54 protein-coding genes and 1 pseudogene (2 of these 55 only partly in view) are annotated in these 56552 nt (G+C 71.5%); 19 read left to right on the top strand and 36 right to left on the bottom strand.

Annotated features, from left to right (window positions below; genetic code table 11):
- Both AB0469_RS20395 and map read right to left on the bottom strand, forming a co-directional pair.
- Positions 1-188 carry the beginning of a biliverdin-producing heme oxygenase gene (locus tag AB0469_RS20395; protein WP_366452800.1) on the bottom strand. Its footprint begins 460 nt before the window's first position, so 188 of the gene's 648 nt are visible here — the first part of the coding sequence; the start codon lies at positions 186-188; its stop codon lies off the left edge, out of view.
- Between the two features lie 133 nt (positions 189-321).
- Complete coding sequence (gene map / locus AB0469_RS20390; RefSeq protein WP_366452799.1) at positions 322-1179, bottom strand: type I methionyl aminopeptidase; 858 nt, start codon at positions 1177-1179, stop codon at positions 322-324.
- 81 nt (positions 1180-1260) lie between these two features.
- On the opposite strand from map, the gene AB0469_RS20385 reads away from it, so the two are divergent.
- Positions 1261-1509, top strand: a complete 249-nt coding sequence (locus AB0469_RS20385) for a hypothetical protein (RefSeq protein ID WP_366452798.1) — start codon at positions 1261-1263, stop codon at positions 1507-1509.
- Between the two features lie 9 nt (positions 1510-1518).
- Here the strand turns inward: AB0469_RS20385 and AB0469_RS20380 are convergent, their stop codons facing one another.
- Positions 1519-2136 (bottom strand): hypothetical protein, encoded by a 618-nt coding sequence (locus AB0469_RS20380; protein ID WP_366452797.1) that lies wholly within the window; start codon positions 2134-2136, stop codon positions 1519-1521.
- 96 nt (positions 2137-2232) lie between these two features.
- Between AB0469_RS20380 and npdG the strand changes: the two genes are divergently transcribed.
- Both npdG and AB0469_RS20370 read left to right on the top strand, forming a co-directional pair.
- The gene (npdG, locus tag AB0469_RS20375) at positions 2233-2937 is read left to right on the top strand and encodes an NADPH-dependent F420 reductase (RefSeq protein ID WP_366452796.1); all 705 of its coding nucleotides are present in this window, start codon (positions 2233-2235) and stop codon (positions 2935-2937) included.
- Between the two features lie 116 nt (positions 2938-3053).
- On the top strand, positions 3054-3236 hold the full coding sequence (locus AB0469_RS20370; protein WP_366452795.1) for a hypothetical protein: 183 nt from the start codon (positions 3054-3056) through the stop codon (positions 3234-3236).
- A gap of 16 nt (positions 3237-3252) precedes the next feature.
- On the opposite strand, the gene AB0469_RS20365 is transcribed toward AB0469_RS20370, so the two are convergent.
- A complete protein-coding gene (locus tag AB0469_RS20365; RefSeq protein WP_366452794.1) occupies positions 3253-4053 on the bottom strand; it encodes a site-2 protease family protein in 801 nt (266 codons plus the stop codon).
- A 62-nt stretch (positions 4054-4115) separates the two neighbouring features.
- Between AB0469_RS20365 and AB0469_RS20360 the strand changes: the two genes are divergently transcribed.
- Positions 4116-7703, top strand: coding sequence for a BTAD domain-containing putative transcriptional regulator (locus AB0469_RS20360; RefSeq protein ID WP_366452793.1), 3588 nt, complete (start codon positions 4116-4118; stop codon positions 7701-7703).
- A gap of 57 nt (positions 7704-7760) precedes the next feature.
- On the opposite strand, the gene AB0469_RS20355 is transcribed toward AB0469_RS20360, so the two are convergent.
- The 3 genes from AB0469_RS20355 to panB form a co-directional block, all read right to left on the bottom strand.
- A complete protein-coding gene (locus AB0469_RS20355) occupies positions 7761-8603 on the bottom strand; it encodes an ABC transporter permease (RefSeq protein ID WP_366452792.1) in 843 nt (280 codons plus the stop codon).
- The gene (locus AB0469_RS20350; protein ID WP_366452791.1) at positions 8600-9622 is read right to left on the bottom strand and encodes an ATP-binding cassette domain-containing protein; all 1023 of its coding nucleotides are present in this window, start codon (positions 9620-9622) and stop codon (positions 8600-8602) included. Before AB0469_RS20350 ends, AB0469_RS20355 begins: the two co-directional genes overlap by 4 nt.
- 132 nt (positions 9623-9754) lie before the next feature.
- Positions 9755-10615 carry a 3-methyl-2-oxobutanoate hydroxymethyltransferase gene (gene panB, locus AB0469_RS20345; RefSeq protein WP_042812994.1) on the bottom strand — a complete coding sequence of 287 codons (861 nt, stop codon included), beginning with the start codon at positions 10613-10615 and terminating at the stop codon, positions 9755-9757.
- A 307-nt stretch (positions 10616-10922) separates the two neighbouring features.
- On the opposite strand from panB, the gene AB0469_RS20340 reads away from it, so the two are divergent.
- Positions 10923-11972 (top strand): endonuclease/exonuclease/phosphatase family protein, encoded by a 1050-nt coding sequence (locus AB0469_RS20340; RefSeq protein WP_366452790.1) that lies wholly within the window; start codon positions 10923-10925, stop codon positions 11970-11972.
- 62 nt (positions 11973-12034) lie between these two features.
- Here the strand turns inward: AB0469_RS20340 and AB0469_RS20335 are convergent, their stop codons facing one another.
- Positions 12035-13789 (bottom strand): NAD+ synthase, encoded by a 1755-nt coding sequence (locus AB0469_RS20335; RefSeq protein ID WP_366452789.1) that lies wholly within the window; start codon positions 13787-13789, stop codon positions 12035-12037.
- A 102-nt stretch (positions 13790-13891) separates the two neighbouring features.
- Entirely contained in the window at positions 13892-15493 is a 1602-nt protein-coding gene (locus AB0469_RS20330) for a DUF4352 domain-containing protein (RefSeq protein ID WP_366452788.1), read from the bottom strand.
- A 275-nt stretch (positions 15494-15768) separates the two neighbouring features.
- Between AB0469_RS20330 and AB0469_RS20325 the strand changes: the two genes are divergently transcribed.
- Together AB0469_RS20325 and AB0469_RS20320 are read left to right on the top strand one after the other, a co-directional pair.
- Positions 15769-16503 (top strand): DUF998 domain-containing protein, encoded by a 735-nt coding sequence (locus AB0469_RS20325; protein WP_366452787.1) that lies wholly within the window; start codon positions 15769-15771, stop codon positions 16501-16503.
- Entirely contained in the window at positions 16500-17426 is a 927-nt protein-coding gene (locus AB0469_RS20320) for an alpha/beta hydrolase (RefSeq protein ID WP_366452786.1), read from the top strand. Before AB0469_RS20325 ends, AB0469_RS20320 begins: the two co-directional genes overlap by 4 nt.
- Here the strand turns inward: AB0469_RS20320 and AB0469_RS20315 are convergent.
- The 3 genes from AB0469_RS20315 to AB0469_RS20305 form a co-directional block, all read right to left on the bottom strand.
- A complete protein-coding gene (locus AB0469_RS20315) occupies positions 17395-18168 on the bottom strand; it encodes a DUF305 domain-containing protein (protein ID WP_366452785.1) in 774 nt (257 codons plus the stop codon). The two genes, AB0469_RS20320 and AB0469_RS20315, sit on opposite strands and share 32 nt — an antisense overlap.
- Positions 18165-18815: a DUF3105 domain-containing protein gene (locus AB0469_RS20310; protein ID WP_366452784.1), complete on the bottom strand. Its 651-nt coding sequence runs from the start codon at positions 18813-18815 to the stop codon at positions 18165-18167. Before AB0469_RS20310 ends, AB0469_RS20315 begins: the two co-directional genes overlap by 4 nt.
- A 69-nt stretch (positions 18816-18884) precedes the next feature.
- Positions 18885-19328, bottom strand: coding sequence for a hypothetical protein (locus tag AB0469_RS20305; RefSeq protein WP_366452783.1), 444 nt, complete (start codon positions 19326-19328; stop codon positions 18885-18887).
- A gap of 174 nt (positions 19329-19502) precedes the next feature.
- Between AB0469_RS20305 and AB0469_RS20300 the strand changes: the two genes are divergently transcribed.
- Positions 19503-20864: a glutamine synthetase family protein gene (locus AB0469_RS20300; RefSeq protein WP_007263785.1), complete on the top strand. Its 1362-nt coding sequence runs from the start codon at positions 19503-19505 to the stop codon at positions 20862-20864.
- 75 nt (positions 20865-20939) lie between these two features.
- Here the strand turns inward: AB0469_RS20300 and AB0469_RS20295 are convergent, their stop codons facing one another.
- The 18 genes from AB0469_RS20295 to AB0469_RS20210 form a co-directional block, all read right to left on the bottom strand.
- Entirely contained in the window at positions 20940-22205 is a 1266-nt protein-coding gene (locus AB0469_RS20295; RefSeq protein ID WP_366452782.1) for a site-specific integrase, read from the bottom strand.
- Between the two features lie 74 nt (positions 22206-22279).
- A complete protein-coding gene (locus AB0469_RS20290) occupies positions 22280-22522 on the bottom strand; it encodes a helix-turn-helix domain-containing protein (protein ID WP_045946748.1) in 243 nt (80 codons plus the stop codon).
- 115 nt (positions 22523-22637) lie between these two features.
- Positions 22638-24026, bottom strand: coding sequence for a phage/plasmid primase, P4 family (locus tag AB0469_RS20285; protein WP_366452781.1), 1389 nt, complete (start codon positions 24024-24026; stop codon positions 22638-22640).
- On the bottom strand, positions 24023-24412 hold the full coding sequence (locus tag AB0469_RS20280; RefSeq protein ID WP_366452780.1) for a hypothetical protein: 390 nt from the start codon (positions 24410-24412) through the stop codon (positions 24023-24025). Before AB0469_RS20280 ends, AB0469_RS20285 begins: the two co-directional genes overlap by 4 nt.
- Positions 24409-25290 carry a bifunctional DNA primase/polymerase gene (locus AB0469_RS20275; protein ID WP_366452779.1) on the bottom strand — a complete coding sequence of 294 codons (882 nt, stop codon included), beginning with the start codon at positions 25288-25290 and terminating at the stop codon, positions 24409-24411. Before AB0469_RS20275 ends, AB0469_RS20280 begins: the two co-directional genes overlap by 4 nt.
- Positions 25287-26024, bottom strand: coding sequence for a DNA methylase (locus AB0469_RS20270; RefSeq protein WP_366452778.1), 738 nt, complete (start codon positions 26022-26024; stop codon positions 25287-25289). Before AB0469_RS20270 ends, AB0469_RS20275 begins: the two co-directional genes overlap by 4 nt.
- An 84-nt stretch (positions 26025-26108) precedes the next feature.
- On the bottom strand, positions 26109-26579 hold the full coding sequence (locus AB0469_RS20265) for a hypothetical protein (protein ID WP_366452777.1): 471 nt from the start codon (positions 26577-26579) through the stop codon (positions 26109-26111).
- 22 nt (positions 26580-26601) lie between these two features.
- Entirely contained in the window at positions 26602-27051 is a 450-nt protein-coding gene (locus AB0469_RS20260) for a hypothetical protein (RefSeq protein WP_366452776.1), read from the bottom strand.
- Between the two features lie 8 nt (positions 27052-27059).
- Positions 27060-27248 (bottom strand): hypothetical protein, encoded by a 189-nt coding sequence (locus AB0469_RS20255; RefSeq protein WP_045946744.1) that lies wholly within the window; start codon positions 27246-27248, stop codon positions 27060-27062.
- A 162-nt stretch (positions 27249-27410) separates the two neighbouring features.
- Positions 27411-27608: a hypothetical protein gene (locus tag AB0469_RS20250; RefSeq protein ID WP_045946743.1), complete on the bottom strand. Its 198-nt coding sequence runs from the start codon at positions 27606-27608 to the stop codon at positions 27411-27413.
- Between the two features lie 27 nt (positions 27609-27635).
- The gene (locus tag AB0469_RS20245; protein ID WP_366452775.1) at positions 27636-27887 is read right to left on the bottom strand and encodes a hypothetical protein; all 252 of its coding nucleotides are present in this window, start codon (positions 27885-27887) and stop codon (positions 27636-27638) included.
- A 139-nt stretch (positions 27888-28026) separates the two neighbouring features.
- Complete coding sequence (locus AB0469_RS20240; protein WP_366452774.1) at positions 28027-30225, bottom strand: cell division protein FtsK; 2199 nt, start codon at positions 30223-30225, stop codon at positions 28027-28029.
- A 130-nt stretch (positions 30226-30355) separates the two neighbouring features.
- Positions 30356-30751 carry an RRQRL motif-containing zinc-binding protein gene (locus tag AB0469_RS20235; protein ID WP_366452773.1) on the bottom strand — a complete coding sequence of 132 codons (396 nt, stop codon included), beginning with the start codon at positions 30749-30751 and terminating at the stop codon, positions 30356-30358.
- Positions 30751-31854, bottom strand: a complete 1104-nt coding sequence (locus tag AB0469_RS20230; protein WP_366452840.1) for a conjugal transfer protein — start codon at positions 31852-31854, stop codon at positions 30751-30753. The genes AB0469_RS20235 and AB0469_RS20230 overlap by 1 nt, the downstream gene beginning before the upstream one ends.
- Positions 31854-32423: a GGDEF domain-containing protein gene (locus tag AB0469_RS20225; RefSeq protein WP_366452772.1), complete on the bottom strand. Its 570-nt coding sequence runs from the start codon at positions 32421-32423 to the stop codon at positions 31854-31856. Before AB0469_RS20225 ends, AB0469_RS20230 begins: the two co-directional genes overlap by 1 nt.
- Before the next feature lie 68 nt (positions 32424-32491).
- Positions 32492-33091, bottom strand: a complete 600-nt coding sequence (locus tag AB0469_RS20220) for a hypothetical protein (protein ID WP_366452771.1) — start codon at positions 33089-33091, stop codon at positions 32492-32494.
- Entirely contained in the window at positions 33088-33384 is a 297-nt protein-coding gene (locus AB0469_RS20215; protein ID WP_366452770.1) for a hypothetical protein, read from the bottom strand. Before AB0469_RS20215 ends, AB0469_RS20220 begins: the two co-directional genes overlap by 4 nt.
- 86 nt (positions 33385-33470) lie before the next feature.
- A complete protein-coding gene (locus AB0469_RS20210) occupies positions 33471-33941 on the bottom strand; it encodes a transcriptional regulator (RefSeq protein ID WP_366452769.1) in 471 nt (156 codons plus the stop codon).
- A gap of 780 nt (positions 33942-34721) precedes the next feature.
- Between AB0469_RS20210 and AB0469_RS20205 the strand changes: the two genes are divergently transcribed.
- The 5 genes and pseudogenes from AB0469_RS20205 (at position 34722) to AB0469_RS20185 (ending at position 37946) form a co-directional block, all read left to right on the top strand.
- Positions 34722-35099, top strand: coding sequence for a winged helix-turn-helix domain-containing protein (locus AB0469_RS20205; protein ID WP_366452768.1), 378 nt, complete (start codon positions 34722-34724; stop codon positions 35097-35099).
- 205 nt (positions 35100-35304) lie between these two features.
- Positions 35305-35571 (top strand): annotated as a pseudogene (locus AB0469_RS20200) (helix-turn-helix transcriptional regulator); the annotation flags it as partial.
- A gap of 192 nt (positions 35572-35763) precedes the next feature.
- Positions 35764-36771, top strand: a complete 1008-nt coding sequence (locus AB0469_RS20195; RefSeq protein WP_366452839.1) for a DNA-binding protein — start codon at positions 35764-35766, stop codon at positions 36769-36771.
- A gap of 42 nt (positions 36772-36813) precedes the next feature.
- On the top strand, positions 36814-37497 hold the full coding sequence (locus tag AB0469_RS20190) for a dihydrofolate reductase family protein (protein WP_366452767.1): 684 nt from the start codon (positions 36814-36816) through the stop codon (positions 37495-37497).
- Positions 37494-37946: a deaminase gene (locus AB0469_RS20185; RefSeq protein WP_366452766.1), complete on the top strand. Its 453-nt coding sequence runs from the start codon at positions 37494-37496 to the stop codon at positions 37944-37946. The genes AB0469_RS20190 and AB0469_RS20185 overlap by 4 nt, the downstream gene beginning before the upstream one ends.
- Positions 37947-38000: 54 nt before the next feature.
- On the opposite strand, the gene AB0469_RS20180 is transcribed toward AB0469_RS20185, so the two are convergent.
- Positions 38001-40994 carry a tetratricopeptide repeat protein gene (locus AB0469_RS20180; protein ID WP_366452765.1) on the bottom strand — a complete coding sequence of 998 codons (2994 nt, stop codon included), beginning with the start codon at positions 40992-40994 and terminating at the stop codon, positions 38001-38003.
- A 232-nt stretch (positions 40995-41226) separates the two neighbouring features.
- Here AB0469_RS20180 and AB0469_RS20175 point away from each other — a divergent pair, with 232 nt between their 5' ends.
- Both AB0469_RS20175 and AB0469_RS20170 read left to right on the top strand, forming a co-directional pair.
- Positions 41227-41571 (top strand): DUF6009 family protein, encoded by a 345-nt coding sequence (locus AB0469_RS20175; RefSeq protein ID WP_366452764.1) that lies wholly within the window; start codon positions 41227-41229, stop codon positions 41569-41571.
- Positions 41572-41699: 128 nt separating this feature from the next.
- Positions 41700-41807 carry a glutamine synthetase gene (locus AB0469_RS20170; protein WP_366452763.1) on the top strand — a complete coding sequence of 36 codons (108 nt, stop codon included), beginning with the start codon at positions 41700-41702 and terminating at the stop codon, positions 41805-41807.
- Positions 41808-41889: 82 nt separating this feature from the next.
- On the opposite strand, the gene AB0469_RS20165 is transcribed toward AB0469_RS20170, so the two are convergent.
- Both AB0469_RS20165 and AB0469_RS20160 read right to left on the bottom strand, forming a co-directional pair.
- Positions 41890-43968 carry a PIG-L family deacetylase gene (locus tag AB0469_RS20165; protein ID WP_366452762.1) on the bottom strand — a complete coding sequence of 693 codons (2079 nt, stop codon included), beginning with the start codon at positions 43966-43968 and terminating at the stop codon, positions 41890-41892.
- A 287-nt stretch (positions 43969-44255) separates the two neighbouring features.
- On the bottom strand, positions 44256-46460 hold the full coding sequence (locus tag AB0469_RS20160) for a PIG-L family deacetylase (RefSeq protein ID WP_366452761.1): 2205 nt from the start codon (positions 46458-46460) through the stop codon (positions 44256-44258).
- Between the two features lie 241 nt (positions 46461-46701).
- Between AB0469_RS20160 and AB0469_RS20155 the strand changes: the two genes are divergently transcribed.
- Positions 46702-49689, top strand: a complete 2988-nt coding sequence (locus tag AB0469_RS20155; RefSeq protein ID WP_366452760.1) for a bifunctional [glutamine synthetase] adenylyltransferase/[glutamine synthetase]-adenylyl-L-tyrosine phosphorylase — start codon at positions 46702-46704, stop codon at positions 49687-49689.
- A 78-nt stretch (positions 49690-49767) separates the two neighbouring features.
- On the opposite strand, the gene AB0469_RS20150 is transcribed toward AB0469_RS20155, so the two are convergent.
- The 3 genes from AB0469_RS20150 to AB0469_RS20140 all read right to left on the bottom strand — a co-directional run bounded on the left by AB0469_RS20150 (position 49768) and on the right by AB0469_RS20140 (position 53594).
- Positions 49768-50703, bottom strand: coding sequence for a phosphatase PAP2 family protein (locus tag AB0469_RS20150; RefSeq protein WP_366452838.1), 936 nt, complete (start codon positions 50701-50703; stop codon positions 49768-49770).
- Positions 50704-50787: 84 nt separating this feature from the next.
- Positions 50788-51822, bottom strand: a complete 1035-nt coding sequence (locus AB0469_RS20145) for a LacI family DNA-binding transcriptional regulator (protein WP_366452759.1) — start codon at positions 51820-51822, stop codon at positions 50788-50790.
- Between the two features lie 26 nt (positions 51823-51848).
- Positions 51849-53594 carry a glycoside hydrolase family 13 protein gene (locus tag AB0469_RS20140; RefSeq protein WP_366452758.1) on the bottom strand — a complete coding sequence of 582 codons (1746 nt, stop codon included), beginning with the start codon at positions 53592-53594 and terminating at the stop codon, positions 51849-51851.
- Between the two features lie 222 nt (positions 53595-53816).
- Between AB0469_RS20140 and AB0469_RS20135 the strand changes: the two genes are divergently transcribed.
- The 3 genes from AB0469_RS20135 to AB0469_RS20125 all read left to right on the top strand — a co-directional run.
- Positions 53817-55091 carry an extracellular solute-binding protein gene (locus AB0469_RS20135; RefSeq protein ID WP_366452757.1) on the top strand — a complete coding sequence of 425 codons (1275 nt, stop codon included), beginning with the start codon at positions 53817-53819 and terminating at the stop codon, positions 55089-55091.
- Between the two features lie 8 nt (positions 55092-55099).
- Positions 55100-56131: a sugar ABC transporter permease gene (locus AB0469_RS20130; RefSeq protein ID WP_366452756.1), complete on the top strand. Its 1032-nt coding sequence runs from the start codon at positions 55100-55102 to the stop codon at positions 56129-56131.
- Positions 56132-56241: 110 nt separating this feature from the next.
- On the top strand, positions 56242-56552 hold the start of the coding sequence (locus tag AB0469_RS20125; RefSeq protein ID WP_366452837.1) for a carbohydrate ABC transporter permease. The gene runs 496 nt beyond the window's last position; only the first 311 of its 807 coding nucleotides appear in the window; it begins with the start codon at positions 56242-56244; the stop codon falls past the right edge of the window.

The raw sequence follows: 56552 nt of genomic DNA, 5'->3' as shown, positions 1-56552 counted from the left end.
GGGTCGTCGCGCAGCGCGTCGGCGGCGTCCTCCAGCGCCCGGTACACGAACCACAGCTGCTCGGTGTAGCGCGTGTAGGCGTCCACGCCGAGCCGCCCGCCGAGCAGGTCGCCCATGAACGCGGAGGTCTCGGCTTCGGTGTGCTGCTCGTGCGAGGCGAGGCGGATGGCCGTGGAGAAGGCGTCCAAAGCGGACCTCCGGGAAGGGGGATCGGGCGCGGCGACACCGCCGCCACGCCCGATCCTCCTGCTTAGGCATACCTAAGTCAATGTGTTCCCGACATGCTGTCGGTAAAAAATCCCCCGCCGCCCGCGGCCGCGGCTACGGCAGCGTCAGGATGTCCGCCCCCGTGTCCGTCACCACCAGGGTGTGCTCGAACTGCGCGGTCCGCTTGCGGTCCTTCGTGACGACCGTCCAGCCGTCGTCCCACATGTCGTACTCGTGCGTGCCCAGCGTCAGCATCGGCTCGATCGTGAACGTCATGCCCGGCTCCATCACCGTGGTGGCGTGCGGGCTGTCGTAGTGCGGGATGATCAGGCCGGAGTGGAAGGACGAGTTGATGCCGTGCCCGGTGAAGTCCCGGACCACGCCGTAGCCGAACCGCTTCGCGTAGGACTCGATGACCCGGCCGATGACGTTGATCTGGCGGCCGGGCCTGACCGCCTTGATCGCCCGGTTCAGGGCCTCGCGGGTGCGCTCCACCAGCAGCCGCGACTCCTCGTCCACGTCGCCGCACAGGTAGGTGGCGTTGTTGTCGCCGTGCACCCCGCCGATGTACGCGGTCACGTCGAGGTTCACGATGTCGCCGTCGCGCAGGACGGTCGAGTCGGGGATGCCGTGGCAGATGACCTCGTTGAGCGAGGAGCACAGGGACTTCGGGAAGCCCCGGTAGCCGAGCGTCGACGGGTAGGCGCCGTGGTCGCACATGTACTCGTGCGCGACGCGGTCCAGCTCGTCCGTGGTCACCCCCGGCGCGATGTGCTTCGCGGCCTCCTCCATCGCCTGCGCGGCGATGCGGCCCGCGAGGCGCATGGCCTCGACGGTCTCGGCGGACTGCACCTCGGGGCCGGTGTACGGCTTGGGGCCGGGCTTGCCCACGTACTCGGGCCGGCGGATGTTTCCGGGAACGGAACGGGCGGGAGAGAGCTCGCCTGGTACGAGCAGCGACTGGCCAGACATGCAAGCGAGTGTATCCAGCGGGCGTGGGGCAGCATGGCGCTGTAAAGAGGACCGAGAGGGACCGAGAGGAGCCTGGGGACGATGGCCCTGTTCAAGAAGCGTCAGGTGGGCAAACCGGGCGAGTGGTACTACTGCCTGGTCCACAAGAAGGTCGAGGAGGGCCCGGAGTGCCCCGCCAAGGACCGCTTCGGCCCGTACACGACCCGGGAGGAGGCGGCCCACGCCATGGAGACGGCGCAGGAGCGCAACCTCGAATGGCAGAACGACCCCAAGTGGAACGACAGGACCCGTGAGGAGGAGGGGGACGGCACGGGCACGGCGGCCCCCTGAGCGGTCGCCCTACCAGCCGCTGGGCGGCGGCGCGGTGAGGTGATCGGCCAGCCGCGCCAGCCGGTCCCGCAGCCGAGGCCGGCCCGTGCCGCCACCCCGCCGCAGCGGCAGGCCGTTCTCCCCGGCGGCCGCGCCGACCAGGTGCTGCACGGTGTCCAGGTCCGGGGCGCAGTCCTCGGCCGGCACCGACAGCGCGTCGTGGGCGAGGGCGCCCAGATCCGGGTCCCCGCCGTCCAGCGACAGTACGGTCGCCCCGGCGCGCCGGGCGTCGTGGACCCGCTCCAGCAGCCCCCCGCCCGGCCGCTGCGGAGCCACCACCAGCAGGGTGTGCCCGCGCCGCGCCGCCTCCAGCCGGCCCAGCCCGACCGACAGGTGCGGCGGCCCGTCCGGCGGCACCCGGTGCCGCACCAGCGTCGGCGCCAGCTCCGGCCGCCCCGACCACGCGGCCTCGTCCACCAGGTGCGCCGCCAGGTGCCAGGGCTCGTACTGCTCCGTCCCCACCAGCAGCAGGCCCCCGCCGGCCGGCACCACCGCCCGCCGCAGCGTCCCGGCGAACCTCCGCGCCTCACCCGGCCACGGCGTCCCCGCGAGCACCTCGCGCAACAGAGCCACCCTCACGGCATCCATGGCCCGCATCCTGCCGCACCCGCCCGGCGCCGGGGAGCACTTCGCCACCTCTCCCACCCCTTCGACCCCGGCGTACCCGGCAGTACGCTCGCCCCCATGACTTCCTCAGACAGCACGCAGAAGCCGCCGGCCAAGGACCCCTGGGACCTCCCCGACGTCTCCGGCCTGGTCGTCGGCGTCCTCGGCGGCACCGGAGACCAGGGCCGCGGCCTCGCCTACCGGCTCGCACGGGCGGGCCAGAAGGTGATCATCGGCTCCCGCGCCGCCGACCGCGCCGAGACCGCCGCGCGGGAACTGGGCCTCGGCGTCGAGGGCGCCGACAACGCCGAATGCGCCCGCCGCAGCGACGTCGTCATCATCGCGGTGCCGTGGGAGGGCCACGCCAAGACCCTGGAGGCCCTGCGCGAGGACCTCGCGGGCAAGCTCGTCGTGGACTGCGTCAACCCGCTGGGCTTCGACAAGCAGGGCGCGTACGCCCTCCGGGTCGAGGAGGGCAGCGCCGCGCAGCAGGCCGCCGCCCTGCTCCCCGGCTCCCGGGTCACCGCGGCCTTCCACCACCTCTCCGCGGTCCTCCTCCAGGACACCTCGGTCGAGGAGATCGACACCGACGTCATGGTCCTCGGCGAGTCCCGCGCCGACACCGACCTCGTCCAGGCCCTCGCGGCCCGCATCCCCGGCATGCGCGGGGTGTTCGCGGGCCGCCTGCGCAACGCCCACCAGGTGGAGGCGATGGTCGCGAACCTCATCTCCACGAACCGCCGCTACAAGGCCCACGCCGGCCTGCGCCTCACGGACGTCTGAGCCCCCCCGCCCCCGGACCCCGCCCCGGACCCCGCGCCGCGGACGCGGGGCCCGGGAGGGATGGGGGACACTGGAGGGGCTCGACCCCGTCCCGTGTTGCCGAGGAGCTGTTCCGGATGCCCCGCCTTGCCGTGTTCGCCGTTGTCGTCTGCGTCCTTGCCGTGGCCGCCGCCGTGGTCGCCTTCGTGGAGGGCAGCTTCCTCGGGATCGTGTGGGTGCTGCTGGCCGGCGTGACGTCCAACATGGCCTGGTTCTACTTCCGCAAGGCCAAGGCGGAGAAGCAGCGCAGCGCCGCCTAGGCCGCCGGCCGGCCGGTCAGTCGGCCGGGCCGGCGCAGAAGGCGTCCTGGTCCTCCCAGAAGCGGTACAGGTCGTGGCCGCAGTACGTCTCCAGGTCCGAGACGCCGAGCGCGCGCAGGACGCCCCGCACCGCGTCGAAGAAGACCTCGTTGACCTCCGGGATCCACAGCAGCGCGAACACCCCGATCAGCGCGAACGGCGCCAGCGGCGCCAGCTCGCGGCGGGCCCGGTGGGACAGCCAGGGCTCGATGATCCCGTAGCCGTCCAGGCCCGGGACCGGCAGGAAGTTCAGGATCGCCGCCGAGACCTGGAGCAGCGCCAGGAAGGCCAGGGCGAAGCGGAACGGCAGGGGCACCCCGTCGAGGGCGTCCAGCCAGAACGGGGCCGTGCAGATGACGGCGAAGGCCACGTTCGTCAGCGGACCCGCCGCCGAGACGAGGCTGTGCTGCCACCGGCCCCGGATCCGGTCGCGCTCGATGTACACGGCCCCGCCGGGCAGGCCCAGCCCGCCCAGGATCACGAACACCACCGGCAGCACGATGCTGAGCAGCGCGTGCGTGTACTTCAGCGGGTTCAGCGTGAGGTAGCCCTTGGCGCCGACGGTGAAGTCGCCGCCGTGCAGGGCGGTACGGGCGTGCGCGTACTCGTGCAGGCACAGCGAGACCACCCAGGCCGAGGTGACGAAGAGGAACACGGCCAGCCCCGGGCTCGACGCGTATCCCGTCCACACCGCCCAGCCCGTGACCGCCATGACGGCGACGATGCCGAGGAAAACGGAACTGATACGCCGCTCGCCGCGGCCGCCCTGGTGAACCATGCGGCGAAACCTATCCCGGGCTCGCGCGCCGGCGGGGGGCGGGGGCCGGGGACAATGGGCCGGTGCGCTACGCGATTCTCGGCACCGCCCAGGCCATCCGCGACGACGGGACCCCCGTCGCCGTCGGCGGAGCGCGCCTGCGCGCGCTGCTGACCGCGCTCGCGCTGCGGCCGGGCCGGAGCGTGCCCGCCGCGCTGCTGGTCGCCGAGGTGTGGGACGCCGACCCGCCGGCCGAGGCCGTCGCCGCGCTCCAGGCGCTCGTGGCCCGGCTGCGGCGGACCCTGGGGCACGAGGCCGTCCGCTCGGCGGAGGGCGGCTACCGGCTGGACGCGGAACGGGACGACGTCGACCTGTACCGCTTCGACCGGCTCGTGCGCGCCGCCGCGGCCGATCCGGACCCGGCCCGGGCGGCGGCCCTGTACGACGAGGCGCTCGCGCTGTGGCGGGGCCCCGCGCTGGCCTCCCTCCCCGCTCCGGCGGCCGAGGCCGTGCGCTGGGAGGCCGTACGGCTGGACGCCCGCCGGGGCCGCCTGGGCGCGGCCCTCGCCCTGGGCGAGGCGGAACGGGCCCTGCCGGAGCTCACCGAACTGTGCGCCCGCCACCCCCTGGACGAGCCCCTGCACGCCCTCCGCATCCGGGCCCTGCGCGCGGTGGGCCGCCCGGCGGAGGCCCTGGCCGCCTACGAGACGGTCCGCCGCGACCTGTCCACCCGCCTGGGCACGGACCCGGGCCCGGCCCTGCGCACCCTGCACGCGGAACTCCTCGCGGGCACCCCGGTCCCCCTCCCGGGCGGACCGTCCGCGCCCCGCCCCGCATCCCCGCACCCCACCGCGCCCCCGGCCCGCCCCGCGCCCGCCGCCGGCGCGTATCCGTACCCCGCCGGGGATCCCGCGCGTCCCGCGCAGGCCGGCCGGGCGTCCGACGGGCACGCCGCCGCCCGGCCGTGGGCCGGTGCCGCCCCCGGCGCGCCCCCGTACCCCGCGGGGGACCCGGCCCGGGGCGTGCCTTCCGGTCCGGCCGCCGAAGCGCCCGCCCACCCGTGGTCCGCCCCCGGCTCCCCGGCGCCGGCCGCCGGCGCCCCCGGCCGGCCCGCGGCAGGCCGGACGGTTCCCGGCGCCCCCGCCCCCGGGAACCTGCGGGCGCGGCTGACCAGCTTCGTCGGGCGGGAGGAGGACATCCGGGTCATCGGGGACGATCTCGCACGGGCCCGGCTCGTCACCCTGCTCGGGCCCGGAGGGGCCGGGAAGACGCGGCTGTCGCAGGAGGCCGCCGAGGCGCACGCCGACGGCGACTGGCCCGACGGGGCGTGGCTCGTCGAACTGGCGCCCGTGGACGACCCCGAGGACGTCGCCGAGGCCGCCCTCGCCGCCGTCGGCGCCCGCGAGACCAAGCTGCGCGGCGCCGCCGCGGAGGAACTGCGCGCGCTGACCGACCGGACCGGCGGCAGGCCCCTCGACCGGCTCGCCGACTACTGCTCCCGCCGCCGGCTCCTGCTGCTCCTGGACAACTGCGAGCACGTGATCGGGGCCGCCGCCGAGCTCGCCGAGCGGATCCTGACCCGGTGCCCCGGGGTGCGGATCCTCGCCACCAGCCGGGAACCGCTCGGGGTGCCCGGGGAGTTCCTGCGCCCCGTCGAGCCGCTGCCCGACCCCGTCGCGCTCCGGCTGCTGGACGAGCGGGGCGCCGCCGCGAGGCCCGGGTTCCGGGCCGCCGACGACCCGGAGGCCGCCGCCGAGATCTGCCGCCGGCTGGACGGGCTGCCGCTGGCCATCGAGCTGGCCGCCGCCCGGCTGCGCCTCCTCACCCCCCGCCAGATCGCCGACCGGCTCGACGACCGCTTCCGGCTGCTCACCGGCGGCGCGCGGACCGTGCTGCCCCGCCAGCAGACCCTGCGCGCCGTCGTCGACTGGTCCTGGGACCTGCTGGACGGGGCCGAGCGGGCCGTCCTGCGCCGGCTGTCCGTCTTCGCGGGCGGTTGCGACCTGGAGGCCGCCGAGGCCGTCTGCGGCGACGGCAGCGGGCTCGACGTCGCCGACGTCATGGCGGCCCTCGTCGACAAGTCCCTCGTCGTCGCCGCCCCCGGCCCGGCCGGCGACATGCGCTACCGGCTCCTGGAGACGGTCGGCGAGTACGCCGCCGAGCGCCTCGGCGAGGCCGCCGCCGGCCGCGACCGCGAGGAGACCGAGCAGCGCCACCTCGTCCACTACCGCGAACTCGCCCGCACCACCGAGCCCCTGCTGCGCGGCCACGGCCAGCGCGCGGCCGCCGACCGCCTCGACACCGAGTACGAGAACCTGCGCACCGCCCTGCGCCGGGCCCTCGCCACCCGCGACGCCGGCGAGGTCCTGTGCCTGGTCCACGCCCTGTGCTGGTACTGGCAGATGCAGGACCTGCGCGCCGAGACCCGGCACTGGACCGACGCCGCCGCCGCGCTCGGCCCCGACCCCTTCGCGGCGCCCCACGTCCCGGCCGAGCCGGTCTACGAGCGGCTGCTCGACTCCCCGCCGCCCTACTCCGGCGAGGTCCTCGCCGAGGCCTGGCGGGCCCTGTACCTGGTGCGCCTCTCCTCCCGCGACCACACGGCCGCCACCTGGGACGACCCCGAGGCCCGCGCCGTGGTGGAGGGCGTCCTCGCCACCTACCGCCCCGGCCTCCCGCAGACCTGCCGCCCGCCCGGTCTGCTGTGGATCTACGCCGTCATGATCGCGGGGGAGGCCGGACTGCTGAAACGGGTCGTCGACGAGACCGTCGCCGCCGCCCGCACCCTCGGCTACGACTGGGAGCTCGCCTCCGCCCTCCAGCTGCGGGCCAACATCCTCGCCAACCGCGCCGACTGGGCCGGCGACGCCTCCCGCGACGCCGACGAGAGCCTCGCCCTCTTCCGCGGCCTCGGCGACGACTGGGGCTGCGCCGAGGCGCTGTCCGCCCGCGCCGAGTCCCGGGAGAAGAGCGGCGCCTACGACCTCGCCTGCCAGGACTACCTGGAGGCCATCACCTACGCCGAACGGCTCGGCGCCCGGGCCCAGGTGACGGTGCTGCGGGTGCGGATGGCCGGCTCCCTCGTCGAGAGCGGCCGGCTGGAGGAGGCCGAGGAGATCCTCGGCGAGATCACGGCCACCGATCAGCGGTTCGGCAACGAGGCCATGCCGGCCGCCCGGATGTTCTACGCCGGCCTCCTCGGCCGTACCGGCCGGATCCCCGAGGCCCGCGCCCAGATCACGATCCTGCGCGAGGAGTTCGCCCTCGGCGCGTTCGCCGTCTTCGACGTGTTCCTGCACGCCACGACGGCCTGGCTGGACAACCAGGAGGGCGCGTACGAGGACGCCCTGGACCGGATCCGCGACGCCCGGGCGGCCACGCGCCACCCGCTCGCGATGATGGTCGCCCCGCAGCTGCCCGCCGTGTTCCTGGTGACGGCCGCCGTCTCCCTCGCCTCGCTCGGCGGCCGGCCCCGGGCGCACGACGCGGCGCGGCTGGTCGGCGCCTACCGCGCGCACGTGCCGCCCCGGCACGTCCCGGTGACCGCGGAACGCGAGGACGCCGCCCGCGCCGAGGAGCTGGCGCGGGCGGTGCTGGGCGACGCCGCGTACGAGGCCGCGCACGCCGAAGGCGGCGGCCTCACGATGGAGGAGGCCGCCGCCCTCTACTGACCCGCCTCCGTGCGGGGCCCGGTCCGGGACGCGATCCGGAACGGACCGGCCGTCGGATCAGGTCTTCTGGCGGAACTTGCGCACCGCGAGCGGCATGAGCACCGCGGTGATGGCCACCGACCAGGCCAGGGTGATCCACACCGAGTGGCCCAGCGGCGTGCCGTTCATCAGGCCGCGCGCCGCGTCGGCCAGGTTCGACAGCGGGTTGTAGTCCGTGAAGGCCTGCAGCCAGCCCGGCATGGTCGTCGGCTTGGCGAAGATCGAGCTGCCGAACTGCAGCGGCATCAGGACCAGCATCGCCATGCCCTGGACGGCCTGCGCGGTCTTCATCGTCAGACCCAGCAGGATGAAGATCCACATCAGGGAGGCGCCGAAGACGGCCGACAGCCCGATGGCCAGGAGCAGGTCCACCACCGAGTGGACGGACAGGCCCAGGATGAAGCCCACGGCGAGCAGGATCGCGATGGCGACCATCATCCGGCCGAGCTCGACCACGATCTTGGCGATGAGCACCGAGGACTGGGCGATCGGCATGGACCGGAACCGGTCCATCACGCCCTTCTTGAAGTCGTCGTTGACGCCCGTGCCCACGCCCATGGCGATGTTCATGCCCATCATCGCCATCAGACCGGGCACCAGGTAGTTGACGTACTGCTCCTGGTTGCCCTTGCCGGACATCGCGCCGCCGAAGACGAAGACGAACAGCAGCGTGAAGATGATCGGCATGAACACGGCGTCGAACATCGACTCCGGATCCTGCTTGATCTGGAGGGCGTTGCGGCGCACCAGGGCGCCGATGTGCCGCAGGTTGCCCCGCAGGCCGATCCGGCCGTCCTCCGACGGGGCCGGCGCCGCGCCGCCCCGGGCGGCCGCGGGCTTGGTGGTGGTGACGGTGCTCATGCCGCGACCTCCTCGGTCTTCTCGGTGGGAACGGAGTCCTCGGACGGGGCGGGCCGCTGCCCGGTGATGGACAGGAACACCTCGTCCAGGCTGGGCAGGTAGGTGCCGAGGTCGGCGATCGCGTACCCGCGGCCCGCCAGCAGGCCCACGACGGCGGTCAGCTGCTCGTCGCTCAGGATCGGGACGAGCAGCACGCCCTCGTCCGGCACGGCCTGGGAGCCGGCCACCCCGTCCAGACCGGCCTCGGACAGGGCGCGGGCCATGTCCGGCAGGTCGGCGGGGGCCACCGGGCGGATCCGCAGCGTGCGGCCGCCGACGCGCGCCTTCAGCTCGTCGACCTTGCCGTTGGCGATGACCTTGCCGCGGTCGATGACCGTCAGCTCGCTCGCGAGCTGCTCGGCCTCCTCCATGTACTGGGTGGTGAGCAGGACGGTGGCCCCCTCGGCGACCATCCGCTGCACCTCGTCCCACACCTCGTTGCGGGTGCGGGGGTCCAGACCGGTGGTCGGCTCGTCCAGGTAGAGGACCGCCGGGCGGCCGATCATCGAGGCGGCCAGGTCGAGCCGGCGGCGCATGCCGCCGGAGTAGTGCATCGCGGCCTTCTTCGCCGCCTCGGTCAGCGAGAACCGCTCCAGCAGCTCGTCGGCGCGCGACCGGGCCTCCTTGCGGGAGAGGTCCAGCAGCCGGCCGATCATGTAGAGGTTCTCCCAGCCGGAGAGCTTCTCGTCGACCGAGGCGTACTGGCCGGTCAGGCCTATGGTGCGGCGCAGCTGCCGCGGCTGGCGGACCACGTCGTAGCCCGCGACCGTCGCCGTGCCCGCGTCGGGCACGATCAGGGTGGACAGGCAGCGCACCAGGGTGGTCTTGCCCGCGCCGTTCGGACCGAGGACACCGAGCACGGTGCCCTCGCGGACGAAGAGGTCGACCCCGTCCAGGGCCTTCGTCTCGCCGTAGTGCTTCACCAGCCCCCGCACTTCGACGGCGTGGGGATTCTTGTCGGTTCGCGTCATGTCCACCATGGGACCAGCCGCCGCTGACAAACCCCCGACAGCGGACCGACAGCCCGCCGACATCCCCGTGGCGGGCTGTCGGCGGGCCGTCGTCAGGCCGGCGTCAGGCCGTCGGTGCCGGCGAACCGGCAGGCCGGAGCCCTAGTGGAAGGCGTGCTCCGGCTGCGGGAAGGTTCCGCCGACCACGTCCTCGGCGAAGGCCTTCGCCGCGTCACCCATGGTCGCGCGCAGGTTCGCGTACTGCTTCACGAACCGCGGCATCTTCCCGCCGGTCAGGCCCATCATGTCGGTCCACACCAGCACCTGCGCGTCGCACTCCGCGCCCGCCCCGATGCCGACGGTCGGGATGTGCAGGGACCGCGTGACCTCGGCGGCCAGCTCGGCCGGGACCAGCTCCAGCACCACCGCGAAGGCGCCCGCGTCCTGCGCCGCCTTCGCGTCGCGCAGCAGCTGGTGCGCGGCCTCGTCGCCGCGGCCCTGCACCCGGTAGCCCATGGCGTTCACGGACTGCGGGGTCAGGCCCAGGTGGGACATGACCGGGATGCCGGACTGCACGATCAGCTCGGTCTGGGCCAGGGAGCGCTCGCCGCCCTCCAGCTTGACCGCCCCGACCCCGGCCTCCTTCACCAGCCGGGTCGCGCTGCGCAGCGCCTGCACGGCGCCTTCCTGGTACGAGCCGAACGGCAGGTCGCCCACGACCAGGGCCCGGCCGGTGCCCCGTACGACCGCCGCCGACAGCAGCGTCATCTCGTCCATCGTGACGGGGACGGTGGTCTCGTAGCCGAGGTGACAGTTGCCCATCGAGTCGCCGACGAGGATGACCGGGATGCCGGCCTCGTCGAACACGGACGCCGTCATGGCGTCGTAGGCGGTGAGCATCGGCCACTTCTCACCGCGCTCCTTGGCGAGGGTGAGGTCGCGGACGGTGATCCGCCGGGTGCCCGTGCCTCCGTACAGGGTGGGGGAGGCGGCTTCGCGGGCAGGCGAAACGGCATGCGTCATTGCAACTGCTCCTTGTGTCATCTCGAGGCGCCCTCACGGCGTCCCCGGACTCACCCACCATGGTGGCACCCGTCCGGCCGCGGACGGAAGTGGCGCAGCCGCGGCACGCTGACCGGTCCGTCACACTCCTGGCCCGCCTCGAGGCGCGCGGGAGCCAATGTGCGCGTTTCGTGACAAGCGGAACCCCGGCCGCACGGCCGTTCGTCCTCCCGGTCGTACGTCCGTGAAGGACGGCGCGGAAGGCTCCCGACATCGCCTAGGGTCAAGGGGCGGGGACGGAGCGCGAGCACGGCAGCGAGGACATGGCATGGCACAGGCGTACCTGACGGAGACGGGGAACGGCGGCTCAGAGCCCGATCCCTCCGGATCCGGTCTGCGACGCCGATGGGCCGCACTGCGCCGGAAACTGGCCGAACTGCGCCGCGACCCCGGCATCTGGAAGCGGGGCGTCGTCACCGCCGCCGTCGCGCTGCTGATCTCCGGGATCATGGTCTTCCACGCGGAGCTGCCCAACGACGTCGGCAACCTCGGCAGCCTCACCGAGACCTTCCTGCCCTGGCTGGGCGTGTTCGTGCCGGTCCTGCTGGTCATCGCGGTGGTCCGCAGGTCCGCCACCGCCCTGATCGCGATACTGCTGACGGCCGCGGTCTGGGTGAACCTCTTCGGCGGCCTGGTCAACGACAAGTCGGGCCCCGGCGGCAACCTGATGGTCGCCGCCCACAACGTCGACGCCGACAACCCCGACCCGCGCGGCACCGCCCGGTCGGTCGCCAAGTCGGGGGCCGACATCCTGGCCCTGACGGAACTCAAGGCCGGCGCCGTCCCCGTCTACGAGGAAGTCCTCGGCGGCACGTACAAGTACCACGCGGTCGAGGGCACGGTCGGGGTGTGGAGCAAGTACCCGCTGACCTCCAGCAAGCCCGTGGACATCCGCCTGGGCTGGACCCGGGCCATGCGCACCACCGTCGCCGGCCCCTTCGGCGACCTCGGCGTCTACGTCGCCCACCTGCCGTCGGTGCGGGTCAAGCTGAACGCCGGCTTCACCGCCAACCAGCGCGACAACAGCGCCGACGCGCTGGGCGCGGCCCTCGCCGCAGAGCCGCTGAAGAACGTCGTCCTGCTCGGCGACCTCAACGGCACGATGAACGACCGCTCCCTCTCCGAGGTCACCTCGCAGATGCGCTCCACCCAGGGCGCGGCCGGCAACGGCTTCGGCTTCAGCTGGCCCGCACAGTTCCCGATGGCCCGCATCGACCAGATCATGGTCCGCGGGGTGAAGCCGGAGGCCTCCTGGACGCTGCCGCGCACGGGCAGCGACCACCTCCCGGTCGCGGCGCGCCTCACGATCCGCAAGTAGCGCGGGGCAGGCGGACGCAAGGGCCCCGCCGCAGCTGCGGCGGGGCCCTTGCGCACGTCGTGCTAGGGGTGCTCGCGCCAGCCGTTCGTGATCGGCAGCCGGCGGTCCTTCCCGAAGCCCTTCGCGGAGATCTTCGTGCCCGGCGGGTACTGGCGGCGCTTGTACTCGGCGGTGTCGACCATCCGGATCGTCTTCGCCACCAGCCCGCGGTCGAAGCCGGCCGCCACGATCGCCTCCAGCCCCTGGTCGCGGTCCACGTACAGCTCCAGGACCGCGTCCAGCACCGGGTAGTCCGGCAGCGAGTCCGTGTCCACCTGCCCCGGGCGCAGCTCGGCGCTGGGCGGCTTCACGATCGAGTTCTCCGGGATGGGCGGGGTCTCGCCCCGCTCGGCCGCCGCCCGGTTGCGGTAGCGGGCGAGCCGGAAGACGTCCGTCTTGTAGACGTCCTTGATCGGCCCGTACGCGCCGACCGAGTCCCCGTAGAGGGTGGAGTAGCCCACGGCCAGCTCCGACTTGTTCCCCGGGGCGAGCACGATGTGCCCCTCCTGGTTGGACAGCGCCATCAGCAGCGTGCCGCGCAGCCGGGACTGGAGGTTCTCCTCGGCCAGGCCGGTCAGGCCCAGCGCGCCCATGTAGGCGTCGAACATCGGCTCGATCGGGACGGTCCGGAAGTTCAGGCCGGTCCGTGCGGCGAGGTCGGCGGCGTCGCCCCGGGAGTGCTCCGAGGAGTACTTCGAGGGCATCGCGACGCCGTACACGTTCTGGGCGCCGATCGCGTCGCAGGCGAGGGCGGCGACGAGCGCGGAGTCGATCCCGCCGGAGAGGCCGATCAGGACGGAGCGGAACCCGTTCTTCTTCACGTACGCGCGCAGGCCCACGACCAGCGCGTCGTAGACCTCCTCGTCGTCGTCGAGGCGCTCGGCGTAGCCGCCGGTCACGACCGGCTCGTACGGTTCCACCGGCTCCTCGGAGAGGACGACGCGGTCGATGCGCAGGCCGTCGTCCACGACGCCCTCGGGGGCGTCGGGCCGCGCGGCCGGCAGCTCCAGGTCCACCAGGACGCAGCCCTCGGAGAACTGCGGCGCCCGGACGACGACCTCGCCGGAGGCGTCCACGACGATCGAGTCGCCGTCGAAGACCAGCTCGTCCTGGCCGCCGATCATGGCCAGGTAGGCCAGCGTGCAGCCGGCCTCCTGGGCGCGCTTGCGGACGAGTTCGAGGCGTACGTCGTCCTTGTTGCGCTCGTACGGGGAGGCGTTGACGGAGACCAGCAGGCCGGCGCCGGCGGAGCGGGTGGCGGGGACGCGGCCGCCCTCCTGCCAGAGGTCCTCGCAGATCGCCAGGGCCACGTCGACGCCGCGCACCCGGATCACCGGCTGGGTGTCGCCCGGCACGAAGTACCGGAACTCGTCGAAGACCCCGTAGTTGGGGAGGTGGTGCTTGGCGAAGCGCAGGACGACCCGGCCGCCGTGCAGTACGGCGGCCGCGTTCTGCGGGGAGCCGGCCGGGCGGCCGAGGCGGGGGGCGGCCCGTTCGGCGCGGTCGAGGTAGCCGACGACGACGGGGAGCTCGCCGAGGCCCTCGTCCGCCAGGCGCCGGGCGAGGTCCACCAGCGCGGTGCGGGAGGCGTCGACGAAGGAACCGCGCAGGGCGAGGTCCTCGACGGGGTACCCGGTCAGCACCATTTCGGGGAACGCCACGAGGTGGGCGCCCTGCTCGGCGGAGTGCCGGGTCCAGTGCACGACCGAGTCGGCGTTGGCGGCGATGTTGCCGACGTGCGAGTCGATCTGATTCAGCGCGAGGCGAAGTTGAGGCACGGGCCCAGTCTAATCGTCTTTCTGACGCGATGTCCTGGGCCCGTGCCGATCCGCCGCTCTCCTGCCGGCTGCCGACGCGCTGTCCGACGGGCCGTGCGCGATCTATTCGACGGGTCCGCTGAACTTCGCGGGGTCCATCAGGATGCCGGGGGAGAGCTCGGCGCTGATGCTCTTCGTCCCCTCGGGAACCTCGAACGCGGCGACGCCGGTCGCGGACTGGCCGGGCTGGATCACGCCCTCGATCCGCTTGGGGGTGTCGCCGTCGAAGACGAGCTTGGCGGAGCCGCCCTTGTCGTCCTTCACCGCCGGCATGGCGTAGATGACCTTGTGGGGCTTGTCGCTGCCGTTGGTGATGGTGAAGGACACCTCCACGGCGTTGCCCACGTCCATCCAGTCGGCCTTGCTGACGTACTTGCGCGGCGGCGCCAGGGTCACCTTGATGCCGTCGGGGTACGACACCGTCCGGCCGAAGGGGACGGGCGTGCTGATGCCCGGTCCCTTGGGGGCCTTGGGCGGGAGCGAGAAGCGCGGTGCGGAGGGGGTGGGGGCGGGGAAGGGCTCGTCCTCCCAGTCCTCGGGGTCCTCGCCCCACTGGGGGTCGTCCAGCCGCTCGTGCGCGATGCGCTCGCGGGCCTTGTCGAGGACGGCGGAGGTCAGGAACCAGCCGCCGACGGAGGCCCCGAGGCCGACGACGCCGAGGACCACGCCGGCCACGGACATCGCCTTGCGCCCGGCACCCTTGCGGGCGCGGCCCAGTGCGCCGCCGCCGAGCCCGATGGCGGTGAGGGCCAGGCAGGTGCCGATCCAGAAGAGGAACGGGATCGGCCCGAAGAGGACGGAGAGGATCCCGAGGACGAGCGCGGCCACGGCCAGGCCGTTGGTCCGCGGCGGCGGGGCGGGGTAGTACCCGGCCACGCCGGGGTATCCCGGGTACCCCGGATACCCGCCGGGCGCGGGCGCCCCCCAGGAACCCCCGGGCACCCCGTACGCGGGCCCGGCGGGCCCCGCGAACGGCCCGGACCCGGGCGCCGCGAACGCCCCGGGCCCGCCGGCGGCGGGCTGCGCGAACGCCCCGGGGGCAGCGGCGGCGGGCTGCGGCGTCGCCCACGGGTCGTGCGCCTGCGGGGCCGCCCCGGCGGCCCCGGGCTGTCCCGCCGGCGGCGGAGGCACGCTCCCCGCCGCGGGCGCGGCCTTGTCGAACGAAACCCGCGCGGCCCCGGCGAGACCCTCCGCCGGGCCCGACGCCCCGTCCTGCTCCCCGGCCGGCACGCCGGGCTCATCGACCGACAGCCGGGCGGTCTCGGCGGGGTCTTCCGCCGGGGCCGGCGGGGTCTTGTCGAGCGACAGCCGCGCGGTTTCGGCGGGGTCTTCCGCCGGGGGCGGCTCCGGTGAGAGCCGGGTGGTCTCGGCGAGGGGATCCGCAGCGGGTTCGGCCGCGGGCTCCGCCTCCGGTGCGGGAGCCGCGGCGGGGTCCGCTGCCGGGGTCTCCTCCGGTGACAGGCGTGCGGTTTCGGCCAGGGGATCCGTCGCAGGCGATCCGGCCCGGGCGGCGGCGGGACGGTCGAGCGCCGGACGGGTGGGGGCGGCCGCGGGGGCATCGGCGGGGTGGGCCGCCGGGGGCTGCCCGGACGGTGCCCCCGCCTCGGGTATCGGCGTCTCCTCGGGTCCGGTCGGCTGGTCGGGCGGGGTCGGCGGCGTGCTCATACCTGGCGGCGTCCTTGCGAAGAGCGGCGTACGGAGATGCGGGCAGCCTGCCACGGCGGCCCGCCCCCTCCAACCGGATTCGGCCATCGCCCTCCCCGCGGCGGCGGAAATCGGCCGATCTGCCGGAATCCCGTCCGCCCGGCGGGGAACGCGGGGGGCCGCCGCCTCGTTCAGCCGGGTGAGGGACCCCACCGAACGGCCCCGGTGATCCCCAGCAGCGACGTCGCGCGCGGCGCCGCGCGCCCACGCCGGACCTGCTGAGGATCATTCACTCCATGGGTACACCAGCCGACCCCGACCCCGACCCCGACGGCAACGAGAGCGAGAGCGACAGCGGTACCGGGTCCGTCGCCGCACTGGTCGGCCTCGGCGCCGCCGCCTACACCGCGTGGGTGCTCGAAGTCGTCCTCTCCACCGGCCTCGACCCCATCGAGGCGTACGTCAGCGAACTCGCCGCCCAGGACCAGCCCCTCGGCGGCCTCTTCCGCGCCACCGACTTCACCGCCGGCCTGCTCGTCTTCCTCGGCGGCCTGCTCGCCCTCGTCCGCCTCGTCCGGTACCCGCGGGCCCGCCGCCCCTGGGCCGTCGCCGGCTGGGCCGGAGTCACTCTCTTCGGCGCGGCCACCGCCGCCGACGCCTGGCTGCCGCTCAGCTGCCGGCCGACCGCCGACCCCGAGTGCGCCGCCCGCGAGACGGCCGGCCTGGTCCCGGCCACCCACCAGGCCCATGCCGTCAGCAGCAGCCTCGCCATGACCGGCGCGCTCGTCGGGATAGTGGCCCTCACCGTCGCCGCCCGCCGCTACCGCCGCCTCGCCCCCCTCGCCCGCTACGGGCCCGCCCTCGTCGTGCTGGAACTGCTCGCCACCGCCTGGACCCTGACGGCCATCTCCCTGTTCACCGCCGGGCACGGCACCTGGGCCCTGGGAGCCGGGCAGCGGCTCCAGGTGTTCCTCGTGGCCCTCTGGCTCGGCCTGCTGGCGTACTCCGTCCACGAGGAGCACCGCACATGACCCGACCCGACGCCCCCGGCCGCTTCGTCCGGGTGGACGGAACCGCCCTCCACACCCTCGTCGAGGGGGCGGGCGGCGACGGCCCTCCCGTCGTACTGAGCGCCGGGCTCGCCATGGCCTGGTTCGACTGGGACGAGGTCGCCGCGCTGCTCGTGGCGGCCGGCCGGACCGTCATCCGCTTCGACCGCCCCGGCCACGGCCTGAGCGCCCCCGCCACCGCCCCGCCGACCGCCGCCGGCGAGGCCCGCCGCATCGCCGGCCTGCTGGACGCCCTCGGGGTCGCGGAACCGGTCACCGTCGTCGGGCACTCCCTCGCCGGTTTCCACGCCGAGGCCTTCGCCCGCCTCCACCCCGCGCGCACCGCCGCGCTGGTCCTGGTCGACTCCAGCGTCGAGGAGGCCCCCCGTACGCTCCTGCCCGCCGCGCTGCGCACCGGCGCCGCCCGCGCCCTCGGCCGGGCCCTCACCGCCGCCGGGCTCCCGGCCGCGCTGGGGCCGGGAGCCCGCCGGGCCGCCGTACGGGCCTCCCGCGCCGGGGGCCGGGCCGACGATCCGGCCGCGCGGGACCTCGTACGCCGCTGCTACCGCACCGGCCGGGTCTGGCGGGGGATCCTGCTGGAGAACTCCCGCTACCCCGACACCGCCGCCGAGCTGCTGGCCCTGCGCGCCCGCCACCCCCTGCCGACCCCCGCCACCGTCCTCGTCGCGCACGACGGCGGCTGCGACCGGGCCGGGCTGCGCTGGCTGGCCCGCCAGGCGGCCCTCGCCGACCGGCTCGGCGCCCGCTTCGAGGTGGCCGAGCCGGCGGGCCACCTGGTCATGCTGGACCGCCCGCACCAGGTGGCGCGGGCGGTCCGGTACGCGTCGGCCCCGCTCCCGCCGGGCCGCCGCCTCACTCGCGCGGCGCGGCCCCCCGCTGCCTGAGCATGTCCGCCATCAGCTTCAGCTCCGACTGCTGCGCCTCCACCATGCCCTGGGCGAGCGCCCGCTCCGCCGGGGTCCGGCACTGCTTGGCGCAGCCCTGGGCCATGGCGACGCCGCCCTTGTGGTGGTCGGTCATCAGCTGGAGGTAGAGCACCTCCGCGTCCCGGCCGCTGCTGCTGCCGAGCCGGTCGAGCTCCTCCTTGGTGGCCATGCCGGGCATGAGTGCGCCGGGCTTGGCGGCGTGCCCGCCGTGCCCCGCATGCCCCTCCGACGGGCCCATGGACCCCATCGGCCCCATGGACCCCATCGAGTCCATGGATCCCGTCGATCCCGTCGATCCCGTCGATCCCGTCGACCCCGCGGACTCCGTCGACTCCATCCACGACATCGGAGGCTCGTCGGCCACCACCTTCGGCAGCCCCCACAGGTCCAGCCAGCCCAGCAGCATGCCGCGCTGGTTGGCCTGGGTGTTGGCGATGTCGTACGCGAGACCGCGGACCGGCTCGTCCTGGGTGCGGTCGCGGACGATGAAGGACATCTCCACCGCCTGCTGGTGGTGCACGGCCATGTCCCGGGCGAAGCCCGCGTCGGGGGAGTAAAGCGCCGGCGTCCGCGCGCCCGACGGGCCCGCGTCGTCCGGGCCGTCCGCCGTGGCGAAGGTGGCCCCCACCGCGAACAGCGCGGCCAGGACCACCGCGGCGCCCGCGGCCCAGTAGGTACGGTTCGTCGCGCTGCGGGTCACTTCTCGCCCAGCCCGTTGGTGCAGGCCGCGCCCGGTTCGGGGGTCTGCGGGCCCTGCACGTACTTGGTGAAGAACTGCGCCACCCGCGGGTCGTCCGCCTTCTCGACGGTCAGCTGCTTGCCCCAGGCGCTCAGCATGATCGCGCCCGCCTGCTCCTTGTCGGGGCTCATCAGCGTGTAGGGGGTCTTGCCCACCTTCCCGGCGAGCGCGTCGACGTCGGCCTTGGCGGCCTTCTCGTTGTAGGTCACCCAGACCGCGCCGTGCTCCAGCGAGTGCACGGCGTTCACCTCGGGGACCGGGTTCTTGTAGACGTCGCCGTTGCAGTTCATCCAGCGGGGGTTGTGGTCGCCGCCGACGGGCGGGTTCATCTCGTACTTGACCGGGGTCTCGACGTGGTTGCGGCCGAGCTTCTTCGCGTCCCAGGTCTGCTCGCCGTTCACCGGCGCCTTGCGGGCCGCCTCCGCGTCCCGGTCCTTCTGCTTCTGCTCCATGAGCACCCACGTGCCGAAGCCGATGAGCCCGGCGACGACCGCCGTGGAGACGCTGATCGCGATGATCTTGTTGCGCCGGTCGCGCGCCTTCTCGGCGCGGCGCATCTCGGCTATGCGGTTCTGGCGGGAGTTCTGGTCGGACGTCCTGCTGGCCATGTGCCCTGGTTCCTTCTGCTGAGGGGGGTGTCGGGTGGTGCAGTGGTGCCGTGTACCGCGCCGGGTCCGTCAGGTCCGCAGTACTTGCAGGGCGTGCAGGTCGGGGGCGCGCGCGAGGGTCCCCGGCGGCCGTACCGGCCCCGTGGCCGCCGGAAGGGCGCGGGGCGCCGGTCCGGGCCGCGCCGCGGTGACGGCGGGCGGCGGGGCGGGCAGCACGGCCGGGGTCACGTGGGAGAGCGGGGAGCAGCCCGGCAGCTCGTACGGGGACACGCAGGCGGCGTGCGCGGCGTGCCCGGCGGCCGGACCGTGCGCGGCGTGCCCGGCGTACGGCCCGCTCGCGGCGTGCGCCCGTACGGGCCCTTCGGCGGCCCCGGCGCCCTGGCCGGCCGCCGCGCCCCGCACGCACAGGAACCCCATTCCGGCCGCCACGCCGAGGGCGAGCAGCAGCAGGAGGACACCGCGACGGGCGGGACGCCCGTGACGCCCGCTCCGCGTGTTCTCCCAGCCCCCCATGGCCGCAGATGGTAATGCTCATGACGGGCCTGAGGTCAGAGCGGGGGTGCCATCGGCCTTGGGGGGTGCGTAATGTGGCGGAAACCACCACTAGGGATACTGGACGGGCCCGGCTGCGCCGCCCGTCCCTCGGGTCGGTGGTGCACAGGTCGTCTGAACTGCGAGGATGAAGGCATGGACAAGCAGCAGGAATTCGTCCTCCGGACGCTCGAGGAGCGCGACATCCGCTTCGTGCGCCTGTGGTTCACCGATGTGCTGGGCTTCCTGAAGTCCGTCGCGGTCGCTCCCGCCGAGCTGGAGCAGGCCTTCGACGAGGGCATCGGCTTCGACGGCTCCGCGATCGAGGGCTTCGCCCGCGTCTACGAGTCCGACATGATCGCCAAGCCGGACCCGGGCACGTTCCAGATACTGCCGTGGCGTGCCGAGGCCCCCGGGACCGCCCGGATGTTCTGCGACATCCTCATGCCGGACGGCTCCCCGTCCTTCGCGGACCCGCGCTACGTCCTCAAGCGCATCCTGGCCAAGACCTCCGACCTGGGCTTCACCTTCTACACCCACCCGGAGATCGAGTTCTTCCTGCTGAAGGACAAGCCGCTGGACGGCACCCGCCCGGTCCCGGCGGACAACTCCGGCTACTTCGACCACACTCCGCAGAACGTCGGCATGGACTTCCGCCGCCAGGCGATCACCATGCTCGAATCCATGGGCATCTCGGTCGAGTTCAGCCACCACGAGGGCGCCCCGGGCCAGCAGGAGATCGACCTCCGCTACGCCGACGCCCTCTCGACGGCCGACAACATCATGACGTTCCGCCTGGTCATGAAGCAGGTCGCGCTGGAGCAGGGCGTCCAGGCCACCTTCATGCCGAAGCCCTTCTCCGAGTACCCGGGCTCCGGCATGCACACCCACCTCTCCCTCTTCGAGGGCGACCGCAACGCCTTCTACGAGTCGGGCGCCGAGTACCAGCTCTCGAAGGTCGGCCGCTCCTTCATCGCGGGCCTCCTGCGGCACGCCGCGGAGACGGCGGCGGTCACCAACCAGTGGGTCAACTCCTACAAGCGCATCTGGGGCGGCTCCTCCCGCACGGCCGGCTCCGGCGGCGAGGCCCCCTCGTACATCTGCTGGGGCCACAACAACCGCTCGGCCCTGATCCGCGTCCCGATGTACAAGCCGGGCAAGACCGGTTCCTCCCGGGTCGAGGTCCGCTCGATCGACTCGGGCGCCAACCCCTACCTCACGTACGCCGTCCTCCTCGCGGCGGGCCTCAAGGGCATCGAGGAGGGCTACGAACTCCCGGCGGGCGCCGACGACGACGTCTGGGCCCTCTCCGACGCCGAACGCCGCGCGATGGGCATCGAACCCCTCCCGCAGAACCTGGGCGAGGCGATCTCCCTGATGGAACGCAGCGAACTGGTCGCCGAGACCCTCGGGGAACACGTCTTCGACTTCTTCCTCCGCAACAAGAAGCAGGAGTGGGAGGAGTACCGCTCGGAGGTCACGGCCTTCGAACTCCGCAAGAACCTCCCGGTGCTGTAACCGCAGGTCAGCGGCAGTACCCCAGCATTACGACCCTCCGGGCCAGCGGCACTCAGCCGCCGGCCCGGAGTCGCTTCACCCCTCCTGGGCCGTCTGTGGGCCGTCGGCCGCCGGATCGGCGGCCCTGTAGACGTCGTCCACGGCCCTCAGGGCCCGCTCATGGCTGCTCGGCATCAGGTGCGTGTAGACCCGGAGCGTGAAGCCGGGGTCGCCGTGTCCGAGGTAGGTGCTCAGCGCCTTGATGTTCTCCCCTGAGTCCAGCAGCACGGACGCGTAGAAGTGCCGCAGCGCGTGCATCCCGTGCTCACGCGCGGCCTGGTGGCGCTCACCCGGCCGCGGCTCCGGAATGACGCCGGCCTGCACGAGGGCGAACTTCCACACGCGGGTGTTGAAGTCGGTGCGCCGCACCGCGCCCCCGCCGGGGAGGGAGAACAGCAGCCGCTTGGTGACGAGGGGCCCGTCCGGCTTCAGCCAGGGCAGAGTTACGTCCACCGGCGGGAAGGCCTCGCGGTGCTCCCGCAGCACCTGCGCGATGCGGTGGGGGATAGGCACATCCCGTTCTTTCTCCCGCTTGGGCGGACCGAAGACCAGGTGCCCTTTTGCCACCTTCACCTGATTGGCCACCCGGAGCCAGTCACCCCGGAAGTCGTCCGGATCATCCGGCAGACCGAAGATCTCACCCTGCCGGAGCCCCAGGCCCCCGCCGGCATCCGCCATGGCCTGGTACCGCTTCGGCAGCGCGGCCCGGACCGCGAAGAGCCGCTCGGGCGTCCACGGCCTGACCCGGGGAGGGACCGGAGCGGGAGCCCGGACCGTACGGGCCTTGCACGGGTTCTTCGCCAGCAGCTCGTCATCTACGGCGGCGGCGAGCACGGCGGAGACGCTCGCGAAGATGACACGCCGATAAGAGGAGACCGGCAGGACCTGCTCCAGCTCGCTGAGCCAGTCCCGGATGTGCTCAGGCCGGAACGAATCGAGCGGCCGCGGGCCGAGGTACGGGAACGCGTGCTTGCGGATCTGCACCTCGACGGACGACCGAGTGGTCACATCCGTCGTCAGCGACGCGAGCCACTTCTCTCCGTACGCCCGGAACGTGATCCGCCCGGCGGCCGGGTCAATGTAGTGGCCCCGGGACATGTCCGTCTCGATCTCCGCCAGCCACTTGTCGGCGAGACGCTTCTGCTTGTCGGGAAAGCTTTTCGATTTTTCCGTACCGTCCGGCCCGATGTACCGCGCGCGGTAGCGCATGCCGCTGCCGTAGCGGTCGGTCTTGACCCGTCGGGACTTGCCGTCGGGGCCGTTCTCCGTCTTGTACCAGCGGTCTTGTATGTGCCCTGCCACTGAGGAGGAACCTTCCAGAAGGAATGGGAAAGGGCGGGACCAGGTGGGCCCGCCCTCGTGGGGTCTGATGGATGTCAGGCGGCCTGACTGATGTCCGCCCGCATCTGGTCGGCGATCCACGCGTGCACGGCGGTGGGGTCGTAGCGGACGTGCTTGCCCACCCGGAATCCGGGCGGGCCGGTGCGCTTCTTGCGCCAGGCGTAGACGGTCTCCAAGGGCACGTCGAAGAGCTCGGCGATGTCGTCGGGGGTGAGGTACCTGTCAGGGAGTCCCGCCCTGAGCGTGGTGATCGGGTCGGGGGTCTGGGGCTTGGCCATGTCGGCTCCTGGCGTCCCGGGGCTGAAAGGCGGAGTCACATTGCTTTGAGTCGCGACTCACTGCGACTCAGAGCCGGATTTCGGGGGCTTGAGTCGCAGTGAGTCACGTCTCTGGCTAATGCGGTTCGGGCTTGTTGAGGGTGATGCCGGTGTATGTGGGCACCTGCTGCCCGTAGGCGTCGCGGGGGCGGGTGCGGTGGAGCTGGGGGACGACGGAGAGGAGGTTGCGGCCGAAGACCTGCTTGGTGCCGATGGCCTTGACCCCGTTGTCTTCGGCCCACTCCCGCCAGACGGCCCACAGCGTGTCCACCGGAACCTGGCAGGTGGGCCCCGTGGTGCACCGCTCGCGGACGAACGCGCTGGTGGGGGATGCGGTGTCCTGCATGATCGTGATGGATTCCTGAGAGGAGGCAGGTTGTGTGATCCGGCCGGTCCGCTCCAGGCGGGCGAGCCCCTCCAGGGCCCAGTTGAGGATGCCGGGCATCTCGGCGGCGAGCTTGCCGTCCAGGCCGGTGTCCTCTTTGCCGAGCCAGGACACGGTCATGCTCAGCACGATGAAACGGCGGGCGATCACACCGGACGCGTCCCCGAAGCTGGGCAGCTCGTTCGTGAGGATCATCAGCCGGGTGGGCAGCTTGCCCGTCCAGGCTTCGCGGTATTTGCGATCGATGTCGATGGTGTCCTCGCCGGAGATGGTCAGCAGTCGCTCCACCACTCCGTTGTCATTGCCCGACAGGCGCGCATCGGAGATGACTGCGAGCGGCTTGCCGATCAGCGAGGCCAGGCCGAAGTTCGTGCCCAACCCCGAGAGGGTCGGCCCGGCGAGGTTCTCCTTGCCGACCAGCTCCTTCATCACCCGGGCGATGGTGCCCTTGCCGGATCGGGTCGGGCCCTTCATGAGCAGGATCTTCTGCTGGTCGGTCCGGCCGGACAGGACGTAGCCGAACCACTCCTGCAGGGCCGCGACCGACGCCGGGTCGTCGGGCCACAGCCTGCGGAGGAAGCCCTCCCAGTTCGGCGCGGTGGCGGCGGGGTCGTAGTCGAAAGGGACGGCGACGAGATTGAAGAAGCCAGGCCCGTGCTCCAGCAGGCACCGGTCGCGGATCCGCAGCAGGCCGTTGCGGCAGGCGACGGTCGGGCCCGGGTTCGGCTGGTCGGGGTCGGTCCAAGACGGCGGGTCCACATCCGTCGGCAGCAGGGTGATTGCGCCGAGGGCGTCGAGCAGGTTGCTTAGCTTCGTTTTGGTGGGTGCCCAGTCTCGGATCTCAGGGTTGCCGTCCTTGTCGAGACCGGCGGTGTACGTGGCGTGCTCCAGCCGGGTGTAGAGGCCGGCGCGCATCTGCTGCTCGTCCAGCTCCCGCCAGCAGGTGCCGTTCCACCTCATCCACGACCCGCGCCAGCGACGACACAGCAGTCGCTGTTCGTCGTCCTGCCAGCCGGGCAGTATCCGGCGGGCAACCGCCATCGGGTTGGACGGCGCGGGCAGCTCTTCGGCGAGGCTCATGCGGCCTCCCTCCCTTCCGAAGCGCCGGTGAGCAGGGGGCAGGTCTCGCGGTGCTGGTTGTATTCGGCAACCAGCGCTGCCACGGAGCGCTGCCCGGTGCCTGTACGGGTCTGCCCACAGCGGCAGGCGCAGACCGCGGTGGGGGTGCTGGCGTAGCGCTTGGACCAGCGGGCGCCGTCGTAGTGAGAGCGGTAGACGGGTGCGGCGTAGATCCGGATTCCGGGCCGCTCCGGCGTCGGGTCCTCCAAGCTGCGACTCTCCGCGTCACCGGCGAATCGCTCAGAGCGCTGAAGGGCCGAAAGGACGCCCTGACGGGCGACGACCTTGGGCGTCCCACCCTGATCGGATGCCGAGGCCTGTTCGGCGGGCGTGGGGCCGATGGTCACGACGCCCTCACCAGCCCGGCGTTGGCGAATCCGTTGGTGACGGCGCGCTCGGCGTAGGCCTGCGGTACGCCGACCGACACGGCGGCGTCGATGATCTGCTGTGCGAGCGTGCCCAGGCCGCACGGTCCCGGGCACGCGGTGTGCTGCGCGGCGAGGAACCGTGCCACGCCGTAGGCCTGGCTGCCAGCGCCCTGCTCGCGACAGGCAACAACCTTGGCCAGGCCCCGGTCCAGGCCGGTGCGGACGAAGGTCTCCGTATGACGGCATCCGGTGGCGACGGACCGATCCCACCTGGCGCGCCCGGCGGACGAAGAGGCCACCCTCGCCCGGGGCGGGGTGGTCTCTTCCCTTGCGGTGAGAGCGCGGACGGCGGCCGGCAGCACCGCGATGGAGCCGGTGCCGGGCCCGTACCAGCGGGTGTACTGCATGCGGGACTTGATGTCGACGCCCGGCAGGACCCTGTTGGCAGAGACCATGGCGCCCTGGTAGATCCAGTGCTCCCCGCGTGTGGTCGCGACCGCCTTGGTCGCGGGGAGGTTCTGCCGAGCCCAGAGGACGGCCTCGCGGTTGTCGAGGTCCACGACGGTGAGGTCGGCCCCGCCAGGGTGGTAGGCAATCGCTCCGGCCTGCTGCCAGGCGCTGGCCCATGCCCTGGAGGAGAGGACGGCGGGATCAGCGGTGGCAGCCGCCCAGCCGTGGCAGGGGGCCGGACACTGGCAGGCGCCGGCGGCCTTCATGTGCGGCCGGTCCCCGCACGCCGAGCGGGCGCAGGCGGAGCAGTTTCCGAAGGGGAGCTTGCCCTGCCGAAGAGGGAAGACGGGCAGGCCCAGCTCAGCCAGCCGCAGCGCCGTTTGGAGGAGCTCGGTCACGGTGTTCACGCGGCCACCGCCCCGACCGGTGTCCGGGCGAGGAGAGCGAGGCCGAGCCATTCGCTGTAGGCAGGCGGGATGGCTTCGGTCAGCTCCTCACGGACGTCGGTCCAGGTGATGCCCATCGCCGCCTGCATCTCGGGGATGGTGGCCTTGCCGCCACCGGATCCGTAGGCAGCGACGTAAGGGCCGTCGCGGTAGACGCCGTGGCGCCAGCCACGGACGTAGCCACGGTGCCGGACGTGCTGGGGCTTCGAGGTGCTCCATCCGCCGAGTTCGAAGTTGCGGTGGCGTAGGACGCCGAGGCCGAACATTTCGCCGCACAGGGTGATGTCCTTGCGGACGTCGGCCTTGCCATCGGGCTGCTCGATCACGTACGGGAGTCCGGAAGCGTCGAGGAGTTTGCGGGTGGGCGCGACGAGATCCTTATGGGTGCCGCCCCAGCCCATGGCCCGGTTGGTGCCCACGGTCAGCGCGCACTTGTTCTGGCAGGGCGGGGACGCGTGGATGGCCGAGTAGGAGGTGATCTCGCCGGACTCGATCAGGGCGGCGAGGACGCTCAGGGCGTCGCCCTGCCGGAAGGCGAACGGGTAGTGGTCGGACCTGTCGATGACGTCGATACCTACGACCGTGAATCCAGCACGGTGGTAGCCCATGGCGGCGCCGCCGGCGCAGCAGAACAGGTCGAGCAGTAAGGGGCGGTCGGGATCGCCGTATCGCCGGATGCCGGTGGTGTGGGTCATGCTGGTGGTCTCCAGTTCTGTCGAAGGGCGTGGAGAACCGGGGCGGTCGCGGTCTTTGGCGAGAGGCGACCGCCCCGGGCACAGCTACTGCTTGCCGATCCAGGTGGCGTATTCCTGCCGGACGTAGCCGCGGGGCTGCCGGGTGCTGTCCGGGTGGTCCAGGGCGCGGGCGCCGTCGAGGTCGATGAGGCGGCGGGCGGCCTCGGTGGCGAGGGTCGCGGCGTCGCCGTGGACGGGGTCGTCGTCGGTGAGGGCGATCCGGTCCAGGAGTGCGGCCTTGCGGAGCCAGAACTCCCGGACGTGGACGGCGTGGAGGCACTCACGGACGCCGCGTGCGGTCCAGCCGATCTCGCTGATGATGCTCGGAGCCTTGGCGTACGCGGTCTCGGGCGCCGGCCACCGGTTCACCGCCTGCTCGGCCGTGACGTACAGGCGGACGCGGTCGCCGTCCCGGGTGGGGTGCTGGCGGACCGGGCCAGTGACGAACGTCTCCGACAGGGCCCTGCTGATGTCGGGGGCCTCGGGCTTTGTGCAGATGACGCGGATCTCGAACACGTGCCTCTCCCTTCGGGTGGCTTCAGCCGTGGAAGTGGTTGCGCTTGAAGACGGCCCGGCGGATGTTGACGACCGTCCCGGTGTTGCCCCGGTCGTGGTTTCCGAGGACCTGGGTGGCGATGAAGCCGCCGAAGATGACGGCGGCCAGGATGATGAGCTGCTGGATGAGCGCGGCGACCGCGGCGATGAAGGTGGTCAGGAGCATCAGCCCACCGCAGGCCGCGGCGAAGCCGATGCCGCCGAGGGCGATGTTGACGGCGACCGGGTTGATGGTGCGGCGCTCCCGGACGGGCTCGGGAGCCTTCGCCGGGTTGATGGCGTAGCCGGTGATGATGCGGCCGTCGGGCAGCTGGATCGTCTGGACGTCCGGGACGACGAGGGGCTGCTGAGCGGCCGTCGGCCCCGGGACGGGCGGAGCCAGGGGGACCGGGTGGTGGACCTCCGTCTCCCGACGGGTGATGTCGTGGTTCACCGTGCCTCCTACAGGTTGGGGATGGCGTGGATGACGGCCTGGGCGAGCTGGTTGATGGGGGTGGCGGCGCCGGTGGACGCGAGGAAGAAGCCGAACATCGCGGCGATGAAGGCGCTGCCGTAGCCGAGGGTTCGGGAGCGCAGGAGGAAGAAGAGAACGAGTCCGAAGAGGGCGACGAGGGAGACGGTGACGGCCAATGGGGTTCTCCTTGCTCGGGGTTGGGAGCGGATAGGGTGTGTGGCGGTCCGGCCCTTTCGAGGGCCGGGTTTCGAGTGAGGGCCGGCGGCCGAGCCGGTCTGCCGCCAGCTCGGCGGGGGGATACGCCTCATGGCGTTCGGCTGCCGGCCTACTCGCTCCGGCTACCTGCGGCGCTTGTTACGCGCGTCCTCGCGGGCCTGGGCCTCCTCGCGGATGCGGTCGATCTCGTTCTCGATCGCCCTGATGGACTTGCCGCGCTGCTGGCGGCGGACGGCCTTGGTGCCGAGGTAGAGGACCCGGGCGAGTTCGCCGAGGCTGTGCGGGTCCTTGTCGGTGAACGCGTACTTTTCGCGGGCCATGACGGTGTGCTCCCTTGGGGTGTGGGTTCAGCGGGTGCCGGCGCGGTGGACGTGGACGGCGCGGTTGTAGATCCAGCGGCCGACGCGGATGCGCTTGCCGGTGGCCTGGCAGCGGCGGCAGTCCTTGCCGCGCTTGGGTCGGCCCTTGCGGTCGGTCCGCGCGAGGTAGCCGAAGCCGCGGCACTTGCGGCAGTTGCCGAACGGCGAGGCCACGCACGTCGCGGTGTAGCTGAGCGTGAACAGCAGGATGAGGGCGCTAGCGGTGAGGAAGAGGGTCATCGGGGCCTCCCAGGCCGGTTTCAGGGCGTGCGGGGGCGGGCCCGCTAGGAGCTAGCGGGCTGATCAGGCGGTATATGGGGTGCTAGCGGTGCCGCTAGACCTAGCGGGGTGTGCTGCTAGGCCTAGCGGCGGCCTGTGGCTAGCTCGCATCCCGCTTTCCGTCATGCTCAGCAACGGCGCCCGTGATTCGGGCGCGCTCGATGCCGCGTCGGTTTGCGCCCTTGCCCTCCTCGGTCTTGCCCCAGACCTGTCCGGTGGGGACGCCGTGGGGCTTGAGGGCGGCGGCCAGGCCCTCGGGGTCCCAGCCGCCGTAGACGTCCGGTCGCAGCTCGGCGAGACGCGATACGACGATCTCGGACCAGACCTTGGGCTCCTCGGCGGGGACGACGGCGAGGATGTCCGAGAGCAGGTCGTACGAGGACCGCTCGTCGTGCTCGGGCTCCTGGCCGAGGGCGTGGCCGCTGAGGGTGCCGGCGGACTCGCGGGCGGCGCGAGCCCGGTTGCCGATTGCTTCGGCGGTGGGGGCGTCCACGTACACGGAGGAGACGATGCGGGCGTCCGCCCCCTCACCCACGAAGTAGTGGATGCCCTTGTCCTTCCAGGAGAACATCGTGGCCCGCACGCCCCGCTTGTAGCTGGAGGTGCCCAGGACCATGTCGTTCTCCAGCTGGCCCATGACCTTCAGACAGAACCGGGCTGAGGCGTTCGCCGAGATGCCGGTGGGCAGGGCCTTGGCGTCCGGGCGCTGGGTGGCCAGGAGCAGGACGATGCCGGTGGCGGGGCCACGCTTGACCAGGTCGGTGCAGATCTCCTCGAACTCGGCTCCGTGCTTGGGGTGCTCGAACCAGACCTGGCACTCGTCCACCCCGATGACGATCGGGTGCAGGCCGAGCTTGGGCTTGTTCGCCAGCTCCGAGGTCACCTTCGACTCGGGGCAGATGTCGCGGGGGAGGGAGCGGATCATCTTCGCCCGGCGGCGGAGTTCCTCGCGGACTTCGCGGAGGTCGGCGAGGGCGTAGTCGATGTCCGAGTCCTCATCTCCGGCGCGGTGGCGGTGGGAGACCTTCTCGCCCACCGGGTCGAGGTCGCCCGTGCCCTTGAGGTCGTAGGTGTGCAGCTCAGCGCGGCTGTCGAGGGCCGCGATGAGCAGGAGCAGGCGCAGGAGGAAGGTCTTGCCCATGCGGGGGATGGCGCCGATGACGGCCGCGATGTACATGAGGGTGATCTCCACCCAGCGTCCGCGCTGGTCGGTACCGAAGGCCACCGGACGGAAGAGATCCACCTCGCCGGACTTCAGGAGCGGCCAGGTGGGCTTTTTGGCGGTGGACATGTCCTGGTCGCCGACCCAGAGCACGAGGCGGCCGGTGTGCTCGTCGGGGACGGCCTCGGGCCAGACGCACCCGAGGGGGCGGCGCAGACCTGAGGCGAGCTTGTCGCGGCGCTCGATGACGTCGGTGACGGTGACGCCGTAGGGAAGGTCTCCCTCGGCACGCCAGCCGGGGCCGTCGCGGGTGATGGGAGCGGTGAAGGTGAAGCCGTCACGGCCCTTGGACTGCGCCTGGTTGATCGGAGCGATGCCGAGGGCGCCGAGGGCGCGCAGGATGATGTCCGAGGTCAGCTTGGGGGCCTTCGCCACTTCCACGGCCCGGTTGATGACCGGCGCATCCGGGCGGCGGCCGGCCGCACCGAGGGCGAGGATCAGGGCGCTGACGGAGAGGGCGTGGATCCAGCCCGGAGCCAGGACGTAGACGGCGAGCGCGGTGATGGACCCGACCAGGAGGGCGAGGCCGGCGATGATGGCGCGTAGCCGGACGCGGCCGTCGCGCTGGCGGGACAGGGTCAGGTACTCGATCGCGTCCTCACGGCGGACGGCCGCCGCGCGGACCGGCTCGCCCTCGCGGTCGATCAGCCAGCGCATCGTCCCCCCGACCACCTTCGCGGCCCCGCGCGGAGACTGGAAGGCGAGGCGGGCAGCGTAGACGGGGGACCGCAGCGCGTGATACCCGGCGAGGTGCGTGTAGTGCCGGGCCACCCACAGGGTGGCCGTCTTCAGCTCCTCGGTCGACCGCAGCCACGGCGGGACGATCGCCTGCCGCTTCGCGCCGAGCAGGCGGCCCAGGTATCCGGGTCCGGCGAGCGCGGGTCCGTCGACCAGCCGTCGGGCCGTCGGGTCGCCCGACTCGTCCTCGGCGGGGACCGGGGCGGGGTGGTCCGACGAGTCGGCCCCCGAGGCGCGGGCGGTACGGGCCTTGTCGAGGTCAACAACGTCCGCGTGGAAGTCTGCGGACAGCTCGGCTTCGAGCCGCCTGAAGAAGTCGTGCTCATCGCGGTGGTTCACTGGTGCTTCCCTTCCAGTGCGAGGGGTAAGACGGGCCCGGCCGACTGCTGTGAGAGGTGAGCGGTCGGGCCCGTGCCTTGATGGTGAGTCCGGTCCTTGCGCAGGCGGGCACGCAGAGTGCGTGCCTTGTTCAGGCGGCGCGCTGCTCGTGGACGGCGCTGCACGCAGTGCAGCTACCGAGAGAGGTCGGGATGACGTAGCCGGCGTCCTGCTGGCAGTCGGGGCAGGTACGGCGGGCACGCATCGCCTCGGCGAGGGCGGCGCGGCGTCCGGGCGTCATCGGCCGTACGGGCTTGGCCCGGTCGATGGCGAAGAGGTAGGCCACGCGAATGCCGGGGGTCCCCGGCCGGCGGTAGCGGTTGGAGTGCCAGAGCACCTGCGCGACCACGTCCTGGCCACCCGGGCGGAGCCCCTGCTCGCGGAGCTGACGGCGGGTGGCCAGGCCGAGCGGGGCGAGGTTCCACGGATACGTGGGGATGCCGAAGCGTTCCCCACGCGGGTCCCAGAACCGTGGCTGGACGGCCATCAGGCTGCCGCCTCAGCCGCGGTCGGCTGCTTAGTCCGCTCAGCCCTGAGTGTGTCGCGCAGAGTGCGGCCGTTTGCCGACGACGTGCGGACTGCCTTGCGGATCGCTTCGGCCGTCAGCTCGTCGTCGGACCAGTCGGCTGTGGCCTTCCGCGCTTCGGCGAGGAGTTCATCCGGTGTGCGAGTCGGTCGGGGAGTGCGGGCCGACTGAGGCACTCGACCGGTCGCCCTACGCGGTACGGACTTCAACGCGGCGACCGACTTCACCGGAGCCGCATCAGGAGGCTGTACCGGCTCGACTGCCGGGACCGCCTCTGTCGGCTCCGCCGGTTCGATGGCCGGAACCGGGTCGGCCGACTCGGGCGAGGGCAGTTCGGCAGCGGCGGCCGGGGACTCGGCGGTCGACTCGTGCAGGTCAGATCCCAACCGATTTACAGTGAACTCCACCGTTTCATGCAGGTTTGCGGGAGCGGTGAACATGACGGCGAGAGCAGCGTCCGCACCGCTGGTCAGACGGTCGCGTTGGACGTCCAGGAGTCGGGCGCCCAGCGAGGCGTCTCCCAGCCCGACTTTGCGGGCCAGCCGCCACGAGGTTCGGTCCGACGACTTCCGCACCCACGACTGAGGGTGGTTCGCCGCACGGGCCCGGTGGTACGCCAGCGCCCGCACCACGGCAGCGGCCCTCGCTTCAGCCTCGATGTCGTGGCCGTCCTGATGGACCACGATCCGCCGGGCGAGGAACGCCATGCCCTCCGCAGACACGCACATGCCCATCGGCGTCACGGCGTAGATCACGGTGCGGCCCGGATCATCGGCGGCCATGGCGGCCATGACTGACGCGGCAGTGGGAAGAGCCCACAATCCCGTCCGGATGATGCCGGGGGAGGACTGCCCCAGCATGGTCAGCCCGAGCAGCACCAGCGCCAGAACGGCGGTCGCGCCCTCGCCGGCCGCCACCGCGCCGAGTGCCGTACCCGAGCCGTAGGCGCGGCTGATGTTGCTGAACGTTCCCGCGCCGCCGGCGATGCCAGTGGCGAGCATGGGCAGGAAGGCGGCCGTGAGGACGACCTTCTGCACCTTGGTCAAGGACCTGCGGTCCGGCATCACGTTGCCTCCCCGGTGGTGCCGCGGCGGCCGGCCCGGCGACCGTTGACCGTGGACGTTTCCTGGACGGTCAGGCGATGCGTGATGCGCCAGCCCCCACCGCGCTGCTTGGCCTTGTACATCTGCTCGTCCGCACGGCGCAGCAGGGTGGACAGGTCGGTGCCGGCGCGGTGGTAAGCGGCGCCGATCGAGGTGTGCACCTCGATGGAGCGGCCCTCGAACAGCACTGGCTGGTCCAGCCACCCGGTCAGCATGACCAGGTCGCTGCGCAGCTTGTCGATGCCGTAGCCGGGGATGACGACGGCGAACTCGTCCCCGCCCAGGCGCCCGGAGATCCCGGCGTGTTCCTCGGCCCACAGGCCAAGGCGCTGCCCGGTCGCGCGGATGACCGCGTCACCGGCGGCGTGGCCGAGCGTGTCGTTGATCTCCTTGAACCGGTTGAGGTCCAAGACGAGGACGGCGCGCTGGCACTGCTGCGACAGGCTCTTGCGGGCCCTCTGCTCGAAGGGGGCCCGAGTCCACAGGCCGGTGAGCGGGTCGCGGCGGGCGGTTTCGATTCGGCGCCGCATCCACAGACTGTGAACCGACCATCCGGATACGAGCGGGAGTGCCGCGGACAGGGCCGTCATGGTGTGGCTCACGCCGCACCCCCGAGGTCGGGGTTGGTCAGACCCGTCAGGTCGGCGATCTCGTCCCCGGTCAGCTTCGTCCGCTGGTCCATGGCGAGGGCAACCGTGGTGATGTAGGGCCACAGCAGCGCGACCGTGCGGTCGGCTACGCGCTGGATGTGGGGCCAGGACTTCCCGCCCAGCGGGGCGTGGCCGCGGCCGAGGAGATAGCCGAACTGGGCGAGGACGTCGATGGCCAGCTCGCGGTCGTGCAGGGACACGCAACCCGCTTCCAGCTCGGGCGTCCACAGCTCGGTCTGCTTCAGGTGGCGGACGTGGGCGAGCTCGCCGGCCGCGCTCTGGGCGGCGTACCGCCAGGGCGAAACCCCGGCGGCGACGTGCCGAGTGTTGCCCGTGACCGAGATGGTCCCGTTGTCGGCCTGCCAGGCGATCACCTGGCTGTCGATGACCTGCATGCCGTAGGCCATGGACAGCACCGCGTGCCCAGCCTCGTGGAAGGCCAGCCCGAGGCGCGCCTGCTCGTAGGTCAAGGTCGGCATGGGCACGGTCGGCCGGGGCTCGCCACGGTGGTCGAGCAGGTGCTCCGGCTGGGGCATCGTGGAGTTCACGCCGCCACCCGGCCCTTGCCATTGCGCCGACGGGCGCCGGAGCGGGCCGCGATCGGGACGACGTTGAACAGCTCGGGTGCGTGGGCCTCGATCACCTGGGCGGCGACCCGGCTGACGTCGTCGGGGAGGTTCGGGTACTCGGCGAGGATGTCGCGGGCCGCGTCCAGGCGGGCCGCGCGCTCCTCCTCACTCTCGTCCTGCACGCCGAGCCACAGCTCCAGCGGGGTGCCGAGGGCCAGTTCGATGAACTCGTCGGTGCTGACGACCTCGTGGCCGCCGATGAAGGTACGCATGGTGCACTCTCCTGATGTCGAAGGGGCTTGCTGCCCGGGGCGGTCGCGGTCTTTGGCGAGAGGCGACCGCCCGGGGGTGGAGCAGCTCAGATGGTGGTGATGAGCAGGGCTGCGACCAGCAGCCACAGGTGGTGGAAGGACTGGTCGAGGGCGTAGGCGCCGGTGCCGAGGTGGGCCGCGGGCGTGCCCTCGGCGGTGACCGGGTGCAGCGGGTGAGCACCCGTGCCGAGCTGGTAGAACTCCGTCTGGCCGGTGGCCTTGGCCAGCCAGGCGAGGGTGCTGCGGCGGTCGGCCCACCAGTGCGTTACCGCATCCACTCCCAGCCCGACCACCAGGCCCACGACCGAGAGGTCCAGGCCGAGCAGCAACGCGACGGGGAGGAGTAAGGCGAGCTTGGTGGCGGTCAGGGTGGCGACGTGGCGGGCGTCGGCCAGGCGGCCGGTCCATCCGGTCTTGCCCTTGTCGGCAGACTGGCGGGAGGTCTGCACCCAGTGATCCCCGACGCTATGCGCGACGTACAGGGTGGCGAACACGGCGGCGAAGGTTGCAGCATCCACAGGAACTCCTCGGTACCGAAGGGAAGTGGTGGCGAGGGCGGTCGCGGTCCTTGGCGAGAGGCGACCCAGCCCTGGTGGTGAAGCCCGAATCGCGGCTCCCCTCGACCCCGCCCGTACGTGACGGGCGGAGGAGGCAACCGGCCGGAGCGCAGGCAGCGCTTCGGAAGGGTGGAAGGGTTGTGCAAGCGGGGCCGGACGATGAAGTCCGGAGCCGCCTCGCACAGCGGTCGTGCGGTGACGCGAAGGGCGCGGCTGGCCGTACCGGTCCAGTACGGCCGGCGCCCACAGATGTCGAAGGAACACAGCAGCCTCCAAGCCGGAGGGGCGAGGCTTCACCAGCGCACCGTTGCCACGGCGCTCCGGTCCCGAGCCTGAGAATCGGGCGCGTCATCGTCACTGCTCTGACGCCAGCAGGGCGGCGCGTACCGGGTGGCACCCCGAGGGGTGTTCTCCAGAGCCAGGACGCGGACGAAGTGGCCGCCGGCGACAACCCATCGCCATGGGGACGGGGATCACGCCCCGTCTCGTCTCACTTGGCACGCTGTTCAGTTCTCAAGGAACGAGTGCTTCCTTCAGACCCCGTTCGAGGGCCCTCCGGGCACGGCGGTGCGGGCTCGATCGCGGCTGCCCTCCGGGCAGCTGCGGCCGATTGGGCCTGGCTTCAGGTCGAAGCTCAGCTCTGCCTCAGAGTGCACTGTGAGGCAGGGTTGCGCAAGCCCCCTCGGCGTAAGAGCGGAGCGAGCGCTGGTCCTACCTGTGCCGCTTAGGCACACTGAGGCAGTGACCGCGAAGAGACTTGAGGTGCAGATGGTTGAGTGGACGGGCAAGCCCGCCTACCAGCAGGTTGCGGAGCAGCTGCGGGGGAGGATCGCGGCCGGCGAGTTTGCCGAGTCCGGCAAGCTGCCGTCCCTGGCGGACCTCCAGGTGATGTACGGCGTCACCGTGACCGTGGCGCGTGACGCCATCCGTCAGCTCAAGACGGACGGCCTCGTGGTGAGCCACCAGGGCAAGGGAGCGTTCCTGACGGCTGCGGCTTCGGACAATGCCAGGCTCGTCGGCCCCGAGGCCGCGATCGCAGAGCTTCGCGAGCAGGTCGCTCGACTTCAGAGTGAAGTGGTCGAACTCCGTGAGCGAGTCGTGGAGCTGGAGGAAAAGTGATGCCCGGCCGGCGCCCGCCCCAACGGGGTAGTCGCCGAGCGAGCGCTGCGCGCTCTGATTCACGAGCTGCCGAGTCGCTGCCGTTGTCACAATCCCGCCCCTTCGTCGGCATCGGATGGAGCGCTCCGACCTGCGTCGCTAGGCTGGTCGCCCGCCCCTCTGCATCCTTTGTAGCGAGGGAAATTGACTGTTCGGCAGACCTGCCATGTGGCCGCCCAAGGGTGGCCACATGGGCCGCATGAGGGGGGACAGAGTGGGGCAGCGTCCGAACGATCTGACACCGCATGCAGGCCCACAGCACTACCTCGGCGCCGAGATGCGCGCCTGGCGCACGCACCGGGGCTTATCGCTGGGCAAGCTCAGCGGAACCATCCTGTTCAACGCCAGCTACATGGCACGCGTCGAGCGTGGAGGCCAAGCCGCATCCGCCGATCTGGTCCGGGCGTACGACGACGCTCTCGGGGCGAGCGGATCGCTCGTCCGGCTCCACACCTCAATCCTCGAAGGAGTCAGCCTTGAGGCCCTTCCCAAGGGGGATGTGGCTAATCGAGGGCCTCATGTGGCTAAAGCCCCTGTGGCCCTGGCTGGGGAATCGGAAATTCAGGCACCGTCGGAGGAGGGGATGTCAGTCCCCGTACGTTCCGATGACGGAAGGATCATCTTCGTGTCGCTGTCCCGAAGGGCCCTGATCGGCGCGCTCGGCGCAGGCGCGGCGATAGCCGCAACCCCCAACCTCTCGGCGGCAGCGGCCCCCGCCCCCCGCGCGGATCTCGTTGCGTCCGGGGCCGACCCGATCGAACTCCTCCAGGCCACCCGAAGAGTGCTGATCGACAACGACAACCTGTTCGGGCCGCACCGGGTGATACCGACCGTCCAGCAGCAGATCGCCGCCATCAAGGAACTACGGGTGGACCGCCGCGGAACCGACCGCCGGCAGCTCCTCCAGCTCCAGACCCAGTACTCCGAACTGTGCGGCTGGCTCTACCAGGACCTTGGGGACTTCCGCGCCGCCCAGCACTGGATGCGGGAGGCGCTGGAGGCCTCGCACATGGCAGGAGACGACGAGCTCACCACGTACATCCTGGCGCGCCGCAGCCAGCTCGCCGGGGACATGAACGACCCGATCGAGGCGGTGGACGTAGCGGAGGCGGCGGAAGACCGAGCCGTGCCACGAAGCCGCCTGGCCGCGGTGGCCGCGACGTACGGGGCGCACGGGCACGCCCTGAGGGACGACCCGCTGTCGGCCCAGCGAGCGTACGAACACGCCCTGGAGCTCCACGCCACCATGGACCCGGATCCCAGTTCCCCGTGGGGCGTATGGCTGGATGCGGCGTACATCGACGTGCAGCGGGCGCACAGCCTCTCGGCGCTGGGAGACCATCGAGGGGCGGCCGAGGGCTTCCGGAACGCCATCAGCCGGCTGCCCGCCGGCTATCACCGTGACCGCGGGGTGTACCTCGGCCGGGAGGCCGTCTCGCTGGCGAGGGTGGGGGAGGCTGAGCAGGCAGCGGTCGTCGGCCTGCAAGCCCTCAGCGTCGCGAAGGAGACCGGCTCGGACCGGATCTCGCGGGAGCTGGCCCAGCTGGACGGCATTCTTGATCAATGGCGTACGGTCCCTGGCGTGAGCGACTTCAAGGACGCTCTGACCGACGCCGTACTACGCCAGGCCTGACCTGACTCCCTCAGCACTGACCAGCAACCGAAGGAGACCTCGATGCCCCGCCCGTACGTCCTGCTGAGCGTGGCCACATCCGTGGACGGCTACATCGATGACACCAGCACGACGCGGCTCCTGCTGAGCAACAGCGAGGACTTTGACCGCGTCGACCAGGTGCGCGCTGAGTCCGACGCCATCCTGATCGGTGCCGGCACGATGCGGTCCGACAATCCCCGGCTGCTGGTCAACAGCGAGGAGCGGCGCGAAGCCCGGGTGGCCGCGGGGAAGCCCGCCTACCCGCTCAAGGTGACCATCTCAGCGAGCGGGGACCTGGATGCCGACCTGAAGTTCTGGCACCACGGCGGGGACAAGCTCGCCTACACCACAGACGCGGGCGAGGAGAAGCTCCGAGAGACGCTCGCCGGTCTCGCGGACGTTGTCTCCACGGGCCCGACCATTGACTTCGGCGCCCTGCTGGACGACCTCGGCGCGCGCGGCATAGAGCGGCTGATGGTGGAGGGCGGAGGCCAGATCCACACGGCGTTCCTCTCCCAGGGCCTGGCCGACGAGATCCACCTCGCCATCGCCCCCCTGGTCGTCGGCGACCCGGGTGCCCCCCGCTTCCTGAACCCCGCCAGCTACCCGGGCGGTTCGACCCACCGGATGCACCTCGCCGAGGCCACCACCATCGGCGACGTGGTCCTGCTCCGCTACCTGCCCAAGCAGGAGGGATCCGCGTGACACACGCCGATGACGTGACCTGGATGGAGCGGGCCATCGAGCTCTCCCGCAAATGTCCGCCGGCGGAAGGCGCGTTCTCGGTCGGCGCCATCATCGTGAGCGCCGACGGCGAGGAACTGGCCCACGGCTACTCGCGCGAGACGGACGCCCACGTCCACGCCGAGGAATCGGCCCTGGCCAAGCTCCCGGCGGACGACCCGCGCCTGGCCGGCGCCACCATCTACAGCACCCTGGAGCCCTGCTCGGAACGCCGCTCCCGCCCCCTCACATGCACCCAGCTGATCCTCCGCTCCCCAATCCGCCGAGTAGTCATCGCGTGGCGGGAGCCGAGTCTCCTGGTGGCCGATTGCGTGGGCGTGGAGACCCTTGTGACCGAGGGGGCTGACGTTATTGAACTGCCTGAGTTGGTTGCTGCGGCTCGCGCGGTTAACGCTCACCTGCTGGGTTAGATCCAAAGAAGGCACCCTCTGTCACGGTGAATCAAATGCCAGGTAAAGGATTGCTTAGTGCGTTTCAGGTGAAGCATTCCTTAGATGGCCCCTGAAGGTTTCAAGAATCCTAGCCGGGAATTCGACTGTGAGTGTCAGGCTATCCATAACAGTCGTAAGTTCTGACATTTCGCCAGCTGATGGGTTGCTATCCATGGCGGCTTTGAGGAAGAATTCTGCCTTCTCCCAATCAGGCGTCAGGCAGTGGGTGAGAAAGAGATTTGCGCGCGAGTAGAGAGTCTGAGGTTCCATTGTGGAAAACATTTCCACTACGTGCGCTATTTGAGCCTCCCGACCCTGATCCTGCAGGGCGTGTAGGACAACCGCCTTCTCGTACTGGCTCCATCCGTCACTTGGATCTAGATCGGCTGCCCTGGCGAAGTCACTCAGAGCGTCTTCGTACCTTCCCTGGAGGCGGGAAATTACGCCCCGATTCGTTAGCGAGAACGCGTCATTTGGTTCAAGCTCTAGCGCGCACGTGAAATCGGAAAGAGCTTCCTCCAGGCGGCCTTCCAATCGATAGATTTGCCCGCGGCTCCGCAAGAACGAGGCTGTGCGTGGTTCCAGCTCGATAGCTCGGGTGAGATCAGCTAGTGCTTCTTCGGTTCTGGCCAGCGATGCGTAGAACAGTCCTCGACTGGTTATGGCCCAGGTGTAGAAGGGATCAAGTGTGATCGCGCGCTCCAGGTCTGCCAAGGCTTCTGTGTATCGCCCTAGTTTTCTATACACAAGAGACCGGTAGGTGAGCGTGAAAGGGTGGGATTCGATTTCGAGAGACCTGGCAAAGTCTTCAAGTGCTGCATTGTGTTGGTGTAGTGAATGGTAAGTTAGAGCTCTATTGGTAAAGGCCCAGGCTCGCTCGGGATCGATTTCTATCGCTCGAGTGAAGTCAGTAATTGCTTGGCCGTACCGTGATGCAGACTTGTGCGCCTCGCCTCGATTGATGTAGGACCATGAGAGTTCGGGCGCTGATGTGATCGCTCGGGTGAAATCTGCTACTGCGTCATCGTATCGATCCATTGCATGGAATGTGAGGCCGCGGATATTCAGGGCCCATGCGTGTTGGGGGTCGATCTCAATGGCCCTATTGAGATCGCCTATCGCCTCTTCGTACTGTTTCATTGCGTATCGCGTCCGCCCGCGGTTCGCAATGGACCAGGCGGAGTCCGGCTCGATTTCGACGGCTTGATTGAAATTGATCAGAGCGTCCTCGAGCTCGTCCCTCAGCAGGTGGACTTCCCCTAGGCCTCGGAATGCGCGTGCAGTGGGGTGGAGATTGATAGCTGTAGTGTAATCCGTCATGGATTGCTGGACCTGATCAACAATACGATATTCCCAGGCGCGCATGATCAGGGCGCGGGATTGCGTCGATTTATCCAAATCGCCGTGTGAGAGGAGCAGTGTCAGTATGGAGATGCCGGGGTTGGGGTCTGCCAGGGCGGCTTGGAGTCGTTTCGCCCAATCGCGAACCGGGCGTGCATCGGCGTCACGACCTGCCCGTGCGATTGTCTGAACGTAGCGCCGAAGAATACTCAGTTTAGCGTCGTAGGCATCGAGGAGTTCCTGTAATACCTTGGGAAGCGTGGCTCGGTGATCTGCGCATAGCCGATGATAGGTTTCCTGAAGTTTGTAGCCACGCCAAACCTCGTCCGTCCACAGGCTCCGCGTCGAGGCAGTGTCTTCCTCGATTCGGCTGCGCCACTCCTGAAAGGCTTCTGCCAGGTGGGAGTGTTGTCTCTTCCATCGCTCAGGAGACTGCTGGCGCTGGAGCCGCAGCATGGCCTCCCGTACCACCTCGTGATAGCGGAGCTGGCCAGAATGATCGGTAACGAAGGGGAGAGATCGGAGCCATGTGAAGAGGTGGCCATATTCTTCGTGACTGACGGCCTTAAAATAGATATCCTCGTTGACCTCCTCTGGGAGAGAGCAGGCCATAGCGACGGTTCGATGGGCTGGATCAGACTCCCATTTGAGGAACCGTTCCACGGCAGTGCCGCTGGGATCTCCTACATCTTCAACGCTATTCGGCTGTGACTCGGCAAGGGTGGACACCAAGACTGGCAACCTGCCGGAGACTTGCAAGATCACCTCGGCTATTCGCTCGTCGGTGACTCCCTTGGCTGTCAAAAGCTGTCTGGCCTCGAATTCGGTGAATATGTTTAGTGGGAGGTCTGTAACCAAGTCGAGCCAGTCACCCCAGCACCTTACGTCCAGCTGTGATTGCCCCGCCAGAACCACCAGTACATTTGCTGGCATCTGGCCATGCTGATCGCTGACAATGATGGACTGTAGCCATGCGTCAAGAAGCGGGCCGATTCGTTCGTATGTGTCGAAGAAAAGCGCCAGCCATGGTCGACGCTTGGCGATGTCTCCCAGGTCCTGCAAAAACAGGGGAGTGAGGGACTGTAGTGGTGAAGCGACAAGTTCGACGTCCTCGTGGCTTCGTAGCCGACTGCTGAGCATCGACTTGACTCGATCTGCGCCAAGCGCCACCCGAGCAGGGTCAACTGCTCCGGCGAAAGGTCCGACTCCTGGAATCATGCCTAGCCCAACCAAGCCAAGCCGCGAGGCGATCACGCTGGAGTTTGATGGGCTGGCCTCAGTTAGACCCTGCTGGCTTGCCTCGGCTCCCGCTGCCGCGGCGTTGGAATCAACCTCGTGGCGACGCTGCCTATAGGTGGCTAGCAGCTTGTCGAAGTTTTTAAATTCATTCCCTTGCTGTGCGAACTGGAAGCTGATGGCCCTCATTGCTTCGACGGGATCGGAAACTGATTCATCTACGACGGCCGTTAACGCTTCCGCATCGTGAGCGATGCTCTGTAGCTGGCGCACCAGGGTAGATTTACCTACACCAGCTGGGCCATGGATGTGAAAGAGAAACTGAGTGGCATCCTCGGGAGGCTGCCTCAGGGCGTCTTGGAAGGTCGTCTGTTCCTCTATGCGGCCGATCAGCTCGCTTCGGCGCCGTCGACGGATGAGCTCCTGACGTGATGGGCCTCGTCCGGCCACGTTGCACCCCAACACCAGTCGAGTGACAGATCTACAGTCATGTTCCTAGGTGTCGATGGCTGCTGTCTCCGTTTTGGCAAGTTTGGGCGCCCGTCCGCCAAACGATGCATGTGAAGCAGCGGGCTGAGCCAGCCCGACTGACTCCGCCGTGTAAGGCGCTGACTGCTCTGGGCAGACTGCACTGCAGAGTGATCAGACCTGGGTAGGGATCTCGCAAGAGGACCGTGGTGCCTTGGCTTACGAAGTGCAGATCGTGTGGAGTGAGGAGATCGAGGAGTTCGACTACGTCCGGCAGTCTGCGCACCTAGCGTCGTCGACGCGGCGAGAGCCTGTGGCTTGGATGGCGGGCCGGCCTGTGGGCTACACCGTCCTGAAGGTTGATGCGCCGAGCGGGGTCGTGCCAGGCAAGTTCGGGAGGCGGGTCTTTTGGGCCAAGGATCACGACCGTTCCGAGCAGACGCGCGGCACCTACCGCACTTCGGCTCCGAGCGGAGCTGTTGACCCGCGGACCGTCGCGCCTGATGTTTGGGGCGAACTGACGGAACGGGATTGGGGATGCCAGCTACCTGCCGAGTGAAGGAGGCCGGGCGAACAGGCACCTTGGGCCGTCCCCGGGCCGTCGGAAGGCGGCCGAGGGCGACCAGAGCCGACCAACTACGACCTCTCCACCCCTGTGGGGCATGGCTCTGAAGGCACGGGCCGCAGGTGGCCGGAGTCGGGCATGACTTCCTCCGCAACAAGAAGCAGGAGTGGGAGGAGTACCGCTCGGAGGTCACGGCCTTCGAACTCCGCAAGAACCTCCCGGTGCTGTAGGGCTCCGAGCCCCTGCGGCGCGGTGACCGCGGCCCCGCCCCCCCCGACGAGGGGGGGGCGGGGCCGCGGGCGTTTGGCGGGGTCAGGTGGTGGGGGTCGGGAGGATCGCCGGGTGCCAGAGGGGGGTCGGGGTCGTCGGGCGGGGGGTGGCGGTGTGGAGGTGGGCGTCCAGGCCGAGGGCCGCCGTGGTCGTGGTGCCCGTCGAGTCGAGGACCGCTGAAGGGGCGCCCGCGTAGAGCATGCGGGACTCCGTCCAGGCCGGGGGGCCGCCCAGGGTGCTCGTGGAGACCGTGCCCGCGTCGGCGCGGCCCGTCAGGAGGCGGCCCGCGACGCCGATCGCCCCGTAACCCGCCCGGCCGCCGGACTCCGAGACGCTGGAGACCTGCGGGGCGCCCGGGCCGGCGGTGACCAGGGCGCTGCGGACCACCCCGGAGTCGGGGCGGCGGAAGTAGAGGCGGACGCCCGCGCCGTCGCGGGCCGCCGTGAGGGGGACCGTGGTGGCGGGGAGGCCGGTGGGGTACGGGCCGGCGAGGGGGGCGGCCGGGGTGGGCTGGGTCCAGGCCAGGACGGACTTGGTGGTGGTGGCGTAGACGTGGCGGCGGCCCGCGGAGTCCGTGAGGGTGACGGGGTCGCTCTGGAGGTCCTCGCCGCCCAGCTTCTGCCAGTCGGTGAAGGCGCCCGAGGGCTGCTGGACGCGGGCGCGCAGGGTGCGGCGCGCGTCGCGCAGGTAGACGGTGAGGCGGCCCTCGGGGTCGACGGCGGCCGCGGGGGCGCTGATGGCGGAGGTGCCGGGTTCGTCGCCGGGTTCGGGGGTGCCGAGGGACTGCCAGGCGCCGAACGGGCCGTCGGGGGCGGCCTGGACGGCGTACACCACCTCGCGCCGGTAGTCGGCGGGCCGGGGCCCGAGGACCGTGCGGGTGGCGAGGACCGCGACGCGGCCGTCGGGGAGCCGGGCGGTGGTGGCGCCGGAGTCGACGCCGGTGCCTGGGAGCAGGGCGGGGCCGGTCCAGGCGCCGGAGCGGTCGCGGGTCCAGACGGCCATCCGGCCGTCGAGGGCGGCGAAGGCCCAGAGCCGGCCGGGCGTGCCCTCGGTGAGCCAGGAGGCGTTGTCGGCGCGGGCGTAGCGCAGGGACTGGGCCCAGTTGCGGCCGGTGGGGCTGCCGGCCACCTTGCGGTCGCCGCAGCCGTCGGGGGAGCCGCAGTAGTCGGCGTGGTCCTGCCAGGCGTAGGTCTTGAGGTAGCCGATCTTCGTCTCGGCGGTCTGCGGGTCCAGGGCGTGGGGGAGGGTGCCGTTGTGGTAGCCGAGGTAGTTCTGGACCGAGAACCGCGGCCGGTCGGCGACCCGTTCGGCGTACGCGGCGGTGGCGGCCTGCACGAAGCGGGCGCCGTACATGTGGTCCTGGTGGTCGGTGTACTTGCCGGTGTCCGCGTAGCGGTTCGGCGTCGGGTCCTGCATCCGTATCGTCGTGGGCCGGTACCGCTCCAGGATGCCCGATATGGACTGGACGACCTGGTCCTTGGTGTACGAGAACTGCTGCTTGACCGGGGTCCCGGTGGTGAGCTGGGCACCCAGGGCCGGTATCTGGCCGTTCCACAGGCCGCGCAGGCTGTCCGGGTTCTCGGCGGCCGGGTTGCGGGCCTCGCGCAGCTGGAGCCAGACCAGGTTGACCCGGGGCCGGGCCACGAGGACGTCGAGTTCGGCCTGGCCGCCGCCCGCGGTGGGTATGACCGTGCGCTTCCAGGCGCTGGTGCGGTCGCCCGTGGCCATCTGGGCGTAGGCGGAGCGTATGCCGTTCTGCCGGGCCTCCGCGTAGCGGGCGCGGTCGGCGGGCTGTTCGGGGTCCTTGGCCTCGCCGCCGTGGGCCTCGTTGCGCCCGTCGGCCTCGCCGGAGGTGAGGTAGGCGGTGGTGACGGGGAGTCCGGCGAGCAGGGAGCGGCTGAGGTCGGGGTTCATGAAGAACAGGTCGTCGTCGGGGTGGGCGACGATCTGGACGACCGTGCCCGAGGTGGTGCTGGCGGGGAGGAGGGCGGAGGGGTCCTTGCCCTGGGTGGTCTCGGCCGACGTCTGCTGCCCGGAGGCGATGGAGAGCACGCCGGAGGCGCCCAGGGTGAGCATGGGCACGACGGCCGCGAGGAGGAAGCGGCGGCGGGAAACGGGCATCGGTTACGCCTTGGGGTCGTTCCGGACGGGAAGAACCGCTGTGCAGTCACTGAGAGGCGAAATCGGGCGGGTTGGTTCACCGATTTCGCCGATGACGCGCGTTTTCCGAAAACGACCGGGTGTGAGGGTGCACGGTCGGCGGCCCGGTGTGCGCGTCCGCCCGGATCGTGGACGCGCGCCGTCTCCCGCGCGGGGCAAGGACGTTACCGATGCGGGGTGTTGGGGCTGGTGTGGCACGGAGGGTGTCTGTCCACCCGGTGCACCGCCCATGCCTGGGTAGGGGCGGGTTAGGGAGTGGTGTTGCGCGGGCCGACCGGCTGCCAGGGCGCCAGGTACGCGTCGGGCTCGTCCGCCGACGAGGTGACGTACAGCCGCGCGTCGAGGCCCACCACCGCCAGGCTGACCAGGTTCTTCCCGGTCATGGTGCTGGACGGGGCACCCACGAACATCAGGGGTGAGCGCTGCCAGGGCTGCCCCTCGCCGACGTCCGCGCCGAGCAGGCCGCCGGCGGAGCGGCCGGCGAGGAGGTGCCCGCTGGCCGTCACGGAGCCGAAGCCCTGGAGGCCGCCGAGGTCGGTGAGGCCGGTCGCCTTCAGGCCTTCCTCGTCCGTCATCAGGGCGGTGCGGACGTTGCCGGAGCCGGGCTTGCGGAACCAGACCCGTACGCCGCCCTCGCGGCCCTCCGCGGTGAGGGGGAGGGTGGTCTCGGGCAGGCCGGTGGGGGTGGCCGGGCCCAGGGGGGCGCCGGGTCCGGGCTGGAGCCAGCCGGTCACCGACGTGGTGGTGGCGGCGAAGACCATCCGCCGCCCGGTCCCGTCGGTGGCGGTGACGGGGGTGCCGTGCAGGTCGGCGCCGCCGTGGGCCTCCCAGGGGCTCCAGGTGCCGTCCGGGTGCCGGACGCGGCCGCGCAGGGTGGAGGCGCCGTCGCGCACGTACACGGCGAGGGCGCCGGTCCCGTCGACGGAGACGGCGGGCGCGCTGATGTCGGAGGTCCAGTCGGCGTCGGAGGCCTCGGGGGTGCCGAGCGACTGCCAGGCGCCGAACTCCTCGGAGCCGGAGGCCTGCTGGACGGCGTAGACCACCTCGCGGCGGTAGTCGGCGGGCTTCTCGCCGAAGGAGGTGCGGGTGCCGAAGGCAGCTATCCGGCCGTCCTTCAGGGTGACGGTGGACACGCCCTGGTCCATCCCGGTTCCGGGCAGCAGGAGGGGGCCGGTCCAGCGGCCTATGAGACCGCTGCGGTGCCAGAGGGCGACCTGGCCGTCGAGGACCTTGAAGGCCCACAGGCCGTGCTCGGCGTCGGAGGTCAGCCAGGTGGTGCCGGTGCCGCGCGCGTAGTTGATGGACTGGGTCCAGCCGTTGCCCGAGGGGTGCTCGGCGACCTTGAGGTCCCCGCAGCCGGCCTCGCTGCCGCAGTGGTTCTCCTTGTCCAGCCAGGCGTAGGTGTCCAGGATGTCCAGCTTCTCCTTGGCCTCGCCGGGGCCGAGGGCGCGGGGCAGGGAGCCGTTGAAGTAGCCGACGTAGTTCTGGACGGTGAAGTGCGGGCGGTCCTTGAACTGCTCCGCGTAGGCGGCGGTGGCCATCTGGACGAACCGGGCGCCGTAGAAGTGGTCCTGGTGGTCGGTGTAGCGCTTGGTGTCGCGGAAGCGGCCGGGGGTCGGGTCCTGGGTGCGGATGGTCGTGGGCCGGTACCGCTCCAGGATGCCGACGATCGTCTGGACGACCTGGTCCTTGGTGTACGTGAACCCGTGCCGGACGGGGGTCCCGGAGGCGAGCACCGACTCCAGGTGGGGTACCTTCCCGTCCCACAGGCCGTGGAGGCTGTCGGGTACGTCCTGGTAGACGTTGCCGGCCTCGCGCATCTGGAGCCAGACGAGGTTGACCTGGGGCCGGGCGACGAGGACGTCGACCTCGGCGTGGCCGCCGCCCTTGGTGGGGATGACGCTGCGCTTCCAGGCGCTGCTGCGGTCGCCGGTGGCCATCTTGGCGTAGGCGGCGCGGATGCCGTTCTGCCGGGCTTCGGCGTAGGCGGGCTTGTTGGGCGGGGTCGAGGCCGCCTTGCCGGCGGCGGCGTTGATGCCGTCGGCCTCGCCGGAGGTGAGGTAGACGGAGGTCACCGGGTGGCCGGAGGCTATGGAGTACCCGAGGTCCGGGTTCATGAAGTAGAGGTCGTCGTCGGGGTGGGCGACGATCTGGAGCACCCGGCCGGGGTCGGGGGAGTCCGCCGCGGTGGCGGTGGTGGCCCGGGAATCGGGCGCCGTGGGCGCGTCGAGGCCGGTGAGGGCCTCGTTGCCGCGGAGGATGAGCATGCCGCCGGCGGCGGTGGCGGCGAGGAGGGCGACGGCCTTGACGACGGCGCGGGCGCGCGGGTGTCCGACGTGGTCGTGGCCGTGCCGGGTGGTCGCGGAGGCCTCGGGGGCCGCCCCAGGGGCGGTCGGGCCGGGCTCGGACGCGGGCACGGCGACGGCGAGCGAGGACGGGGGTCCGTCGGACATGGGGCTCCTCGCGGCCGGTCGGGCGGGGACCGGGCCCCTGACGCACAGATCTAGAGAGCTATAAGTAAGCAGATAATCCGATAATCCGCCTCATGATATCGGCCACGACACCCGGTGAGTCGAACGCCTGCTCCGGCTAGGCTCGCTCACGGACAGGACCAGACCACCGGCAGGGGCCGGACCGGACCACCGGCAGGGCCGGACCGGACCTCCGGCGGCGACAGACTCGGGAGGCGGCGGGATGACAGTCCCGGGACGCAGGAGCAGTACCTTCATCCGGCTGCTGCGGAGCGGATTCACCGACCCCACCGCCGCCGCCCGGCTCCTCGACGCCGACGCGCTGGCCGCCGTCCGCACCGACCCGGTGCTCCTCGACGCCCTCGGCGCCACCGCCGACCCCGACCTCGCCCTCCTCGGCCTCGTCCGCCTCGCCGAGGCCCAGTCCCCCGAGGACCTGAGGCTCCTCCTCGACACCCTGGTCAGCGCCAAGCCCCTGCGCGACCGCCTCCTCGGCGTGCTCGGCGCCTCCGAGGCCCTCGCCGACCACCTCGCCCGCCACCCCCGCGACTGGCAGGCCCTGGTCACCTACGAGGCCGCCGACCTGCACCCCGGCCTCGCCGAGTTCGAGCAGGGCCTCGCCGACGCCCACGAGCCCGTCGCCCTGCGCGTCGCCTACCGCCGCTGCCTGCTCTCCATCGCCGCCCGCGACGTCTGCGCGACCATAGACGTCGCCCAGACCGCCGCCGAACTCGCCGACCTCGCCACCGCCACGCTCCGCGCCGCCCTGCGCATCGCCTCGGCCGCCGCCCCCCAGGACGCCGCCGCCTGCCGCCTCGCCGTCATCGCCATGGGCAAGTGCGGCGGCAACGAGCTCAACTACGTCTCCGACGTCGACGTGATCTTCGTCGGCGAGGCCGCGCCCGGCACCGACGAGGGCAAGGGCATCCAGGCCGCCACCCGCCTCGCCTCCCACCTCATGCGGATCTGCTCCGAGACCACCGTCGAGGGCAGCATCTGGCCCGTCGACGCCAACCTCCGCCCCGAGGGCCGCAACGGCCCCCTCGTGCGCACCCTCGCCTCCCACATGGCCTACTACCAGCGCTGGGCCAAGACCTGGGAGTTCCAGGCCCTGCTCAAGGCCCGCGCCGTCGCCGGCGACCCCGACCTCGGCGCCCAGTACATCGAGGCCATAACGCCGCTCGTCTGGCAGGCCGCCGAACGCGAGAACTTCGTCGCCGACGTCCAGAAGATGCGCCGCCGCGTCGTCGACAACATCCCCGCCTCCCAGATCGACCGCGAACTCAAGCTCGGTCCCGGCGGCCTGCGCGACGTCGAGTTCGCCGTCCAGCTCCTCCAGCTCGTCCACGGCCGCAGCGACACCACCCTGCGCTCCGGCACCACCCTCGACGCCCTCCACGCCCTCGCCGCCGGCGGCTACGTCGGCCGCGCCGACGCCGCCCAGCTCCACGACGCGTACCGCTTCCTGCGCGCCATGGAACACCGCATCCAGCTCCACCGGCTCCGCCGCACCCACCTCGTCCCCGAGGACGAGGGCGACCTGCGCCGCCTCGGCCGCTCCATGGGCCTGCGCACCGAACCCGTCGCCGAGCTCAACAAGGCCTGGCGCCGGCACGCCTCCGTCGTCCGCCGCCTCCACGAGAAGCTCTTCTACCGCCCCCTCCTCGACGCCGTCGCCCAGCTCGCCCCCGGCGAGACCCGGCTCTCCCCGGCCGCGGCCGGCCAGCGCCTGGAAGCCCTCGGCTACGCCGACCCGGCCTCCGCCCTGCGCCACCTCGAAGCCCTCGCCTCCGGCGTCAGCCGCAAGGCCGCCATCCAGCGCACCCTGCTGCCCGTCCTCCTCGGCTGGTTCGCCGACTCCGCCGACCCCGACGCCGGACTCCTCAACTTCCGCAAGGTCTCCGACGCCCTCGGCAAGACCCCCTGGTACCTGCGCCTGCTCCGCGACGAGGGTGCCGCCGCCGAGAACCTCGCCCGCGTCCTGTCCGCCGGGCGCCTCGCCCCCGACCTCCTCATGCGCGCCCCCGAGGCCGTCGCCCTCCTCGGCGACCCCGAAGGCCTCCAGCCCCGTACGCACGAGGCCCTCGAACAGGAGGTGCTCGCCGCCGTCGGCCGCGCCGACAGCGGGGAGGCCGCCGTCGCGGCCGCCCGCGGGGTCCGCCGCCGCGAGCTCTTCCGCACCGCCGCCGCCGACATCATCGCCTCCTACGGCACCGAGGACAGCCCCGCCGAGACGGACTCCGGAGCCCTCGTCGACCGGGTCGGGGACGCCGTCTCCGACCTGACCGCCGCCACCATCGCCGGAGCCCTGCGCGCCGCCGTGCGCGACCACTGGGGCGAGACCCTCCCCACCCGCTTCGCCGTCATCGGCGTCGGCCGCTTCGGCGGGCACGAGCTCGGCTACGGCTCCGACGCCGACGTCCTCTTCGTCCACGACCCCCGCGAGGGCGTCGACGAACAGGAGGCCGCCAAGGCCGCCCAGACCGTCATCGCCGAGATGCGCCGGCTGCTCCAGCTCCCCACCGCCGACCCGCCGCTGCTCATCGACGCCGACCTGCGCCCCGAGGGCCGCTCCGGACCCCTCGTGCGCACCCTGGCCTCCTACGCCGCCTACTACCGCCGCTGGTCCCTGACCTGGGAGAGCCAGGCCCTGCTGCGCGCCGAGCCCGTCGCGGGCGACGCCGACCTCGGCCGTACGTTCATCGACCTGATCGACCCGCTGCGCTACCCCGCCGAAGGACTGGGCGAGGAGGCGGTCCGCGAGATCCGCCGGCTCAAGGCCCGCATGGAGTCCGAACGCCTCCCGCGCGGGGCCGACCCCACCCTCCACACCAAACTCGGCCGCGGCGGCCTCAGCGACGTCGAGTGGACCGTCCAGCTGCTCCAGATGCGCCACGCCTGGGCCGAACCCGGACTGCGCACCACCCGTACCCGCGAGGCCCTGGCCGCCGCCCACGCCGCCGGGCTCATCCCGACCGAGGAGGCGCAGACCCTCGACGAGGCCTGGGTCCTGGCGACCCGCGTGCGCAACGCCGTGATGCTGGTCCGCGGCCGCGCCGGCGACACCTTCCCCACGGACGCCCGGGAACTGGCGGCCGTCGGCCGCTACCTCGGCTACCCGGAGGGCAGGATCGGCGAAATGCTGGACGACTACCGCCGCACCACCCGCCGCGCCCGCACGGTGGTGGACGAGCTCTTCTACGGGGGGTGAGCCACCGGCCCCCGGGCCCCGGGGGCCTCCCCCACCGGGCAGGCGCGGCCGGACCGCCCGCCGCCGCGCCGGACCGGATCAGGCGCGGCGCAACCGGTTCAGTACGGCCGCCGTCGCCGGGTGGGGTGAGGTTTCCAGGGGGCTGCGGGGCAGGCGGTGCGGGAGGTCGCCGTACCAGGCGCGGGAGACCGCGTAGCCGAAGGCCAGGCAGAGCATGCCGCCGACCGCGTCCAGCCAGAAGTGGTTCGCCGTGGACACGATCACGACCAGGGTCGCCGCCGGGTACAGCAGGCCCAGGATGCGGGCCCAGGGGGCCGAGGCGACCGCGAAGATCGTCAGGCCGCACCAGAGCGACCACCCTATGTGCATGGACGGCATCGCCGCGTACTGGTTCGACATGTGCTTGAGGTTCCCCGAGGCCATCGAGCCCCAGGTGTGGTGCACCAGCACGGTGTCGACGAAGCGGCCCCCGTTCATCAGCCGGGGCGGCGCGAGCGGGAAGAAGAAGTAGCCGAGCAGGGCCACGCCCGTGGTGGCGAAGAGGATCAGGCGGGTGGCCGCGTAGCGGCCGGGATGGAAGCGGTAGATCCACACCAGCACGCCGATGGTCACGATGAAGTGGAGCGTGGCGTAGTAGTAGTTCATGCCGACGACGAGCCACGTCACCGAGTTGACGGCGTGGTTGACGGAGTGCTCGACGGCGATGCCCAGGCCCCGCTCGATGCTCCAGATCCAGTCGGCGTTCGCCAGCGCGACGGCCTTCTGCTCGGGGACCGCGTTGCGGATCAGCGAGTACGTCCAGTAGCTGATGCCGATCAGCAGGACCTCGAACCAGATCCGCGGCCGGCGCGGGGCGCGCAGCCGGGCGAGGAGGGGGCCCTCGGGCCCGGGGCGGCTCCCGTCCTCGGCCACGGGGGATGACGAGACGTCCGTCCTGGGGGTGCCCCCGGCGGTGGCTGGGGGAGTTTCCAGTGTCTTCACGCTCGCTTCACCCATGGGGAGAGAGTCTGCCAGATGCGCCCTCGCCTCCGATCATCCCTCCGGACGGTCTTCCGCGCCCGTGCTCCGCCCTGCGGAGGACACCCCGGGGAGGACCCGCTACCCTGCCGCGCGCCGCTGCCCGGGACCGGACGCCGTCGATCCGCGCACCACCAGCTCCGGCAGGAACACGAACTCGCTGTGCGGGGCCGGCGTACCGCCGATCTCCTCCAGCAGGGTGCGCACGGCCGCCTGCCCCATGGCCTGCACGGGCTGGCGGATGGTGGTCAGCGGCGGATCGGTGAACGCTATGAGCGGGGAGTCGTCGAAGCCGACCACGGACACGTCCTGCGGCACCCGCAGCCCCTGCTGGCGCGCGGCCCGGATGGCACCGAGCGCCATCATGTCGCTGGCGCAGGCGATGGCCGTGCAGCCCCGCCCGATGAGCGCCGCGGCGGCGGCCTGACCGCCCTCCAGGGAGTACAGGGAGTGCTGGATCAGCTCCTCGACCTCGGCCTCGCCGAGCCCGAGCCGCTCCTGCATGGCGAGCCGGAAGCCCTCGATCTTGCGCAGCACGGGCACGAACCGCTTCGGGCCGACCGCGAGGCCGATCCGGGTGTGCCCGAGCGCCGTCAGGTGGGTCACCGCGAGCTGCATGGCGGCCCGGTCGTCGGGGGAGACGAAGGGGGCCTGCACCTTGTCGGAGAAGCCGTTGATCAGGACGAAGGGGACGCCCTGGCCGCGCAGCTGGTCGTAGCGGCCCGTGTCGGCGGTGGTGTCGGCGTGCAGCCCGGAGACGAAGATGATCCCGGAGACCCCCCGGTCCACCAGCATCTCGGTCAGCTCGTCCTCCGTCGACCCGCCGGGCGTCTGCGTCGCCAGCACCGGGGTGTACCCCTGCCGGGTCAGCGCCTGGCCGATGACCTGCGCGAGCGCCGGGAAGATGGGGTTGTCCAGTTCGGGGGTTATCAGGCCGACCAGGCCGGCGCTGCGCTGGCGCAGCCGTACGGGCCGCTCGTAGCCGAGCACGTCGAGCGCGGCCAGCACGGACTCGCGGGTGCCTGCGGCCACACCGGGCTTGCCGTTGAGCACGCGGCTGACTGTGGCTTCGCTGACCCCCGCCTGGGCTGCGATGTCGGCAAGCCGTGCGGTCACGGGATTGGACTGTACCGGTAGCCGGCTCACGAAGCCCACCAGGTGCAGGAATCGGGGGGAAGACGGACCGTGCGGCCGTCGGTCTGCACGGGGGCGCTGGAGAGGACGGGACGGCCCGGGGAAGGCATGTCCACGGCGGAGGGGCGGGTGTTGAGGGTGCACGAGAAGCCGGGCCGGGTGAACAGGAGCACCCCCTCGGGGGCCGGACGCCACCGCATGCCCCGGGCGAGGACCGCGGGTCCCGCGCCGGTGCCGGGCCACTCCTCGACGGGACCGCCCTGCCCCGCCTCGACCGCGCCCAGGCCCGGCAGGGCGCGGCGCAGCTCCAGGGCGGCGCGGTAGAGCTCCAGTGTGGAGTGCGGGTCGCCGGTCTGCGCGGCGACGCTGAGCCCGCCCCAGCCGTCGGGCTGCGGCAGCCAGCTCCGGCCGGGGCCGAACCCGTACGGGGCCTCGTGGCCGGACCAGGGGAGGGGGACGCGGCACCCGTCCCGCAGCCCCTCCTGCCCCTGCGCCCCGTCCCCGGCCGGGCCGGCGCCGCGGCCGTCCCCGGCCGTGTCGCCCCCCGCGGCGGGCCTGCGCCGGAAGGCCGGGTCCCGGCGGGCCTCCGCCGGGAGGTCGGTGACCTCCGGCAGGCCGAGCTCCTCGCCCTGGTAGACGTACGCGGACCCCGGCAGCGCCAGCATCAGCAGCGCCGCCGCCCGCGCCCGGGCCAGCCCCTGCGCCCCGCCCCCGTACCGGGTCACATGGCGTACGACGTCGTGGTTGGACAGCACCCACGTCGTCGGCGCCCCCACCGCGGAGGTCGCGGCCAGGGACTCGTCGATCACCGTCCGCATCGCAGCCGGGTCCCAGGGGCAGTTCAGGAAGCGGAAGTTGAAGGCCTGGTGCAGCTCGTCGGGCCGCACGTACAGCGCGAGCCGCTCCGAGGTCGGCGCCCAGGCCTCGGCGACCCCGATGCGCCCGTCCCCGTACGAGTCGAGCAGGCGGCGCCAGGAGCGGTGGATGGCGTGCACCCCGTCCTGGTCGAAGAAGGGGAGGGGCTCGGTGCCGATCAGCGTGGCCTGCGCGCCGCGGCCGATGTCCGGCAGGCCCGGGGCCTTGACCATGCCGTGGGCCACGTCCACGCGGAAGCCGTCCACCCCGAGGTCCAGCCAGAACCGCAGCACCGAGGCGAACTCCTCCGCCACCTCCGGGTGCTCCCAGTCGAGGTCCGGCTGCTCCGGGGCGAACAGGTGGAGGTACCAGTCGCCGTCCGCGACCCGGGTCCAGGCGGGACCGCCGAAGACGGACTCCCAGTCGTTCGGCGGCAGCGAGCCGTCGACCCCGCGCCCCGGGCGGAACAGGTAGCGCTCCCGGGCGCCGGGCACGCCGGCGAGGGCCTCCCGGAACCAGGGGTGCCGCTCGGAGGTGTGGTTCGGGACCACGTCCACGATCACCCGCAGCCCGAGCGCGTGGGCGGCCCGGACGAGGTCGTCGGCGTCGGCGAGGTCGCCGAAGAGCGGGTCGACGGCCCGGTAGTCGGCGACGTCGTAGCCGCCGTCCGCCTGCGGGGACACGTAGAAGGGGGTCAGCCACACCGCGTCCACCCCCAGCCGGGCCAGGTGCGGGAGCCGCTCGCGCACCCCGCGCAGGTCCCCGACGCCGTCGCCGTCGCTGTCGGCGAAGGAGCGGACGTACACCTGGTAGATGACGGCATCGCGCCACCAGCCGCCGTTCGCGAGCGGGTCGCTGGAAGCTCTTGCAAGCGGGAGGGCCGTCAACTCGTGGTTCATACCGCAGTCAACGCGCGTGCACGCCCCGTGGTTGCGGGCCCGGGGAATCGAAGCGGCCTCGAACTAACAGCAAGCTGCGGCAACCGTAGGGACACACGGATGTAACGATCCCCTCCGCTTGCAGAAAATTGCCGCAAGGTCTTTCCGTCAGCTTTCAGTCTTGTTACGTTCCCTGCAACTCGGGACCGCGAGGGCGCGGCCGGGATCATCGAAGGAGTTCATATGCGGCGTGGCATAGCGGCCACCGCGCTGGTCGCGACCCTGGCGCTCGCGGCGACGGCTTGCGGCGGTGACACCAAGGGCGACGGTGGCGAGACGAAGGCCGGCGGCGAGCTGTCCGGCACCGTCACCTGGTGGGACACCTCGAACGACGCCGAGAAGGCGAGCTTCCAGAAGATCGCCGAGGCCTTCACCGCGAAGCACCCGAAGGTGACCGTCAAGTACGTCAACGTGCCGTACGGCGACGCCCAGAACAAGGTCAAGAACGCCTTCAGCAGCGGTGCCGACGCCCCCGACGTGATCCGTGCCGACGTCGGCTGGGTCGCCGACTTCGCCTCCCTCGGCTACCTCGACGAGGTCCCCGCCGACCAGGCCAAGAAGATCGACGCCGAGTTCCTGCCGCAGGCCGCCGCCAGCGGCAAGTTCGAGGGCAAGACCTTCGCCGTCCCGCAGGTCATCGACACCCTCGGCCTCTTCTACAACAAGAAGATGCTCGCCGACGCCGGCGTCCAGCCCCCCAAGACCCTGGAGGAGCTGAAGACCGCCGCCGCCGCGATCAAGGCCAAGAGCGGCAAGACCGGCCTCTACCTGCGCGGCGACGACTCCTACTGGTTCCTGCCGTTCATCTACGGCGAGGGCGGCGACCTCGTCGACGCCAAGACCAAGACGGTCACCGTCGACAACGCGGCCGGCGTCAAGGGCTTCAAGGCCGCCCGCGACCTGGTCACCTCCGGCGCGGCGGTCACCAACGCCACCGACGGCTGGACCAACATGCAGACCGCCTTCAAGTCCGGGGAGGTCGCGATGATGATCAACGGCCCCTGGGCGGTGGCCGACAGCTACGCCGGCGACCAGTTCAAGGACAAGTCCAACCTCGGCGTCGCCCCGGTCCCGGCCGGCTCCGCCAAGGCCGGCGCCCCGCAGGGCGGCCACGACCTCGCCGTGTACGCCGGCTCCAAGAACACCGCCGCCGCGCACGCCTTCGTCGAGTACATGACCTCCCAGGAGGTCCAGGTCCAGTCCGCCAAGGAGCTGAGCCTGCTCCCGACGCGCACCGCCGCCTACGAGCAGCCCGACGTCAAGGCCAGCGAGATGGTCCAGTTCTTCAAGCCGGCCGTCGACAAGGCCGTCGAGCGCGCCTGGATCCCGGAGAACGGCTCCCTCTTCGAGCCGCTGAAGGTCGAATACACCAAGGCCGTCACCGGTGCGTCCAGCCCCGAGGACGCGGCCAAGGCGGCCGGCGTCGAGTTCCGCAAGATCCTCAAGGGCTGGAAGTAGTACGAACGATGGCTGCTGACACCAGCCGGTCGGTGGCACGGGCCGCGGACGGCGAGACGACCCTCGCCGTCCGCGGCCCCGGCCGCACGACTGCCAAGAACGCCGGAAGCCCGCGCGGCGGCATCGGCCGCGCCCTCGCCACGCACTGGTACGCCTGGGCCATGGTCGCCCCGGTCGTCCTCGTCCTCGGCGTCATCGTCGGCTGGCCGCTCGTCCGCGGCGTCTACCTGTCGCTGACCAACGCCAGTGAGCGCAACGTCGCCCGCACGATCGGCGTGCGCCACATCGAGGCCACGTACGAGTTCGTCGGCCTCGACAACTACTCGGCGGTCCTCGGCGACCCCGTCTTCTGGCAGCGGCTGGTGTGGACGGTGACGTGGACCGTCGCCTGCGTCTCGATCACCTTCGCCCTCGGCCTCGCCCTGGCCACCGTCCTCAACCGGCAGTTCCGGGGCCGCGCCGCCTACCGGATGGCGCTCATCCTGCCCTGGGCCGTGCCCGGCTTCGTCTCCGTCTTCGCCTGGCGGTTCCTCTTCAACCGCGACAACGGCATCCTCAACAAGATCCTCGACGGCGGCGGCATCTCCGCGGTCCCGTGGCTGGACGACCCGACCTGGGCCAAGCTCTCCGTCGTCGCCGTCAACGTCTGGCTCGGCGTGCCGTTCATGATGGTCGCCCTGCTCGGCGGACTCCAGTCCATCCCCGCGGAGCTCTACGAGGCCGCCGAGATGGACGGCGCCGGACCCTGGCAGCGGTTCCGGCACATCACCCTGCCCGGGCTGCGCGCCGTCAGCATGACGGTGATCCTGCTCTCCACCATCTGGACCTTCAACATGTTCCCGGTGATCTTCCTGCTCACGCGGGGCGGTCCCGGCGACTCCACCGAGATCCTCGTGACCCAGGCCTTCCGCGAGGCCTTCGTCGCCAGCCCGCGCGACTTCGCCGGCTCCGCGACCTGGGGCGTGCTGATCCTCGGCCTGCTCATGATCTTCGCGCTGGTCTACCGGCGCTCGCTGCGCAAGCAGGGAGAGGTGTGGTGACCGTGTCCGAGACCGCTTCCGAGACCGTGCCCGGGACCGCTTCCGCGTCCGCCTCCGGTACCGCCTCCGCCTCCGGGCGGGGCGTCCGACCCCGGGGCAGCCGCTCGCCGCTGGCCTCCTTCGGCCTGCACGCCACCCTCCTCGTCGCGTCCGTCATCGCCGTCTTCCCGGTGCTGTGGATCCTGCTGACCTCCCTCAAGCCCGCGAAGTACGCCATCAGCACGGACTTCGTGAAGGAACCGACGCTCGCGAACTACTCCTACCTGCTGGAGTCCAGCCACTTCCTCAGCTGGTTCTGGAACTCGGTCCTGGTGGCGGGGGTCACCACGGTGCTCGGCGTGTTCATCGCCGCCACCACCGGGTACGCCGTCAGCCGCTTCAGGTTCCCGGGCATGAAGCCGCTGATGTGGACCCTGCTCAT

Source organism: Streptomyces sp. NPDC093801 (assembly GCF_040701585.1).
GTDB lineage: Bacteria > Actinomycetota > Actinomycetes > Streptomycetales > Streptomycetaceae > Streptomyces.
Note: the sequence above shows the minus strand (reverse complement) of the source record. Positions and strands in the feature narration are given on the sequence as shown.

Bases quoted from the DNA above. Each gene is read 5' to 3' on its own strand.
- map (WP_366452799.1), bottom strand. From the start codon at position 1,179: ATGTCTGGCCAGTCGCTGCTCGTACCAGGCGAGCTCTCTCCCGCCCGT.
- AB0469_RS20385 (WP_366452798.1), top strand. From the start codon at position 1,261: ATGGCCCTGTTCAAGAAGCGTCAGGTGGGCAAACCGGGCGAGTGGTAC.
- AB0469_RS20380 (WP_366452797.1), bottom strand. From the start codon at position 2,136: ATGGATGCCGTGAGGGTGGCTCTGTTGCGCGAGGTGCTCGCGGGGACG.
- npdG (WP_366452796.1), top strand. From the start codon at position 2,233: ATGACTTCCTCAGACAGCACGCAGAAGCCGCCGGCCAAGGACCCCTGG.
- AB0469_RS20370 (WP_366452795.1), top strand. From the start codon at position 3,054: ATGCCCCGCCTTGCCGTGTTCGCCGTTGTCGTCTGCGTCCTTGCCGTG.
- AB0469_RS20365 (WP_366452794.1), bottom strand. From the start codon at position 4,053: ATGGTTCACCAGGGCGGCCGCGGCGAGCGGCGTATCAGTTCCGTTTTC.
- AB0469_RS20355 (WP_366452792.1), bottom strand. From the start codon at position 8,603: ATGAGCACCGTCACCACCACCAAGCCCGCGGCCGCCCGGGGCGGCGCG.
- AB0469_RS20350 (WP_366452791.1), bottom strand. From the start codon at position 9,622: ATGGTGGACATGACGCGAACCGACAAGAATCCCCACGCCGTCGAAGTG.
- panB (WP_042812994.1), bottom strand. From the start codon at position 10,615: ATGACGCATGCCGTTTCGCCTGCCCGCGAAGCCGCCTCCCCCACCCTG.
- AB0469_RS20340 (WP_366452790.1), top strand. From the start codon at position 10,923: ATGGCACAGGCGTACCTGACGGAGACGGGGAACGGCGGCTCAGAGCCC.
- AB0469_RS20330 (WP_366452788.1), bottom strand. From the start codon at position 15,493: ATGAGCACGCCGCCGACCCCGCCCGACCAGCCGACCGGACCCGAGGAG.
- AB0469_RS20325 (WP_366452787.1), top strand. From the start codon at position 15,769: ATGGGTACACCAGCCGACCCCGACCCCGACCCCGACGGCAACGAGAGC.
- AB0469_RS20320 (WP_366452786.1), top strand. From the start codon at position 16,500: ATGACCCGACCCGACGCCCCCGGCCGCTTCGTCCGGGTGGACGGAACC.
- AB0469_RS20310 (WP_366452784.1), bottom strand. From the start codon at position 18,815: ATGGCCAGCAGGACGTCCGACCAGAACTCCCGCCAGAACCGCATAGCC.
- AB0469_RS20305 (WP_366452783.1), bottom strand. From the start codon at position 19,328: ATGGGGGGCTGGGAGAACACGCGGAGCGGGCGTCACGGGCGTCCCGCC.
- AB0469_RS20300 (WP_007263785.1), top strand. From the start codon at position 19,503: ATGGACAAGCAGCAGGAATTCGTCCTCCGGACGCTCGAGGAGCGCGAC.
- AB0469_RS20290 (WP_045946748.1), bottom strand. From the start codon at position 22,522: ATGGCCAAGCCCCAGACCCCCGACCCGATCACCACGCTCAGGGCGGGA.
- AB0469_RS20285 (WP_366452781.1), bottom strand. From the start codon at position 24,026: ATGAGCCTCGCCGAAGAGCTGCCCGCGCCGTCCAACCCGATGGCGGTT.
- AB0469_RS20270 (WP_366452778.1), bottom strand. From the start codon at position 26,024: ATGACCCACACCACCGGCATCCGGCGATACGGCGATCCCGACCGCCCC.
- AB0469_RS20250 (WP_045946743.1), bottom strand. From the start codon at position 27,608: ATGGCCCGCGAAAAGTACGCGTTCACCGACAAGGACCCGCACAGCCTC.
- AB0469_RS20245 (WP_366452775.1), bottom strand. From the start codon at position 27,887: ATGACCCTCTTCCTCACCGCTAGCGCCCTCATCCTGCTGTTCACGCTC.
- AB0469_RS20235 (WP_366452773.1), bottom strand. From the start codon at position 30,751: ATGGCCGTCCAGCCACGGTTCTGGGACCCGCGTGGGGAACGCTTCGGC.
- AB0469_RS20230 (WP_366452840.1), bottom strand. From the start codon at position 31,854: ATGCCGGACCGCAGGTCCTTGACCAAGGTGCAGAAGGTCGTCCTCACG.
- AB0469_RS20225 (WP_366452772.1), bottom strand. From the start codon at position 32,423: ATGCGGCGCCGAATCGAAACCGCCCGCCGCGACCCGCTCACCGGCCTG.
- AB0469_RS20215 (WP_366452770.1), bottom strand. From the start codon at position 33,384: ATGCGTACCTTCATCGGCGGCCACGAGGTCGTCAGCACCGACGAGTTC.
- AB0469_RS20190 (WP_366452767.1), top strand. From the start codon at position 36,814: ATGCCCCGCCCGTACGTCCTGCTGAGCGTGGCCACATCCGTGGACGGC.
- AB0469_RS20165 (WP_366452762.1), bottom strand. From the start codon at position 43,968: ATGCCCGTTTCCCGCCGCCGCTTCCTCCTCGCGGCCGTCGTGCCCATG.
- AB0469_RS20160 (WP_366452761.1), bottom strand. From the start codon at position 46,460: ATGTCCGACGGACCCCCGTCCTCGCTCGCCGTCGCCGTGCCCGCGTCC.
- AB0469_RS20155 (WP_366452760.1), top strand. From the start codon at position 46,702: ATGACAGTCCCGGGACGCAGGAGCAGTACCTTCATCCGGCTGCTGCGG.
- AB0469_RS20140 (WP_366452758.1), bottom strand. From the start codon at position 53,594: ATGAACCACGAGTTGACGGCCCTCCCGCTTGCAAGAGCTTCCAGCGAC.
- AB0469_RS20135 (WP_366452757.1), top strand. From the start codon at position 53,817: ATGCGGCGTGGCATAGCGGCCACCGCGCTGGTCGCGACCCTGGCGCTC.
- AB0469_RS20130 (WP_366452756.1), top strand. From the start codon at position 55,100: ATGGCTGCTGACACCAGCCGGTCGGTGGCACGGGCCGCGGACGGCGAG.